54 protein-coding genes (2 of these 54 running past the window's edge) are annotated in these 56484 nt (G+C 65.9%); 24 read left to right on the top strand and 30 right to left on the bottom strand.

Annotated elements, in window-relative coordinates:
- The 4 genes from ACW5CM_RS13730 to ACW5CM_RS13715 form a co-directional block, all read right to left on the bottom strand.
- Positions 1–1572 carry the 5' portion of a CHAT domain-containing protein gene (locus tag ACW5CM_RS13730; RefSeq protein ID WP_457125336.1) on the bottom strand. It extends 852 nt beyond the left edge of the window, so the window shows 1572 of its 2424 coding nt (coding positions 1–1572); the start codon lies at positions 1570–1572; its stop codon lies off the left edge, out of view.
- Positions 1573–1672: 100 nt separating this feature from the next.
- Positions 1673–3259 carry a S8 family peptidase gene (locus tag ACW5CM_RS13725; RefSeq protein ID WP_457125335.1) on the bottom strand — a complete coding sequence of 529 codons (1587 nt, stop codon included), beginning with the start codon at positions 3257–3259 and terminating at the stop codon, positions 1673–1675.
- A gap of 51 nt (positions 3260–3310) precedes the next feature.
- Positions 3311–3757: a hypothetical protein gene (locus tag ACW5CM_RS13720; protein WP_438252531.1), complete on the bottom strand. Its 447-nt coding sequence runs from the start codon at positions 3755–3757 to the stop codon at positions 3311–3313.
- Positions 3750–4367, bottom strand: a complete 618-nt coding sequence (locus tag ACW5CM_RS13715; protein ID WP_438252532.1) for an RNA polymerase sigma factor — start codon at positions 4365–4367, stop codon at positions 3750–3752. The genes ACW5CM_RS13720 and ACW5CM_RS13715 overlap by 8 nt, the downstream gene beginning before the upstream one ends.
- Positions 4368–4448: 81 nt before the next feature.
- Here ACW5CM_RS13715 and ACW5CM_RS13710 point away from each other — a divergent pair, with 81 nt between their 5' ends.
- Positions 4449–4667, top strand: coding sequence for an SCO4848 family membrane protein (locus ACW5CM_RS13710; protein ID WP_438252533.1), 219 nt, complete (start codon positions 4449–4451; stop codon positions 4665–4667).
- Between the two features lie 179 nt (positions 4668–4846).
- Here the strand turns inward: ACW5CM_RS13710 and ACW5CM_RS13705 are convergent, their stop codons facing one another.
- Entirely contained in the window at positions 4847–6145 is a 1299-nt protein-coding gene (locus ACW5CM_RS13705; protein ID WP_457125334.1) for an MFS transporter, read from the bottom strand.
- A gap of 74 nt (positions 6146–6219) precedes the next feature.
- Here ACW5CM_RS13705 and ACW5CM_RS13700 point away from each other — a divergent pair, with 74 nt between their 5' ends.
- Entirely contained in the window at positions 6220–6810 is a 591-nt protein-coding gene (locus tag ACW5CM_RS13700) for a winged helix-turn-helix domain-containing protein (protein WP_457125333.1), read from the top strand.
- Between the two features lie 164 nt (positions 6811–6974).
- Here ACW5CM_RS13700 and ACW5CM_RS13695 read toward each other — a convergent pair whose 3' ends face one another.
- From ACW5CM_RS13695 to ACW5CM_RS13670, 6 genes are all read right to left on the bottom strand, one after another.
- Complete coding sequence (locus ACW5CM_RS13695) at positions 6975–7661, bottom strand: hypothetical protein (RefSeq protein WP_457125332.1); 687 nt, start codon at positions 7659–7661, stop codon at positions 6975–6977.
- Positions 7661–8554 (bottom strand): ABC transporter ATP-binding protein, encoded by an 894-nt coding sequence (locus ACW5CM_RS13690; RefSeq protein WP_457125331.1) that lies wholly within the window; start codon positions 8552–8554, stop codon positions 7661–7663. Before ACW5CM_RS13690 ends, ACW5CM_RS13695 begins: the two co-directional genes overlap by 1 nt.
- Complete coding sequence (locus ACW5CM_RS13685; RefSeq protein WP_439255508.1) at positions 8551–8946, bottom strand: GntR family transcriptional regulator; 396 nt, start codon at positions 8944–8946, stop codon at positions 8551–8553. The genes ACW5CM_RS13690 and ACW5CM_RS13685 overlap by 4 nt, the downstream gene beginning before the upstream one ends.
- A 193-nt stretch (positions 8947–9139) precedes the next feature.
- On the bottom strand, positions 9140–9940 hold the full coding sequence (locus ACW5CM_RS13680) for an ABC transporter permease subunit (protein ID WP_457125330.1): 801 nt from the start codon (positions 9938–9940) through the stop codon (positions 9140–9142).
- Positions 9933–10895: an ABC transporter ATP-binding protein gene (locus tag ACW5CM_RS13675; protein ID WP_457125329.1), complete on the bottom strand. Its 963-nt coding sequence runs from the start codon at positions 10893–10895 to the stop codon at positions 9933–9935. The genes ACW5CM_RS13680 and ACW5CM_RS13675 overlap by 8 nt, the downstream gene beginning before the upstream one ends.
- Entirely contained in the window at positions 10892–11545 is a 654-nt protein-coding gene (locus tag ACW5CM_RS13670) for a TetR/AcrR family transcriptional regulator (protein ID WP_457125328.1), read from the bottom strand. The genes ACW5CM_RS13675 and ACW5CM_RS13670 overlap by 4 nt, the downstream gene beginning before the upstream one ends.
- 217 nt (positions 11546–11762) lie before the next feature.
- Between ACW5CM_RS13670 and ACW5CM_RS13665 the strand changes: the two genes are divergently transcribed.
- From ACW5CM_RS13665 to ACW5CM_RS13645, 5 genes are all read left to right on the top strand, one after another.
- A complete protein-coding gene (locus tag ACW5CM_RS13665; RefSeq protein WP_457125327.1) occupies positions 11763–12989 on the top strand; it encodes a class I SAM-dependent methyltransferase in 1227 nt (408 codons plus the stop codon).
- A 335-nt stretch (positions 12990–13324) separates the two neighbouring features.
- Positions 13325–14632: a quaternary amine ABC transporter ATP-binding protein gene (locus tag ACW5CM_RS13660; RefSeq protein WP_457125326.1), complete on the top strand. Its 1308-nt coding sequence runs from the start codon at positions 13325–13327 to the stop codon at positions 14630–14632.
- The gene (locus ACW5CM_RS13655; RefSeq protein WP_438252544.1) at positions 14632–15564 is read left to right on the top strand and encodes an ABC transporter permease; all 933 of its coding nucleotides are present in this window, start codon (positions 14632–14634) and stop codon (positions 15562–15564) included. Before ACW5CM_RS13660 ends, ACW5CM_RS13655 begins: the two co-directional genes overlap by 1 nt.
- A 103-nt stretch (positions 15565–15667) precedes the next feature.
- Positions 15668–16582 carry a glycine betaine ABC transporter substrate-binding protein gene (locus ACW5CM_RS13650; protein WP_457125325.1) on the top strand — a complete coding sequence of 305 codons (915 nt, stop codon included), beginning with the start codon at positions 15668–15670 and terminating at the stop codon, positions 16580–16582.
- Between the two features lie 133 nt (positions 16583–16715).
- Positions 16716–18191, top strand: a complete 1476-nt coding sequence (locus ACW5CM_RS13645; RefSeq protein ID WP_457125324.1) for a lipase maturation factor family protein — start codon at positions 16716–16718, stop codon at positions 18189–18191.
- Between the two features lie 13 nt (positions 18192–18204).
- Here the strand turns inward: ACW5CM_RS13645 and ACW5CM_RS13640 are convergent, their stop codons facing one another.
- Both ACW5CM_RS13640 and ACW5CM_RS13635 read right to left on the bottom strand, forming a co-directional pair.
- Positions 18205–18960 carry a hypothetical protein gene (locus ACW5CM_RS13640; protein ID WP_457125323.1) on the bottom strand — a complete coding sequence of 252 codons (756 nt, stop codon included), beginning with the start codon at positions 18958–18960 and terminating at the stop codon, positions 18205–18207.
- 127 nt (positions 18961–19087) lie between these two features.
- Positions 19088–19510, bottom strand: a complete 423-nt coding sequence (locus ACW5CM_RS13635; RefSeq protein WP_457125322.1) for an META domain-containing protein — start codon at positions 19508–19510, stop codon at positions 19088–19090.
- A 365-nt stretch (positions 19511–19875) separates the two neighbouring features.
- On the opposite strand from ACW5CM_RS13635, the gene ACW5CM_RS13630 reads away from it, so the two are divergent.
- On the top strand, positions 19876–21870 hold the full coding sequence (locus tag ACW5CM_RS13630) for a chymotrypsin family serine protease (protein ID WP_457125321.1): 1995 nt from the start codon (positions 19876–19878) through the stop codon (positions 21868–21870).
- A 138-nt stretch (positions 21871–22008) separates the two neighbouring features.
- The gene (gene gnd, locus ACW5CM_RS13625; protein ID WP_439255521.1) at positions 22009–23064 is read left to right on the top strand and encodes a phosphogluconate dehydrogenase (NAD(+)-dependent, decarboxylating); all 1056 of its coding nucleotides are present in this window, start codon (positions 22009–22011) and stop codon (positions 23062–23064) included.
- 18 nt (positions 23065–23082) lie between these two features.
- On the opposite strand, the gene ACW5CM_RS13620 is transcribed toward gnd, so the two are convergent.
- From ACW5CM_RS13620 to ACW5CM_RS13595, 6 genes are all read right to left on the bottom strand, one after another.
- Positions 23083–23436: a TraR/DksA family transcriptional regulator gene (locus tag ACW5CM_RS13620; protein ID WP_457125320.1), complete on the bottom strand. Its 354-nt coding sequence runs from the start codon at positions 23434–23436 to the stop codon at positions 23083–23085.
- Between the two features lie 47 nt (positions 23437–23483).
- Entirely contained in the window at positions 23484–24188 is a 705-nt protein-coding gene (locus ACW5CM_RS13615; RefSeq protein ID WP_439255523.1) for a DUF2786 domain-containing protein, read from the bottom strand.
- A gap of 163 nt (positions 24189–24351) precedes the next feature.
- A complete protein-coding gene (locus ACW5CM_RS13610) occupies positions 24352–24507 on the bottom strand; it encodes a hypothetical protein (RefSeq protein WP_457125319.1) in 156 nt (51 codons plus the stop codon).
- The gene (gene purL / locus ACW5CM_RS13605) at positions 24504–26864 is read right to left on the bottom strand and encodes a phosphoribosylformylglycinamidine synthase subunit PurL (RefSeq protein WP_457125318.1); all 2361 of its coding nucleotides are present in this window, start codon (positions 26862–26864) and stop codon (positions 24504–24506) included. Before purL ends, ACW5CM_RS13610 begins: the two co-directional genes overlap by 4 nt.
- Before the next feature lie 274 nt (positions 26865–27138).
- A complete protein-coding gene (locus ACW5CM_RS13600; protein WP_457125317.1) occupies positions 27139–28524 on the bottom strand; it encodes a plasmid pRiA4b ORF-3 family protein in 1386 nt (461 codons plus the stop codon).
- Positions 28525–28777: 253 nt separating this feature from the next.
- Complete coding sequence (locus ACW5CM_RS13595) at positions 28778–29359, bottom strand: biotin transporter BioY (protein ID WP_457125316.1); 582 nt, start codon at positions 29357–29359, stop codon at positions 28778–28780.
- A 62-nt stretch (positions 29360–29421) separates the two neighbouring features.
- Here ACW5CM_RS13595 and ACW5CM_RS13590 point away from each other — a divergent pair, with 62 nt between their 5' ends.
- Positions 29422–30081, top strand: coding sequence for a TetR/AcrR family transcriptional regulator (locus ACW5CM_RS13590; protein ID WP_457125315.1), 660 nt, complete (start codon positions 29422–29424; stop codon positions 30079–30081).
- A gap of 61 nt (positions 30082–30142) precedes the next feature.
- Here ACW5CM_RS13590 and ACW5CM_RS13585 read toward each other — a convergent pair whose 3' ends face one another.
- The gene (locus tag ACW5CM_RS13585; protein ID WP_457125314.1) at positions 30143–31912 is read right to left on the bottom strand and encodes an oleate hydratase; all 1770 of its coding nucleotides are present in this window, start codon (positions 31910–31912) and stop codon (positions 30143–30145) included.
- Positions 31913–32074: 162 nt separating this feature from the next.
- Positions 32075–32650 (bottom strand): large exoprotein, encoded by a 576-nt coding sequence (locus ACW5CM_RS13580; RefSeq protein WP_457125313.1) that lies wholly within the window; start codon positions 32648–32650, stop codon positions 32075–32077.
- Between the two features lie 263 nt (positions 32651–32913).
- Between ACW5CM_RS13580 and ACW5CM_RS13575 the strand changes: the two genes are divergently transcribed.
- Positions 32914–33405: a hypothetical protein gene (locus tag ACW5CM_RS13575; RefSeq protein ID WP_438252560.1), complete on the top strand. Its 492-nt coding sequence runs from the start codon at positions 32914–32916 to the stop codon at positions 33403–33405.
- Here ACW5CM_RS13575 and ACW5CM_RS13570 read toward each other — a convergent pair.
- The 3 genes from ACW5CM_RS13570 to ACW5CM_RS13560 all read right to left on the bottom strand — a co-directional run bounded on the left by ACW5CM_RS13570 (position 33326) and on the right by ACW5CM_RS13560 (position 38484).
- The gene (locus ACW5CM_RS13570) at positions 33326–36565 is read right to left on the bottom strand and encodes a BTAD domain-containing putative transcriptional regulator (protein WP_457125312.1); all 3240 of its coding nucleotides are present in this window, start codon (positions 36563–36565) and stop codon (positions 33326–33328) included. The two genes, ACW5CM_RS13575 and ACW5CM_RS13570, sit on opposite strands and share 80 nt — an antisense overlap.
- A 124-nt stretch (positions 36566–36689) precedes the next feature.
- Positions 36690–37487: an ABC transporter permease gene (locus ACW5CM_RS13565; RefSeq protein ID WP_457125311.1), complete on the bottom strand. Its 798-nt coding sequence runs from the start codon at positions 37485–37487 to the stop codon at positions 36690–36692.
- Positions 37480–38484, bottom strand: coding sequence for an ABC transporter ATP-binding protein (locus ACW5CM_RS13560; RefSeq protein WP_457125310.1), 1005 nt, complete (start codon positions 38482–38484; stop codon positions 37480–37482). The genes ACW5CM_RS13565 and ACW5CM_RS13560 overlap by 8 nt, the downstream gene beginning before the upstream one ends.
- Before the next feature lie 92 nt (positions 38485–38576).
- On the opposite strand from ACW5CM_RS13560, the gene ACW5CM_RS13555 reads away from it, so the two are divergent.
- On the top strand, positions 38577–39290 hold the full coding sequence (locus tag ACW5CM_RS13555) for a TetR/AcrR family transcriptional regulator (protein ID WP_457125309.1): 714 nt from the start codon (positions 38577–38579) through the stop codon (positions 39288–39290).
- Positions 39291–39392: 102 nt separating this feature from the next.
- Here ACW5CM_RS13555 and ACW5CM_RS13550 read toward each other — a convergent pair whose 3' ends face one another.
- The 3 genes from ACW5CM_RS13550 to ACW5CM_RS13540 all read right to left on the bottom strand — a co-directional run bounded on the left by ACW5CM_RS13550 (position 39393) and on the right by ACW5CM_RS13540 (position 42699).
- A complete protein-coding gene (locus ACW5CM_RS13550; RefSeq protein WP_457125308.1) occupies positions 39393–40475 on the bottom strand; it encodes a LacI family DNA-binding transcriptional regulator in 1083 nt (360 codons plus the stop codon).
- 89 nt (positions 40476–40564) lie between these two features.
- Complete coding sequence (locus ACW5CM_RS13545; RefSeq protein WP_457125307.1) at positions 40565–41302, bottom strand: glycerophosphodiester phosphodiesterase; 738 nt, start codon at positions 41300–41302, stop codon at positions 40565–40567.
- Positions 41299–42699 (bottom strand): FAD-dependent oxidoreductase, encoded by a 1401-nt coding sequence (locus ACW5CM_RS13540; RefSeq protein WP_457125306.1) that lies wholly within the window; start codon positions 42697–42699, stop codon positions 41299–41301. The genes ACW5CM_RS13545 and ACW5CM_RS13540 overlap by 4 nt, the downstream gene beginning before the upstream one ends.
- Before the next feature lie 144 nt (positions 42700–42843).
- Between ACW5CM_RS13540 and ACW5CM_RS13535 the strand changes: the two genes are divergently transcribed.
- Entirely contained in the window at positions 42844–43791 is a 948-nt protein-coding gene (locus ACW5CM_RS13535; protein WP_438252568.1) for a sugar-binding transcriptional regulator, read from the top strand.
- 15 nt (positions 43792–43806) lie between these two features.
- Here ACW5CM_RS13535 and ACW5CM_RS13530 read toward each other — a convergent pair whose 3' ends face one another.
- From ACW5CM_RS13530 to ACW5CM_RS13520, 3 genes are read right to left on the bottom strand one after another with little or no spacing between them, the layout of a single operon-like run.
- Entirely contained in the window at positions 43807–44862 is a 1056-nt protein-coding gene (locus ACW5CM_RS13530; RefSeq protein ID WP_438252569.1) for a LacI family DNA-binding transcriptional regulator, read from the bottom strand.
- Positions 44863–44875: 13 nt separating this feature from the next.
- Entirely contained in the window at positions 44876–45211 is a 336-nt protein-coding gene (locus ACW5CM_RS13525) for a hypothetical protein (RefSeq protein ID WP_438252570.1), read from the bottom strand.
- 8 nt (positions 45212–45219) lie between these two features.
- Positions 45220–46185 (bottom strand): DUF6772 family protein, encoded by a 966-nt coding sequence (locus ACW5CM_RS13520; RefSeq protein ID WP_438252571.1) that lies wholly within the window; start codon positions 46183–46185, stop codon positions 45220–45222.
- A 269-nt stretch (positions 46186–46454) separates the two neighbouring features.
- Here ACW5CM_RS13520 and ACW5CM_RS13515 point away from each other — a divergent pair, with 269 nt between their 5' ends.
- From ACW5CM_RS13515 to ACW5CM_RS13465, 11 genes are all read left to right on the top strand, one after another.
- The gene (locus tag ACW5CM_RS13515) at positions 46455–47378 is read left to right on the top strand and encodes an ABC transporter permease (protein ID WP_438252572.1); all 924 of its coding nucleotides are present in this window, start codon (positions 46455–46457) and stop codon (positions 47376–47378) included.
- Entirely contained in the window at positions 47375–48265 is an 891-nt protein-coding gene (locus tag ACW5CM_RS13510; RefSeq protein WP_438252573.1) for an ABC transporter permease, read from the top strand. Before ACW5CM_RS13515 ends, ACW5CM_RS13510 begins: the two co-directional genes overlap by 4 nt.
- The gene (locus tag ACW5CM_RS13505) at positions 48265–49305 is read left to right on the top strand and encodes an ABC transporter ATP-binding protein (protein ID WP_439255534.1); all 1041 of its coding nucleotides are present in this window, start codon (positions 48265–48267) and stop codon (positions 49303–49305) included. The genes ACW5CM_RS13510 and ACW5CM_RS13505 overlap by 1 nt, the downstream gene beginning before the upstream one ends.
- A complete protein-coding gene (locus ACW5CM_RS13500) occupies positions 49298–50122 on the top strand; it encodes an ABC transporter ATP-binding protein (RefSeq protein WP_438252576.1) in 825 nt (274 codons plus the stop codon). The genes ACW5CM_RS13505 and ACW5CM_RS13500 overlap by 8 nt, the downstream gene beginning before the upstream one ends.
- The gene (locus ACW5CM_RS13495; RefSeq protein ID WP_457125305.1) at positions 50119–50781 is read left to right on the top strand and encodes a histidine phosphatase family protein; all 663 of its coding nucleotides are present in this window, start codon (positions 50119–50121) and stop codon (positions 50779–50781) included. Before ACW5CM_RS13500 ends, ACW5CM_RS13495 begins: the two co-directional genes overlap by 4 nt.
- Positions 50778–51569: an endonuclease/exonuclease/phosphatase family protein gene (locus tag ACW5CM_RS13490; RefSeq protein ID WP_439255536.1), complete on the top strand. Its 792-nt coding sequence runs from the start codon at positions 50778–50780 to the stop codon at positions 51567–51569. The genes ACW5CM_RS13495 and ACW5CM_RS13490 overlap by 4 nt, the downstream gene beginning before the upstream one ends.
- A gap of 39 nt (positions 51570–51608) precedes the next feature.
- The gene (locus ACW5CM_RS13485) at positions 51609–53192 is read left to right on the top strand and encodes an ABC transporter substrate-binding protein (RefSeq protein ID WP_439255538.1); all 1584 of its coding nucleotides are present in this window, start codon (positions 51609–51611) and stop codon (positions 53190–53192) included.
- 71 nt (positions 53193–53263) lie between these two features.
- Positions 53264–54193 (top strand): DUF6772 family protein, encoded by a 930-nt coding sequence (locus ACW5CM_RS13480; RefSeq protein WP_438252580.1) that lies wholly within the window; start codon positions 53264–53266, stop codon positions 54191–54193.
- Positions 54190–55542 (top strand): FAD-dependent oxidoreductase, encoded by a 1353-nt coding sequence (locus tag ACW5CM_RS13475; protein WP_457125304.1) that lies wholly within the window; start codon positions 54190–54192, stop codon positions 55540–55542. The genes ACW5CM_RS13480 and ACW5CM_RS13475 overlap by 4 nt, the downstream gene beginning before the upstream one ends.
- Before the next feature lie 13 nt (positions 55543–55555).
- Positions 55556–55882 (top strand): DUF6385 domain-containing protein, encoded by a 327-nt coding sequence (locus ACW5CM_RS13470; protein ID WP_438252582.1) that lies wholly within the window; start codon positions 55556–55558, stop codon positions 55880–55882.
- A gap of 45 nt (positions 55883–55927) precedes the next feature.
- Positions 55928–56484, top strand: the 5' end (the start) of a protein-coding gene (locus ACW5CM_RS13465; RefSeq protein WP_457125303.1) for a mannitol dehydrogenase family protein. The gene runs 922 nt beyond the window's last position; the window shows 557 of its 1479 coding nt (coding positions 1–557); it begins with the start codon at positions 55928–55930; its stop codon lies off the right edge, out of view.

Genomic DNA, 56484 nt, shown 5'->3' with positions numbered 1-56484 from the left:
GCGCGTCTCCTCCGCTGTCGTGACGACGCAGAGCAACGCGGTGCCGGTGAACACATAGGTGAGGGCAGCCGTTTCGGTGCCGAGCTCGGCGCGCAGCTCTTCGAGTGCGGCGCGGGGTCGGGTGTCGCCCGCCCCGGTCGCGGACCACTGCCGGTCGCGCACCCGGTCACTCAGCATCCGCACCTGGAGGTCGGCGGTCCACTCCTTGCCGGTGAGTTCGGAGCGCAGCATCCGCAGCTCAGCGAGGTCGGCGGCCAGCTGCGGATCGTGCGGTGGGCGCACCGGCGCCACCTGCTGGCTGAGGTGACGCGCGCGCTCAGACCAGTCGAACAGGGCGGCCGGATCGCCACTGTCGGCCGCGGCGGACAGCCCGGCGAAGATCAGACCCGAGCCGTGCATGGTGGACGAGGACTGCAGGTCGAGCGCGCCGAACGAGCGCTGCCACTGGGCCAGCAGGTCGAGGCCCGCGCTGGCGTGGCGACGTGATTCGGCGTGCCGGCCCCGGGAGTGGGCGCGCACGGCGCGGAACTCGGCCGCGCGCAACCGCAACGGCGTGGGGGCATCCACCGGAAGTCGCGGTGCGACGGCGTCACCGCGGCGGGCGGCGTCGAGAGCAGCACTGAGCTGCACCGATGCCGCTTCCATCGGGAAGCCGGCCGCGCGCAGCGCCCGGGCAGTCGCCGTGAACTGGGGTGCGGGGGTTCTCAGGCCTGCGGCTACTCGGGCGTCGAGGCGAACGGCGTCGCTGCGCGCCGCCCAGCTGTCGGAACCGAGCGCACGGAAGCGCCGCGCCGCGTCTCGGGCAACGCGCTCGCCGCGCTGGGGGTCATGTCGGACGAGCGAACGGGCGAGGTGATATTCGGCCTCGGCTCGCGCCTGACGCATCCGCGCTGTTCCGAAGGTGACGGCGACGTCTTCGAGAAGACGCTCCGCTTCATCGGCCAGACCCGCCTCGCGCAGCACCTCGGCGCGGTCGAGGTCGCTCATCGCCGCGCTGACGGGTGAGCTGTCGGCGATCACCGGACGTGACTGTGCCATCAGCTCGAGCGCCATGATGAGGTCGCCGCGCAGCAGCGCCGCATACCCGAGATTGTGGCGGGCCTCGGCTGCAGCCGAGGCATCCCCTGCGGTCTCATACAGGGCGACGGCGCGCTCGAGGTCGGCGGTGCAGGCGTCGAAGGCGCGGCGCTGCATGTGTACGAGCGAGCGATTGAGCAGGCAGTTCGCCTGAGCGACGCCGTCGAGACCGTCGATTGCTTCGCTGAGCATGGCCTCGGCCTCATCCAGCCGCCCGGCGCGGGTGTACAGCACGCCGAGCTGGCCGGAGAGCACAGCGCGCGTCTGTGCGCTGACCCCTTCCTGGTCGAGTGCCTGCCGGCAGAGCTCCTCGGCGCGGGCGGGCTCGCCGGTCTGAGCGAGGGCATATGCCGTGGTTCCGGCGATTCGTGCGCGCAGATCCGGATCGTCGGTGCTCGCGGCCGCCCGGGCGAGCAGCCGTTTCCCCTCGGCGTACCGCTGCGCGTTGGTGGCGTCGCGTCCGCGTTCGTACAGTGCGCGCGCGGAAGTGGCCATCAGTCCAGGATGCCGTGAACTGCTGCTCACCGAAAGCCCGACGCCCCCGTCGCATCGTGTTGCGAATGTCGGAGCCTGTTACGAACGCGGGAGGTTTTGGTCAAATGTCTCCGACAGGTGTAACAACCTCCGACATCCGCAACACCGCATCCACAGCTTTTCGCGCCCCAGCCGGCTCCGCCGCACCCTGCGGCCTCACCACTTCGGCCAGTAGCGCCGCGATCTTGCCCGCAACATAGGGTGCCGCGAAGGACGTGCCGCTCCACGCGGCGAAGCCGCCGCGGTAGTCATCGGGGTCGACGGTCTGCCGTTCGAGCTTGCCAATGTCCGAGCGGGTGGTCGCCTGCGCCCCGCCGACGAACGCCGGAGTGGTTGAAACGACCATCGCCCCAGGTGCATAGGCGCGCACCCACGGCCCGACGTTCGAGAACAGCGCCAGCGACTTCAGCGACGGGTTCAGTGCTCCGACCGAGATCAGCGGCAGCGCAGCATCCGGAGTCAATCCGTTGTCCGCACCCGGCCATGCCCACAGTGATGCCGGAAACGACGGACGATCGACCGCATCATTTCCTGCCGAGCACACCACGATGGTGCCGAGTTCCCGCGCGGCCCGCAACAGATCGTGCAGCACGAGGGAGAACTGTCCGTCCGACGGGGTCTCGTGGTAATAACCGAGCGACAGATTCAGCACATCGATCGGATGCCCGCCATCCAGGCCGTGCACGAATCGACGCTGCAACTCCACCGTCGCCGCCAGAGCCTGCAGGAACGTGCTCTCATCGACCACACCCAGTGACCCGGCGACGCGGATCGAGAGGATGTCGGCATCCGGAGCCGTCTGCCGGATCAGCCCCGCGATGAACGTGCCATGCCCGGCGACCGCGTCGATCTCACCGTCGAGCTGGCCGTACAGATCGGGGTAGCGTTCCGGATCGTCATCGCCGGTCAGCCCGATCGGGATGCCGTCGAGCTCGATGCGCCGCGTCACGATGTCATCAGGCAGCCACTCGTGCTCGCCGCATCCGGTGTCCAGAACAGCGACCACCGCACGGCGCTGCTTTCTGGATCCCGCGCTGCGCACCGGAGCCGCCCCCACCCAGGCGATCGGTTGCCTGCCACCGCGGCCCGGTGCCAGATAGTCGTCACTGCCCACCGCTCCTTCGCCGCGCAGCGGGTTCGTTCGGGTGAAGGGGTTGGTCCGGGTGAACGGGTTGGTCCTGGTGAACGGATTGAGGCCTACCGGATCAATCGCCAGAACATGTTCGAGACCGGCACGTGGCATCGGGTCGCCAACGATTCGGCGCGCCCGCTGCAGCACACGCCAGGCATCCGGGGCCACGGGCGACTCGCCCTCCTCGGGAACATCGGGGGTGGTCAGCAGGGCGCGATGCAACCCGGGGATGCCGGGCAGCATGTCGTCTCGCTGGCCGGCTCGCATCACGTCTCCGGGTTCGATCAGCAGCTGCCAGCCGAAGGCTCCGGCCGCCTGCGTGAGCGCGCGCACATCGCGGTCGTACGCGCCATTCTCATCGTCAGGGAGTTCGGCGATCAGCATCCGATCCGGCAGGTATGCCGTTGGATATGCGCGGATGCCGACCACGGCGTCGACGGTCGGATCGAGCGCCTTTCCGCGCGGGATCGAGCCCTCGGCGCGATCCCGCCAACTCCAACCCTTGGGCTGCTCCATTGATCTCCCTCTCTGTCGGCGTCACCGCCGCTGTGTCCCCCGAACGACCGCTCACACCTCGAATTGCGGGGTGCGCAGGTCTGTGGCTCCTTCGCCGGTGACGAGCAGCACCTGGCTGAGGCCCGCCGGAACATCGGTGAAGACGAAGCGGCCCTGCTCGCCGGGGATGGCGCTCCAGGACTGTGTCCCCTGAGTGAGACGCACCTCGACCGCGCCGGCATCCACCCAGCCGTCCACGCGGCGCTGTCCGCGCTCGCCGCGGCTGACGTGCAGCAGGATGCTGGTCGTCCCGTCGCTGAACTGCAGCGTCGTCGTCTCGCTTTCACCGCGCACGGGCGAATCGGCGTTCTCGATCAGGGTGAGCAGCGCGTACTCGTGCGAGAGGTCGGCCACCGCGACTGCGGTGATCATGCGGTCGACGAGGCCATCGGGCAGCGGATCGATCTCTTCTGCTGCCGTCCGCAGACGCATGAGCAGGACGTCGTCGGAGTCAGTCATCATCGCCCCCTTCCGGGGTCAGGCCCGCGTGCACCACGGCGGTGCGCAGCTTCGCCAGGCACCGTTTGCGGGTGGGTCCGATGCTGCCGATCGGCATCTCGAGATCGGCGGCGATCCGGGCGTAGTCCGGACGATCATCGAAGGCGACCACGCGCAGCAGCCGCTGGCAGCGGGCATCGAGAGTGCCGACGGCGCGCCACAGGCGATGAGACTCATCGGATGCCGCGACCTGAGACTCCGTCGACTCCTGCACAGGCAGCAGCGGTTCGAGGGTCTCGTCGGGGGTGGCATCCGTACGTCGATGGTTCTTCGAAACCCGCCAGGCCTCGCGTCGTGCGGTGATCGTCAGCCAACTCGACACCGCCCGAGAATCAGCGATCTTCTCGTGCCCGCGCACGAGGGAGAGCCAGGTGGATTGCACGACGTCCTCGGCGAGCATGCGCTCCAGTCCATAGGCGCGCACAACGTGCCAGAGCACGGGGGTCATCAGGCGCACCAGGTCGTCCATGGCGCGCGCGTTTCCGGAGCGCCAGTCGGCGAACAGATGCGCGGCGCGTTCCCAGCGCGGCGAATCCTCGCTGACGGCGCCCTCGGGCGAGGCGTCGGTCATGATGATCATTGTGCTCACACTTACTAGGAGCACGGCAAGTCGTCGGTGATACATCGTGACCCGCGCGGCTACGCTGGGAGGGTGATCGCCCTTGCTGTATTGCTGTTCATCAACGCCGCTTTCAACGTCATCGTGTGGCCCCGGTTCTACAAGCGGGTTGTGGATGATCCGCGGGCTCGGGATGCTGACGGCAAGGCCACGACGTTCCTCAAAGTGCATGCGATCCTCATCGCGTTCGCGCTGGTGATCGCCCTCGTATCGGTGCTCGCCGGGGTGGCCGCTCTCGTCGGGGTGCTTTAGTCGGGGTCTCGGTTGTCGCCGAGGTCACTGCTGTTTTGCCGGGCGTGCATCGGGTGCGCCACAGGTGCGCGTCACACTTGTAGGTCGATTGGCACGCCTGTCGGGCGGATTTGAGCATCTCGGCCTGCAGGCGTGATCTGGGCCGACAACTGTGCCGGGAACCGCCTGCCGGGGCCGGGTCAGGTCGTCTCGAACTGACGGGCGTGCGCCCTCCAACCGGACTCGACCGGGAGTGCGCGCAGGCCGCGGTTGGAAAGCGCGAGCAGCACCGATAAGGCGCACAGAGCGGATGCAGTGATGAGCGTGCCCTCGCGCCCGATCGAAGCGAGTCCGAATCCGGCGATCAGGGGTGCGAGCGGCATGGCGCCCATTCCGAGCACGGCGCTGGCGCTGTTTGCGCGTCCGAGCAGTGCGGTCGGGGTCGCAACCATGAAGTAGCCCATCAGTGCGGAGTTCACCGCCGGGATGAAGAACACGGTGATGGCGAGGACGCCGGCCAGCGCCAGCGGCTCACGCGCCGGAATCATGCCGAAGACTGCACAAACCGAGACGCTGAGACCGCCGATGATGATGACGCTCGCCCGCACCCGCGACACCAGCGCCGGTGCGACGAGGGCGCCGAGCAGCATGGCGACTCCGGCCGCGGTGCCGAGGAATCCGATGGTGATGGTGGAGTGTCCTGCCTGCTGCAGTGCATAGATGATCGTCGTCATCGCGGTGGCGAAGCCGAGGTTCACGATCGTCGCCACGAACAGCACGCCCCGCAGGTCGGGACGCGAGAACAGCCAGCGAAACCCCTCCTTCATCTCCCGTACCGCATTGGGCTTGCCCGCATCCGCTCGGGGCTTTCCGGCATCCGGATCGTCCGGATTTTTCACAGGCGAAGTGGATGCTGTTCGCTGCAGCATCCACGCCGTCACGGCCGCGATAACGTGGCACAGCGCCATGGCCGCGCCGATCAGCCAGGCACCGGCGGCGAGGAGCGCACCACCGAGCGGCCCGCCGGCCAGTTCCAGCACGGCGCTGCGACCCTGGTTCGCGGCTTGAGCCCGGCCCATCGCGTCATCCGGGACGATCTCCTTCAACGCACTCTCGCCGGCGACGTCGAAGAGGCCGGTCCGCGCGGCGAGGAGCACATCGATGACCAGCAGCGTCGTGAACGTGAGGGCGTCGCCGAGGGCGAGCAGCACGAATGCTCCAGACAGCACCACTCCGATGAGCGAGCCGAGCACCATCATGACGATGCGGCGGTGGCGGTCGGCCAGCACGCCGCCGTACAGAGTGGTGATGGTTCGGGTTGCCATGCCGACCGCGCCGATGATGCCGGCCTGGGCCGGGTCATTCGTGACGAAGAGCACGATCAGCGGGATCGCGAAGCCGAACAGTGCACTGGCCAGACCCTTGGCTGTGTCGCTGATCAGCCAGGTGATGTAGCGGCCATTACGCGTGAGCCGATGCGGTGGGGTCGTGGTGGTCATGGGTCGATACTAGATGCGCACGCTCTATTGCGCAATTGTTCTTGCGCAATTTCTGGTGCGGATAGGATCGAGGCATGGCGGATGAATCTCCGAAGCCCGTGCATCCCGACGCGAGAAATGCGACGTCGGCGATGCTCAAGGCGTACGCGCATCCGCTCCGACGCCGGATCGCGAAGGCTGTCGGTGCACGGGGACACGCTCGTGCTGCCGACATCGCCGCTGATCTCGGCGTTCCAGCGAACAGCGTGAGCTTTCACCTGCGCGTCCTCGCGGATGCCGACCTCATCGAAGAGGCGCCCGAGCATGCCCGCGACAAGCGTGATCGGGTGTGGAAGGCCGTGGAGGCGGCGTGGAATGTCGGGTCCCCCGAACATCCGGTCGAGGACGAGGTGCTGGGAAATGCACTCATGGCGTCACTTGTCGATGAGCATTTCGACATGGTGCGGCGGGTGATGAGGTGGGCGCCCGATTATGTTGCGGGTCGAAACCCGGCCGTGCACGGCACCTTCTCGCAGCGCAATCTGCGCCTGACCGAGGCAGAGTTTCGTGAGATCGAGCACCGCATCAACGACGTGATCCAAGAGATCGCAGATGCCCACGACCCTGATAATCCCGACGGCCGCGTCTGGACTCTCGACATCATCGGGGCCGACGACACGATTTGACGGGCGTCTCCGCTGCCGCGCCCGCTGCCGCGCCACTGCCACTGCCGCGCGTGCACAACTCCTGAAAAAACAGAAGAATCGGCCCGATCAGGGGCTGTACGCACCCGATCGAGCCGATTCTTCAGGAGTTATGAACGGCTGAGCCGTCGCCAAGCCCCTGACCCCTACGGCGTCGCCCGCCGGAATGCCAGGAACGAGACCGCGGACAGCACCACAATGGCAACGAGTCCCCACAGCGCGAGTCCAACGGCGCCGAGGTCGAGGATTCCGATCCAGACCCGCTCCCACAGTTCGAGCCGCGTCACGAGGAAAGCGACGCCGACCAGGACGAGTGCCAGTGCGACGCTCGCGATCGTCAGCACCATCGGTCCCCAGCTCTTGTAGATCGTCGCGCCGGTGAATCCGACGACGAAGAAGAACAGCGCGAGGGTGAAGTAGACGATGAGGGCCCCGAGCGGTCCGGTCTCCCACACCCACGGCAGGTGGAACACATAGCCGTTTACGCCGTAGCCGTTCGTGAGCAGTTCGATACCGCCGCCGATGAGGAAGATCAGCCCCATCAGGCCACTCGCGAGGATCGCCGTCAGCATCGTTCCGAGGAAGAACTCCCGCCGGGTAATGCTCATTGCCTGAGAGAACGGGAAGGTCAGTGTCATCGCCGACATGCCGACGGCGAAGAACACCCAGAGCGGAGCCTGCCCGCCGCCACCGTACTTCGGGGTGTCGATCGGGATCATCGCGTAGATGAGAACGGAGATGAGCACGGCGCCGCCCAGAACAATCAGCGGCACCCAGATGAAGGTCTGCTTGTTGATGAACTGCAGACGGATGACATTCAGTGTGCGGGACATCAGCGAACCTCCTGAGTTTCTGCGCCGGCCTTCTGGGTCAAGCGGACGATGAGCTGTTGCAGTGAGACGGGTGCGAGGTCGAGCCCGGATGCCGAGACCTCTGCCCTTTCGGCGTCGGACAGATGCCCGAGCACGGTGACGGATGCCACGCGTCCGAGCGCTTCGCGATGCAGAATTTCTCGGCCGGTGGCCCAGGCATCGACCTTCGCCGCATCGCCGACGACGGTGACGGCGCGATCACGCAGCGCGTCAGTGTCTTCATCGAGCAGGATCGTGCCGCTGTCGATCACGATGACCTTCTCGATGAGATTGGAGACCTCATCGATGAGGTGCGACGAGAGGATGATCGTTCGAGGATGCTCGGCGTAGTCCTCGAGCAGGCGGTCGTAGAAGATCTGCCGGGCCACGGCGTCGAGGCCGAGGTAGGGCTCGTCGAAGAAGGTGATCTCGGCACGCGAGGCGAGGCCGATGATGACGCCGACAGCCGAGAGCTGCCCGCGCGAGAGTTTCTTGATCGTCTGCTTCATCGGCAGCTGGAAGTCGCGGATCAGCTGATCGGCCAGACCCTGATCCCAGTTCGTGAAGAAGAGGCGAGCGGCGCGGAACGCGTGGCCCGGAGTCGCATCATCCGGATACTTCTGACTCTCGCGGACGAAGCAGACCCGACTGAGCACGCGGGCGTTCTCGTATGGGTGCTCGCCGAACACCTTCACGTCGCCCGACGTGGCGAAGTTCTGGGCGGTGAGGATCGACATGAGTGTCGTCTTGCCGGCGCCGTTGCGGCCGAGCAGCCCGTAGATGGAGCCACCCTCGATCGACAGCGACACATTGTCGAGCGCGTTCGTCTGCTTGTAGTGCTTGGTGAGGTTCTTCACCTCGATGACGGCGGTCATGCGGGCGTCCCTTCGGTAGTGGTTTCGGATGCACCTGCTGCAGCGCGTTCGCGCAACAGGGCTGCCAGATCTTCGGCGCCGAGCCCGAGCGTGCGGGCCTCGGCGAGCAGTGGGTCGAGGTAACGGTCGGCGAAGGCCGCACGGCGCTCGCCGAGCAGCAGTTCGCGGGCGCCGGAGGCAACGAACATGCCGATGCCTCGTTGCTTGTACAGCACTCCCTTATCGGTGAGCATTGCGACTCCCTTCGCGGCGGTGGCGGGGTTGATGCGGTAGAAGGAGGCGAGCTCGTTCGTCGAGGGCGCCTGGGATTCCTCTTCCAGTGAGCCGTCGAGGATCGAGTCCTCGATCTGCTCGGCGATCTGGAGGAAGAGGGGCTTTCCTTCTTCAATCACGCATTCCTCCTGCAGTTGGTCGGTTACTTACTCGACTAACTAACCATCTAACCCGAGTGTGTGTCAAGTCCTCGAGCAAACCGCGCCCTGCACAACTCCTGAGATCTGCCGACTGTTGACGTAGCCACGGCCTGATCGGGCCGGCCCGGCTCAATTTTTCAGGAGTTATGCACCGGCGACCGGGCCGCGGTCGTCAGCCGCGGAGGTCGCGAGCGCGCAGCGCGAAAGCGGATGCCGCGGCCAGAGCCAGGGCGATCCCCCACGTGAGCGCGAGCCCACCGGCATCCACGCCCTCGGCAAGCGGCGACTGGCGGAACACCCACGCGTACGGTGACAGCGCGTTCAGCCACTCCAGGTCACCCGACTGCTTCGCCAGTGCCTGCAGAATGTACGCGAGTACGGCGATGCCGGCACCGACGCCGGTCGCCCAGATCTTGCGCCCGGTCGCCGCTCCCGCGAAGAGAGCTGCGGCAGCGGTGAGGAAGGCGAGCCCGGTCAGCGCGGCGCTGGCGCCGACAAGGCGCACGGGGTCGAGCTCGAGTTCGCTCGGTCCGTTCAGCGCCCACACGACGAGGCCCGAGAACGCGCCGAGCCACAGCAGCCGCACCAGCACGGCGAGCCCGGATTCCCAGGCGTACTGCATGCGTCCGATGCCGTGGGCGAGGTCGAGTTCGGCGCGTCCGGACTCCTCGGTGCCGGCGAGCGCGGCCGATCCCCAGATGACGCTTGCGATAGTCAGCAGTAGGAAGCCCATCAGCCCGTAGAACGTGGCCTCGGTGTAGCCGGCTCCGGTGGCGATCTGGCTGTACCCGAGCGTGTCGACCAACTGTTTCGGGAGCGAGTCGATCAGCTCCGTCATCTGATCGCTGGCCCCGAACGTGGGGTAGATCGGCAAGTAGAGGAAAAGGACGGCGGCGATGCCGATCGACCAGCCGAGAAGGCTGCGCCATGATTCGCGGATGCTGCGCCGAAACACCGGCAGGAAACTACGCATGGTCAGCCTCTTCGCCGCCGCGGGTCGAGGAAGAAGCATCCCCGTACAGTCGCAGCACGGACTCCTCGAGATCCGGCTCTTCCACGGTCAGCTCGCGCACGTCGTATTGCGCCAGCAGCTTCACGAGGGGGTCGATCGCCCCTTCGATGGTCGCGGACACCTGCACGTCTGCGGCGGCGGCGGTGACTTCCAGCGCGTCGATTCCCGGCACTCTTTTGAGCGCGGCGCGGGCCGCCGCAGCATCCGTGCCCTCGACGATGACGCGCACCCGGCGCACCGATCCGAGGCGCAGCGAGGCGACCGGGCCGTCGGCGACGATGCGTCCTGCGCTGAGGACGGCGACCTCGTCGGCGGTCTGTTGGATCTCGCTGAGCACGTGCGAGCTGAGCAGCACGCTCTGGCCGGCAGCACGCGCTTCGCGCACGAGCTGCAGGAACTCGCGCTGCATGAGTGGGTCGAGTCCGCTGGTCGGCTCGTCGAGGATGAGGAGCTCGGGGCGGTGCATGAACGCTTGGATGAGTCCGATCTTCTGCTTGTTGCCCTTCGAAAGCGTGCGCACAGGACGGTTCAGATCGACGCCGAGCCGGTCGGCGAGATCGTGCGCTGTTCGCAGAGTGGATGCTGCATCGCCCGGCCGTCCGGACACCTCGGCGTAGAACGACAGCAGTCGGTGGCCACTTGCGCGCCCCTCGAGGTGCAGTTCGCCGGGGACGTAGCCGATGCGCCGTCGAAGTGCCGCGCCTCCCTGTCGGGGATCCTCGCCGAGCACCCGCACGGTGCCGGAAGACGGCCGAATCGTGTCGATAAGCGTGCGCATCGTGGTCGTTTTACCAGCGCCGTTCGGCCCGATCAGGCCGAACACGCTCCCCTCCTGCACGCGCAGGTCGAGTTCGTGCAGGGCGACGCGCTGGCCATACGTTTTATGTAGAGCTCGGGTTTCTACGGCGGCGGTCATGGTCGTTCCTCCTCGGGAACGGGAGAGGCGCCCAACGCTGTGCGCGTTGCATCCAGGAACGCGTCGGAGGCGTAAAGGCCGTGGGTGAGCAGTTCCATGGTCGGAAGCGTCGAGCGCAGGAGGCCTGTGGGGCTGAGGTAGTCGGCGCCTAATGCGCGGGAGATCTGGGTGCGCATCACGACGGGCGCGAGCCCCATGAGTGCCAGGATGAGAGTGGTCATCTCTGGGTCGCTCATCGGTTCGAGCAGGCCAGCGGCGTTCTGCTCGTCGAGCACCTTCCGGGTGCCGGAGAGGATGCTGTCGAACAGCCGATCTGCGGCGGGTGAACCGTCGACGAGCATGCGTCCGAGGTAGTCGATGTAGGGGCCGTAGCGGTCGAGGTCGTTCAGGGCGGCGTGGATGCGGTCGCTCGTCGGGGCATTAATCAGCTCATGCGACTCGTCAGTGAAGATGCCGGCGACGTACTCGTCGCAGATGCGACGCAGCGCCTGCTTGTCGCTGAAGTGATGCACGATCAGGGCTGGACTGACTTCGGCCTCGCGAGCGATGGATCGCAGGCTCGTCCCATCGAAACCGTCGCGAGCGAAGGCGACGATGGCCGTGTCGCGGATGCGAGCGCGGGCGGTGAGGTCATCAGGTACTGAACGCATGTACAGCAGACTAAACACCTGTTCATCCTCTGTCAAGGGTATGCACTCTCTGTGCGGTGGGGTCATAACTCCTGAGAACTGTGCGGGATTCGGACGAAAATGGAGTCTCAGCCCTCGCCGGCGCGAAAACCTCAGGAGTTGTGCACGCGTCGATGGCGGGGTTCGAGGCGGTGCGCGAAGGCGCGTAGCGGCGGTCGCGGGCGCGTAGGTTGGGGAGGTGCCCGACTTTGCCTATGACCGCCTGCGCCGATTTCCCGATGTCGAGGCGAACAATCTGCAGGCCCACGACGCCACCGATCTGCTGTTGGTCGAGCGCGCTTTCGCGCTGGTCGAAGAAACTGGGCTGAGTGGTTCCGAGATCGCCGTAATCGGCGACGAGTACGGTGCAATCACGCTGGCGTTAACGGATGCTGGGTTCACGGGCATCCGCGTGCATCAGGATCTCGCCACCGGGCGTCGGGCGCTGGCCAACAACGCGCAAGCGCTCGAGCTGACGGGCTTCGCATCCCATGAACTCGACGCGTCGCTGCTCGATGGGGCGAAGCTCGTGCTGCTGCAGCTGCCCAAGTCCCTCGCCGAGTTGGAGGAGATCACGGATGCCGTCGCCCGCTGGGCTGCAGCCGATGTGACCCTGGTGGCCGGAGGGCGTGTGAAGCACATGACGCTCGCGCAGAATGAGGTGCTCGGCCGCAGTTTCGCCGAGGTGCAGCCCCAGCGTGCCGAGCGCAAGTCACGGCTCATCGTTGCGCGGGGGCCGCGGCCCGTGCCGGATCAGCCGCCATATCCACAGCGCGCGGAGCATCCGGACCCGTCGACAGGTTCGGGGGCCGGGCTCACGCTCGTCGCCCACGGCGGCGCGTTCGCCGCTAACCGCATCGACATCGGAACCCGGGTGCTGCTGGAGGTGCTCTCCGACTCTGCCGGTTCACAACTCCTGAGAACTGCACCCATTCCGGCCGGAAATGCTGATGCACCCGCTTCCGAGGCGCAAAGTTCAGGAGTTATGCGCGGCGAGCACGTCGTCGACCTCGGCTGCGGCACCGGCGCCCTCGCCGCGTACTACGCGCTGCGCCACCCCGAAGCTCGGATCACCGCGACTGACCGCTCGGCCGCGGCCGTGGCATCGGCTCGCGCCACCATGGTAGCCAACGGCATCCAGGACCGCGTCACGGTCACGCATGATGACGCCGGTTCAGAACTGCCCGACGCATCCGCCGATTTGATCCTGCTGAACCCGCCGTTCCACCTCGGTGCCAGCATCCACGCGGGGGCTGCCACGCGGCTGTTCGAAGCATCCGCTCGCCTGCTCCGCCCGGGTGGAGAACTGCTCACGGTCTACAACTCCGCACTCGGATATCGGGCCGAACTCGGACGCATCATCGGACCCACGGAGCAGCTCCGGCGCACGCCGAAGTTCACCGTCACGCGAAGCATTCGGCGCTGATTTCGCATACGCGCAGATTGTCGACATTAGACAGAACTCCCGTTCACGCGACAAAAACAAGCGTCGTGACCGGATCGAGATTTGCCCCTGACCGGCCATTTTGTTACGTTGAAACGTAGGCCTTTTGGCCTGATGACCAGTCCGCGGTCACGTCCTTCATTCGATGAGCTGTGCTGCGAAGAGGCGTGGACGTACGGTCGATGTTCTTGCGGCGGAGCCGAATTCCGCCGTCAGTGCCGCGATGCAGCAATTTCGAACGGCCTTGTGAACTCGTCCCGGACGTAACCGAAGTGGGCTCCCGAAACCCGAAAAGTCGGTGAGCCGCCGGGGGAAACGTGACCGAAACCGCACTAGTTGCGCGCAATCTGTTCAAAGTGTTCGGGAAGAATCCGAACCAGGCCGTCCGTCGGCTGAAGGCCGGCGAAAGCCGCGCCGATGTGATGGATGCCGGAACCGCCGCCGTCATCGACGCCAGCTTCGAAGTGAAGCGTGGCGAGATTTTCGTCATCATGGGCCTGTCCGGATCGGGCAAGTCCACCATCATCCGCATGCTCAACGGACTGCTCAACCCGACAGCCGGCGAGGTCACGATCCAGGGACGCAACGTCACGAAGGCCGGCCCGGCCGAACTGCGCGACATCCGCCGCTCTTCGGTATCGATGGTCTTCCAGCACTTCGCCCTGCTGCCACACCGCACCGTCATCGACAACGCCGCTTACGCGCTGGAGATCCAGGGCGTCGGCAAGACAGAACGTCTTGCGCGCGCCAGCGAGATCATCGGAAAGGTCGGATTGGCCGAATGGGCCGACTCCTTCCCCGATGAGCTCTCCGGCGGAATGCGCCAGCGCGTCGGTCTTGCCCGCGCACTCACCGCAGGCAGTGACATCCTGCTCATGGATGAGGCGTTCAGTGCCCTTGACCCGCTGATCCGGCGTGAGATGCAGGAACAGCTCGTCGAGTTGCAGGAAGAGCTCGGCCGCACCATCATCTTCATCACGCACGACCTCAACGAGGCGATGTTCCTCGGCGATCGGATCGCGGTCATGCGCGACGGGCGCATCGTGCAGAACGGTACTCCGGAGGAGATCCTCACCGACCCGGCGAACGACTACGTCGCCCAGTTCGTGCAGGACGTCGACCGCACGCGCGTGCTCACCGCCAGCGCCGTAATGGAGCCGCCGCACCTCACCACTCCGATCAGCGCGGGAGTGCGCGGCGCGCTGCGGACGCTGCGTGAATACCAGGCGAGCGCGGTCTTCGCGGTCGAGAACAACCGTCTGGTCGGTGTGGTCACCGACCGCGCCGTCATCCGCGCGGTCAAGGCCGGTCAGACTGATGTGCGTCAGATCGTGGACGAGTCCGTGCTCACCGTGGGCCCTGACGACCTGCTCACCGACATCGTCGAGCGTGCGGTCGAGACGCCTGTCCCGCTCGCGGTCATCGATGACAAGCGCCGACTCATCGGAGTCATCCCGCGGGTGACCCTGCTCGCGGCGCTCGGCAACGTCGCACCCACCACCCGGGAGATGCCCATCATTCAGACTCCGATCGAGATGGTTGCTCAGTTCACCCCGCTGGTGGATGCCGCAGCTGAGGCTTCCGCCACCCCGGCCGGTGCCGGTATCGAAGGGGGCAACCGCTGATGAACATCATTGAATGGATCACTGACGGCGCTCGCATCCCGCTGGGTAAGTGGGTGAAGGAGCTCATCAACTTCCTGCAGGACTATCTCGGTTGGCTCTTCGACTTCATCGCGACGGTCTTCACCGGCGTGTACGAGGGTGCGACCTGGCTGTTCACTGCCCCTCCGGGCTGGCTGGTGATCATCCTGCTCGCCCTCATCGCCTACACGGCGAAGGGATGGAAGCTCGCGCTCGGCACGGTGATCGGACTCGTGCTGATCATGACGGTCGCGCAGTGGGAGAATGCCATGCTGACGCTGGCACTCACCGTTGTCGCCGTGCTCATCGCGACGATCATCGCGATTCCATTGGGCATCTGGGCTGCGCGATCGCAGACCGTTTCCAACATCGTGCGTCCGATTCTGGACTTCCTCCAGACGATGCCCGCGTTCGTCTATCTGCTTCCGGCGATCTTCCTGTTCAGCGTCGGGCCCGTTCCCGGCATCGTCGCGACGATCATGTTCTCCGTTGCTCCCGGCGTTCGGCTCACTGAGCTCGGCATCCGCGGAGTCGACCAGGAGGTCGTCGAGGCCGGTCACGCATTCGGCGCGACGCCCGGTCGCATCCTTCGACAGATCCAGCTGCCGCTGGCGATGCCGTCGATCATGGCCGGTGTCAACCAGGTGATCATGCTCTCGCTGTCGATGTCGGTCATCGCCAGCATGGTCGGTGCCCCCGGCCTCGGCCGCCCGATCGTGCAGGCGCTGAGCTCGGTGAACATTCCGCTCGGCTTCGAAGCGGGTATCGCTGTGGTGGTCATTGCGATGATCCTCGACCGCATCACCGGTGGCTTCGGTGGGCGTGGCCGCACGCGCAAGTCCAGCCGGGTTTCGACGAAGCCGATGGCGGATGCTGCGGACGAAAAGGCAACGACGACCGCAGGCACCCCCTGAATTCCTCAAGACTGACGCACGCTCTGCGTGCTGACGACCCACGGCACCCCGTGGGCATATCCCCAACATCCGCGACACAGCACGCGGAAGGAAAGGAACGATCATGAAGAAGCGACACCTTCTCAGCGCCCTTGCACTGGGCTCGGCGGTAGCTCTCGCACTGACCGGCTGCGCCAGCGGTTCGGATGCCGGAGACAACAACGGCGACGCGGGCGAGGCTCCTGCGTCGAAGGACATCACCATTGGCGTGTTCAACGGCTGGCCCGAGGGAGAGGCGGCTTCGTACGTCTGGAAGCTCGTGCTCGAGGAGCAGGGGTACAACGTCGAGCTCGCATACGCCGACGCAGGCCCGGTCTTCGCCGGCGTCGCGGACGGTACCTATGACCTCGCGCTGGATGGCTGGCTGCCGTTCACCCACGCGGACTACTTCGAGCAGTTCGGCGACGACATCGTTGACCTCGGCTCGTGGAACAACGACGCACTGCTCACCATCGCAGTCAACGCCGATGCTCCGATCGATTCGCTCGAAGAGCTCGCGGAGAACGCCGATGCGTTCGACAACCGCCTGATCGGCATCGAGCCGGGCGCCGGCCTCACCGCCGCCACGCAGGACAACACCATCCCGACCTATGGTCTCGAGGGCATGGACTTCATCACGTCGTCGACCCCGGCGATGCTGGCCGAGCTTCAGACGAAGCTCGACGCCGGTGAGAACGTGGCCGTGACGCTGTGGCGTCCGCACTGGGCCTACGACGCCTTCGACATCAAGGACCTCGAGGACCCGGAGGAGACCCTGGGCGCCGCCGAGGAGATCCACACGATCGCCAAGAAGGACTTCGAGTCGGAGTTCCCCGAGGTCTTCGAGTGGATGAGCAACTTCGCGATGGACTCGGACGTGCTGTTCTCGCTGGAGAACGCCATGTACAACTCCGGTGAAGAAGACGTCACTGACTACACCGAGATTGTCCAGACCTGGATGGACGAGAACCAGGAGTGGGTCGACGGCCTGACCTCCTGATTTTCTGATTTCCCCCGGGCGCAGCCTCGGGCGGAGTTCGCAGTGATGGGCGGAGCTTTCCGAGTGGAGGCTCCGCCCATCGCTGCTTTCTCCTCCCATGCGAGCGGCACCTGAGCGGCGTAGCCTGGCCGATATGGACGGTTTCGCCGCTGTCGACTTCGGATTTGCTCGCGAAGTGCTCCAACGGGGCATCGCGGCGCTCTACCTCGTCGCGTTCGTGTCGACGCTGAACCAGTTCCGACCGCTGCTGGGCGAGCGGGGACTACTGCCCGCCCCGGAACTGCTCGAGTGGGCATCGTCTTCGAAGGCGAGAAGACGGATGCTGCGCCCGACCCTGTTCGGTCGCATCCGCTATACCGATCGGCGTCTCGCCGTCCTCTGCTGGGCGGGCATCGTCCTGGCAGTGGTCCTCGTCGTCGGCATCCCGCAGCTCGGCCCGCCCTGGGTGCCGATGGTGTGCTTCCTGCTGCTCTGGCTCGGATACATGTCGATCACCAGCATCGGCCAGAGCTTCTACGGCTTCGGGTGGGAGATGCTGCTGCTGGAGGCCGGGTTCCTCGTGGCGTTCCTCGGCTCTGGTGATCAGCCGCCGCCGACCGTGGTGATCGTGCTGCTGTGGTGGCTGCTGTTCCGCCTGGAGTTCGGTGCGGGAATGATCAAGATCCGTGGTGGGCGCGAGTGGCGCGATCTCACCGCCCTGACCTACCACCATGAGACGCAGCCGATGCCAGGGCCGCTGAGTCGGCAGGCGCATTTGCTGCCGCGCTGGTTTCACAAGGGTGAGGTGCTGGGCAATCACTTCGCGCAGCTGGTGGTGCCGTTCTTCCTGTTCGCACCGCTGCTCGGGCTGCTCCCGGGAGCTCCTCCGCAGCTGGTCGAAGGCTCCGCGATCGTCGGCGCGGTCGCCGGTGGCATTGTGCTTCTGACACAGCTCTGGCTCGTGGTGACGGGAAACTTCGCCTGGCTGAACTGGGCGACGGTGGTGCTCGCGTTCTCGGCAATCGGCCTGCCGGGATTCGGTCGGAGTGGCCCTGCTGAAGGCTCTCTCCCGCTCTCATGGGTCGTGATCACCTCGGCTGTCGGCATCCTCTATCTCGCGCTCAGCTGGCCCGCGCTCCGAAACCTGTTCGCTTGCCGTCAGCTGATGAATGCGAGCTTCAACCGCTGGCAGCTCGCGAACGCCTACGGGGCGTTCGGCACGGTGACGAAGGAGCGGATCGAGATCGTCGTCGAGGGGACGCTCGATGAGGATCCGGATGCCGCCCACTGGCGCGAGTACGAATTCACAGGCAAGCCGGGAGACGTGCGGCGCGTGCCGCGCCAGTTCGCTCCGTACCATCTGCGGCTTGACTGGCTGATGTGGTTTCTGCCGCTCGGGCACTCACTCGACGACTGGTTCACCCGGTTCCTGGCTCGTCTGCTCGAAGCGGATGCCCCGACGCTCGCGTTGCTGCGCCACGATCCGTTCGCGGGGGAGCGGCCGCAGTGGGTGCGCGCGGTGGCGTACCGGTACCGCTTTGCCACGCGGGCGGAGCGCCGAGCCGACGGCGTCGTCTGGGTACGCGATCGGCGGCGCATGGTGGTGCATCCGGCGCAGCTGCCGGGGTGAGGGGCTGCCGGTCTCAACCCTCGGTAGGTGGCCGAGGCGCAGCGATCTCCCGCGCGACCTGCTTCTCGAGCACCTGCACGGCTTCATCGGACAGCACGATCAGGCCTTCGAGCTCGTCCCGCACCCGCTTATAGGCGAGGTTGCGTTCAGCCTGGGTGGCTGATTCGTCCACAGCGACTTTCAACAGCTTCTGTGCACGGTCGAGCTTCTTGCGCTCAGGCTCCGTGAAGGTCGAATCGCGCAGGCGCCGGGCATCCTTCTCAGCGATCTCGAATGCGACGGCGTAGTTGCCGACAGCATCCAGATACTCGGTGATCTGCTGCTCGCTCACCTTGGCATCAGCGGATGCCGGACGCAGAGCATCTGCGGTCTTCTTCGCCCGCAGGAACGCCGCGGTCAGTGGCTGGCGTCCATCGCTCATAGCGGGGAAGGCGATGAGCTTGGCGACGTCGAGTTCGTAGTCGAGCCAGCGCGCGGTGATCTCGTCGTGCTCGGCGAAGAGTCGCTCCAGGAGCTGATTCGACGGCAGCCGAGCGTCGGAGTCGATCTCTTTCGGTGCGTTCCTGACGGGGCCGCTGGAACCACGGGCAGCGATCTGAGCGGCCTTGAGCTCGCCCTTCATCCGCAGCGTTTCCATCCGGCGCTGATGCCGCCGCTTCGCGCTCTGCTCCCAGGCCTTCGCCGCGCCTCCGCCCATCGCCATGATCGGGAAGATCAGCCACCAGTTCTCGGTGGCGAAGCTCCACAGGCCTCGGAAGAACTCATCCATGATGCGCCCAGCCTACTGCGCCGCCCGTTTCCCCTCCGTCCCCGGCACCAGGTGCGAGTGGGTAGTTGCGGCTCAAGTTTCCGGAGAAATCAAGCCACGCGCGCCCACTCGCAAGCAGTGCGGAGCGTTACTCGGCGCGGGTGAGTTCGCCGAGCTTCTCTCCGGAGTCGTTGAAGGCCACGAGAACGTCGCCGTCGACCTCGACCGCACGAACGCCGCGCAGCCAGTCATCGACACCTTCACAAGCCTTCAGCGTGGAAGCGAACTGCGCGAGGTCGATCTGGTCGCCCTCGACGGTGAAGTTGGTGAAGATTCCGTTGCAGCCGTCGCTGCCCGTTACTTCGCCGTCGACGGTGAATTCCAGGTGCGGTTGCCCTGCGGCATCCTCACCCCAGGACCCGAGCAGTTCGGCGACGACGGGGTCATTCGGGTCTGCTGAGGATGTGGGTGCGGATCCCGGTGTCTGACCGGCAGCACAGCCGGTGATGAGCAGAGTGGCGGCACCGACCATCGCGGCCAGCGTGAGGATTCTGGGGGTTCGTGTGCGCATGGACGTCATCGTAGTCGGCCCCACCTGGAGACGAGCGGGAAGGTTGAGTGAACCGTTGTAACCGAGCCAAGAAGTGGGGAGAAGTCCCCATACACGTGACAGAACGGAGATCTACTGTTGGCTTCTGTGAGTTTGCTGGGTAGTCTTGCGGAGGTTTCTGTGTTCGCGCTGCGGGCATGGAGTCCGCGATTTTCTGAGGAATGACGAGCAGTTTGTCGCTTCGGGACCATTATTCGCTACAGATGAAGGACATCGACTTTATGAAGAACAGAGGGATGGTACGTCGCCCGCTGGCTTTGACAGCGGCTACGACGATTGCCCTAGGGGGGCTCTTCTTCGCGGCTCCTGCTTACGCTGCGGAGAGCGTGGGGGACCTGAGTAACCTGACTCCGGCGCCTACCAAGGACGTCACCGCCGCCGCCGCTGCTGCTGCTGTCGTCGCGTACGGTGTGAACGCTGCGGGCGAGAGTGTCGTCGTCGTCGCGGGCGATGAAGCTGAAGCTGGCGACGCGGAGCTCAAGGCATTCACCGACGCGGCTGAGATCGACGGCGCCAAGGTCGTCACGGTCAACAGCACGCTGTCCGCGTTCGCGGAGAACGAAGTTGTCGGCGGACAGGGATACGTGGGTCTCTCCAATCCTTACCTGTACGCATGCTCGGTGGGCTTCACCGGCTTCAACCCGGACGGCGGTCCTGCGCTCATCGGTGCTGGGCACTGCGCCTACGACCAGGCCGGTGACAAGATCGTCCAGACGACTCTGACGATCCCTGCTGACGAGCCCGCTGTCGGCGGCCCCGGTTACGTGACACCGGATGTTCCGGTTCTGCTCGGCACCTTCGGCTTCGCACAGTTCGGTGGCCCCAACGGCACCACCGGCAGTGAGGGCGACGTCAACTCGACCGACATCTCTGTCATCGACATCAACGTCGACGGCGAGTTCAGCCTTCTTCCTGAGGTCACCGACTGGACCACGGCTGGCGAAGACCTCGGTTCGCTCGCGGAGAGCACCGTCTCGGTCAAGAGCGTCGGCGCTCCTGTCGCCGGTGATGTCTCGAAGAGTGGTCGCACGACCGGCTTCACTACCGGCACCATTGACGGCGACGACGTCATCGACGGCTGGGCCAAAATCGAGGACCGCTGGGTTCGTGGCTTCTCGAGCAACACCGTGGCGGGTCCCGGCGACTCCGGTGGAGCCGTCATCCAGGGCAACAAGGCTGTCGGCCTCATCAGTGGCGGTTCCGAAGCCACGGAAACTGAGGAGCAGTGGACCTGGGCAACGTCCCTCGTCCACGGCCTTGAGCACACCAACGGCTACACCGTTGCTCTCGACCTGGATGCTCCCACGGTGACCGACCCGGCTAGCGGCTCGACCGCCATCGTCGGCTCGACCATCACGGGCAAGGCGCCCGGTGCCAAGACGGTTCGCGTCTCCGGCGTTGGCGATGCATTCAACGTCTCCGTCTCCAACGGCGAGTTCTCCTTCAAGGCTCCCGGCACACCCGGTGACTACGACTACAAGATCGTCGCATCCAGCGGCTACAGCAAGTCGGAGACCACCTCCTACACGCTGACCACGAAGTTCGCACCTACCGCGACGCCGGTCATCACCTCGCCTGCTGACGGTGCAAGCATCGACAGCACCGTTACGGCAGTCAGCGGAACCGGTCTTCCCGGTGCCGAGGTTGTTGCAACGGTCAACGGCACGGAGTACACCACCACGGTCGACGGCTCGGGCAACTGGACCATCAAGGGCCTCGAGCTCAAGTACGGCAAGCACAGCGTCAGCGTTGTGCAGACCGCCAACGACGACACCTCGGATGCCGCAACTTCGGCCTTCTCGGTTGTCCCGGTGGCACCTGCCGTGACCTCGATCACGAACGGCACCACGTTCGCGCACGACAACGGACCCTCCGCCCTCTCGGGCACGGGCATCGACGGTGCAACTGTTACCGTGAAGCTCAACGGCGCCGAGCCTGCAGCCCTGGCTGCTGAGAGCGGCTCCTACCCGGCTGAGGTCGTTGATGGCAAGTGGACCGTCAAGTTCGACGCTGCACTGCAGCCCGGCTCCTACACGGTCTCTGCAACGCAGAGCATCGAGGGCGTCGCATCCGCACCCGTGAGCCTCGCGTTCTTGGTTCTCGTCGAGCCGGCTCCGGCTCCCACCACGCCTCCGGCACCTGAGCCCACCACGCCTCCGGCACCCGGTGGCGAAGGCGGCAACGGCGGCGAGGACGACAACCTGGCCACGACCGGTACGGACATGATCGTGCCCCTGAGCGCCTCGGCTGGTGCCCTGGTTCTGCTCGCCGGTGGCATCACGCTTCTGACGATTCGTCGTCGCAAGCTGATCGAAGGCTGATAAGCACTGAGTAAAAGGCGGGCATCTCTTCGGAGATGCCCGCCTTTTGCGTTGGTGCTGGCATCCTCCTGGCGACGCGTGCCAAGATGACCACGACGCGGCTCACTCCGGGCTGGTCCCGAACGGGAGGAACTTCAGATGCAACTCGCCATGGTCGGACTCGGCAGGATGGGCGCCAACATCGTGCGGCGGTTGATGCTCGATGGGCACGATTGCGTCGTCTACGACGTGAATCCGGATGCTATCGCCGCACTCGTCGCGGAGGGCGCCACGGGCGCAGACAGTGTGGCCGACCTCGCCGCCAAGCTCGAACCGACCCGCGTCGTGTGGATGATGGTTCCCGCCTCGCTCACCGGAGCCATCGCTGAAGAGGTCGCGGCGGTTCTCGATGCCGGCGACATCCTCATCGACGGCGGCAACTCAAACTATCGTGACGACGTGCGCCGTGCGGCCACACTGCGTGAACGCGGCATCGAGTATGTCGACATCGGCACCAGTGGCGGCGTTTTCGGGCTGGAGCGAGGCTACTGCCTGATGGTCGGTGGCACGGAAACGGCCGTCGATCACATCGAGCCGATCCTGCGCACGATCGCGCCCGGCCCGGGCGACATCGAGCGCACGCCCGGCCGCACCGGCGACCTCGCACCCGAGGAGCAGGGATTCCTGCACTGCGGCCCCGCGGGCTCTGGCCACTTCGTGAAGATGGTGCACAACGGGATCGAGTACGGCATCATGGCCGCGATCGCCGAGGGTCTCAACCTGCTCAAGAACGCGGATGCTGGAGTGCGCGAGGCCGAGCACTCCGCAGAGATCGCCCCGCTGGAGGAGCCGGAGTTCTACCAGTTCCCGATTGAAACCGACAAGGTCACCGAGCTGTGGCGTCGCGGATCGGTCATTTCGTCCTGGCTGCTTGATCTCACGGCGGCCGCGCTGCAGGAGGATCCCACGCTGGATGGCCTGGCGGGTCGGGTCTCAGACTCGGGTGAGGGCCGCTGGACAGTCAAGGCTGCGGTCGACGTGGGCGTGCCCGTGCCGGTGCTTGCCTCAGCGCTGTTCGGACGGTTCGCGTCACGTGACGAGGACCAGTTCGCGAACCAGGTGCTGTCAGCGATGCGCCTGCAGTTCGGTGGGCACAAGGAGCTGCCAGCAGGCGATGTGCTCGAGGCCGGCGCGCGCAAGGCCGACGCCGGCTGAGGTTGTGGCAGCGTTCGGTCAGCGCCCGAGCTTCTCCGCGCACGGCACGCAGTACTCGGCGAACGGACGCACCCGCAGACGCGCGAGCGGGATGCGTTCGCCGCAGTTCGCACAGACGCCGTAGGCGCCGGCATCCATTCGCGCGAGCGCGTCATCGACCTGCTGCAGTTCTTCGCGAGCACCCTCGAGCACGCCGCTGAGGCGGGACCACTCAGCTGACAGCGGCACGCCCTCTGGATCATGTTCGTCATCGTCGCTCTGACTGCTGCGATCGTGGGTCAAAGCGGTGAGCGTGCTCGCAATCACATCGGTGCGATCGCTTGCCTCACGGCGCAGCATTTCAAGCAGGGTGCGCAGCTCACTGTCGGTCATGCTCATACCCTAGGGCGCGTCATGCGCCTTCCGGTCATTCAACCCGCTCACACGGTGACCGATCGTCCTCCGGTGTTCGCCTGCCGACCAGAGTGACGACCTTGCACGTACGCCGAAGCGTTGACGCCCTGGCGCGTGCGCGCCCTCTTCGAGGGGATGGCGTCGACGAAGGCATCCACCTGGTCTTTGCGGGAAGCGAGCACGAGCGCCGTGCCGGTGCCGGAGTCGTCGATGATCACCGCGCGGCTCTCGGTGATGCGCTCGGCCGCGCCGATGCCGAAGCCGCGGATGAACCCGCTGCGCGCTCGGCGCTTCGCACTCTCGGGATGCCGTAGGTACCGCTCGCGCTCTCGTTTCCACCAGGCCCGCATCGCGACCATCGCCTGCACCTCAAGGCTCGCGGTGAGGCGTTTGGCCTGCTCGACGTCGGAGGCGAAGCCGATGAGATACAGAATCATCCCAGTCGCCGCCTCCGAGTACATCGGACGGATCGTGCCGAGCGCGATTCCGATGCCAGCGCCGAGCTCACGGATGTCGCGCGCATACGACCCGGTGAACAGCATCCGCTCCTGAATGATCTCTTCCCGCGCCTGCCCATTCTTCGCGCGCTGCGCATCGAGCCGGGCCTGCTCGATTCCGTACTTCACCATCAGCCGCTCGGCATGCTCGGTGAGGGCTTCAGCCTCTTCCGGCGTCGTGCTTTCGGCCTTCGCCAACAGTTTGCTGATCAGGTCGATCTTGGCTTCGCTCATTTTCGTCTCCTCCGTCTGCGATGCCGACCAGTATCCAGCGGGGGTCAGACGTTGAGAGCTCACCACTTGCGAGTGGGCGGTTGTGGCTAAATTTCCGCGCAAAACAGCGCCAAACAGCGCCACAACTGGACACTCGCAAGCTGTAGGGGAGGGGACGCGGGGGTTAGCCGAAGAGGAGAGTTAGAACCGTCGAGCCGCCGCCGATGAGGATGAGCGAAGCGATCGTCACCCAGGCAATGATGCGCATGCGCCTGTTGCGGGGCTCGCCGAGCGATCCGTAGTCCTCTTCGGTGTCCTTCACCTCGGCCAGCTCGCTCACGCGTTGCCCTCGACGCCGCTGGCAGCAACAGGCTCCGTGACGGTCGGGCCGAAGGCCGCCGGCAGCGTCGCCTGCGAAGTCGCACGCAGCTCATCCGCCGAAACAGTGAACAGCCCGGTCACCTCGAGGTCGGCAACGCTGTCGGTCACGCCGATGCGCAGCACCGGGTATCCGCGGCCCTCACACAGGCCCTGGAACTTCACGTCATCCTCACGCGGCACCGTCACGATGACGCGGCCGGTCGATTCCGAGAAGAGAGCGGATGCCGCATCCACCCCGTCGCGCTCCATCAGCTCGGTCAGCCACACGCGAGCACCGAGGCCGAAACGCATGACGCCCTCGGCAAGAGCCTGGCCGAGGCCACCCTCTGAGAGGTCGTGCGCCGAGGAGATCAGCCACTCGTCGCGGGCTGCAGCAAGCAACCCGGCGAGGTTCTTCTCGCCGGCGAGGTCCACCTTCGGAGGCAGGCCGCCGAGGTGCTGGTGCACGGTATCCGCCCACGCCGAACCGGAAAGCTCGGTCGAGGTCGTGCCGAGCAGGTAGATGTTCTGGCCCACGTCCTGCCAGCCCGAGGGGATGCGGCGCGAGACGTCGTCGATGATGCCGAGCACGCCGACCAACGGGGTCGGGTGGATCGGAGTGTCACCGGTCTGGTTGTAGAACGAGACGTTGCCGCCGGTGACCGGGGTGCCCAGTTCGAAGCATCCATCCGCCAGGCCGTCGACGGTCTGTCCGAACTGCCACATGACCTCGGGGTTCTCGGGAGAGCCGAAGTTCAGGCAGTCGGTGATCGCGGTCGGGGTCGCACCCGTGACGGCGACGTTGCGGTACGCCTCAGCGAGAGCCAGCTGCGCACCCGCGTACGGGTCGAGCTGGCAGTAGCGGCCATTGGCGTCGGTGGAGACCGCGAAGCCGAGGCCGGATTCCTCATCGACGCGGATCATGCCGGCGTCGTCGGGGAAGGCCAGAGCGGTGTTACCCATCACGTAGTAGTCGTACTGGTTGGTGATCCAGCGGGTGTCGGCGAGGTTGGGCGAGCCCACCAGCGCCAGGAACTGCTCACGCAGCACGTCTGCGTCGTCCGAGCGGGGCAGCAGCTCAGCAGCATCCGCCTGCAGTGCGTCGATCCACGTCGGGTAGGCAACCGGACGGTCGTAGACGGGGCCGTCGACGGCGACCGTCGACGGGTCAACATCGACGATGCGCTCGCCCTGCCAGTCGATGATGAGGCGACCGTCGCCGGTGACCTCACCGAGAACGCTGGTCTCGACCTCCCACTTGGCGACGACCTCGAGGAAAGCATCCAGCTTCTCGGGCGCGACGATCGCCATCATGCGCTCCTGCGACTCCGACATGAGAATCTCTTCGGCAGTCAGCGAGGGGTCGCGCAGCAGCACGTTGTCGAGCGAGACGTGCATGCCGGAGTTTCCGTTGGCTGCCAGCTCGCTGGTCGCGCACGAGATGCCGGCAGCGCCGAGGTCCTGGATGGCCTCGACGAGCTCGGCCTTGTAGAGCTCGAGGCAGCACTCGATGAGCACCTTTTCGGCGAAGGGGTCGCCGACCTGCACCGCGGGGCGCTTGGTCGGGCCGCCGTCGTCGAAGGAATCGGATGCCAGGATGCTCGCGCCGCCGATTCCGTCGCCGCCGGTGCGGGCACCGAACAGGACGACCTTGTTGCCGACGCCGGTGGCGTTGGCGAGCTTGAGGTCTTCGTGGCGGAGCACGCCGACCGCGAGCGCGTTGACCAGCGGGTTCGCCTGGTAGACGGAGTCGAAGACCGTCTCGCCGCCGATGTTCGGCAGCCCCAGGCAGTTGCCGTAGAAGGAGATGCCACTGGTGACACCGTGCACGACGCGCGCGGTGTCAGGGTGGTCGATCGCGCCGAAGCGGAGAGCATCCATGACGGCGACCGGGCGTGCACCCATCGAGATGATGTCGCGGACGATGCCGCCGACGCCGGTAGCCGCGCCCTGGAACGGTTCGATGAAGGAGGGGTGGTTGTGCGACTCGGCCTTGAAGGTGACAGCCCAGCCCTCGCCGACGTCGACGACGCCGGCGTTCTGGCCCATGCCGACCATGAGCCGTTCCTTCATCTCTTCGGAGACCTTCTCTCCAAAGCGGCGCAGGTAGTTCTTCGACGACTTGTAGGAGCAGTGCTCCGACCACATCACCGAGTACATCGCGAGCTCGCCTGAGGTGGGGCGGCGGCCGAGGATCTCTTTGATCTTCGCGTACTCGTCGGGCTTGAGTCCGAGCGCCGCGTACGGCTGCTCCTTCTCCGGTGTCGCGACCGCGTTCGAGACGGAGTCGGGGACGTGCTTCACAGTCGCGGGGGCAGCAGCAGCTTCGGGGGTCACGCGCACTCCAAGATCAGGGCCGGCGGGGCATCTCCAGTCTACTTGCGTGGCGGCGGGTGGTGAGCTGGGGGAGGAGGCCGGTCGCTGGGTGGCTGCCCGGGCTGCTCGGGCTGCTCGGTCTGCCCGGTCGATGCGGTCTGCCCGGTCACTGCCCGCGCATAACTCCTGAGAAACGGGCGGATTTGGGCGGATTTGCTGGGAATAGCCGCCGGACCTGCCCGAACTTCAGGAGTTATGAACGGAAATGAACGCGCAGCGCGCAGTGCCGCAGCGCTCAGTACCGCAAGGCCTCGCGGGCGAACATCGCGATGAGCGGATCTTCCTCGCCCCGGCGACGGCGGCGAGCAGACAGTTCACCGAGCTGATCGAGCACCTGTTGCGCCCGGAAGGTCGCGTGACCGATGTCCTGCCGTGTGAACCGCCATCCCGTAGACGACCGCCAGCCGCACACCTCAAGCCCGAATGCGACGGTGCGCCAGCGCTCATCGTGGGGTGTGCCGTCTGCGATCGCCAGCAGATGCAAGACTGCCGCATCCGTCTCGGCGTCACTGAGCTTCCGCAACAGTCCGCCTGCGACGAGACGCAACTGGCTTTGCGGGTCACCCAGCGCCTTCTTGGCCGCAGCGCTCAGCAGCAATCGTCCCTTCTGCACGCGCACGAGCCCGATGCGCTGGGCGGTCTCGCGCAGATTGGCCATCGGCGGTGTGAGGTCTTCACGGTTGCCCTTGCCGATCCAATCGTCGAGCCACCCGAGTTCGGTCATGCCGTCAAGGACAGTGGCTGGCGGCATCCACCCCGCCGTTGTCAGGGCGAGGCCATTCGCGCCGACGGTCTGCATCAGCCACCCTAATGGCCGGATAATGCGTGCCACAGTCTCAGCGTCGATCTCATTCGGCTCGAGCACGCCGGTGCGATGAAGGTGTTGACGCAGCTCAGAACGGATGGGCGGCGGCAGCACCGATGCGAACTCGGCGATCGGCGACGCCTCGTGCACATCTCCGGGACGCCGGTGCGCTTCGATCTTGACGATTCCCGACATGTCGTACGGTGCGATGCCGGACTCGCTGGGGTTGAACAGAAGATTCAGCTCGGTCTGCACGCCGATGAGGTCGAACATCCCGAGGCCATGAGGCGCCCATGGTCCGACTGTCGTGTGGATCCAGTCAGTGATGGATGCATGTTCCGGATGCTGCGGATCAGCAGCGATCGCGAGCTTCTCGGCGTAGCCGTGCGGGCCTCCGGAATCTTCGAACGGTCCGCGATTCGCGCCGTCAACGAGCACGACCGCCGTAAGCGCGGAGTCGGAAGGGAATTGGTCGATGACGTCGAGCCGATGTATCCAGCCGTCGCCGAAGTCGTACTCATACCAAAGCGGACCGCCGCCCTGCAGGACATCGACGACCGTGAAGTCCTCCTCGGAGAGGGCGCCTTCTGCGGTGTCTTCGAAGTCCGGGGATTCCCAGCGCCTCGCCTGGCCCGGCAGCGCAGGCGCAAACGGGTCGGCGTCAGTGAAGGCGTGTAGGTGCGATTCGCGCCACCCCATAATCGTCTGCAGCGCGAGGTGCAGCATCCGCAGCCGGACGGTTCCTTCGATGTCGAATGTGCGCCAGATCTCGGGCTCGCTGCCGATGAGTGTCACGCGCAGGCGGTATCGGGTCATGTGTCGAGCGTAGAGGGGAGCTCCGACGTTGAGCGCCTTCGCCGGGTGGTTGCCCCGCGTGGTTGCCCGATCGACCCGGGCTGACCGGTCTGCCCGGCCGATTCCCGCGCATAACTCCTGAGAAACGGACGGATATGGGCGGAAATGGGCGGATTTGCCGGGAATAGCCGCCGCACCCGCCCGAACTTCAGGAGTTATGAACGGGAATCAACGGGGAATCACCGCCACCGCCCCCCGCCACCCCGCCCACCCCTCAACGCGACCGCCCAACGACCCGCCAGGTGAGCGGAACGATGCCGCCGAGAGCTGCGATCTTGATGGCGTCGCCGATCAGGAACGGCACCACGCCGAGTCCGATCGCCGTGATGATGTCGACACCGAGGAATGCCGCAAGCCACGGAACGCCGAACGCATAGATCGTCAGCGATCCGAGTGCTGCGAGCCCGAGCGTCGACAACACGGTGCGAGCGGAGCGCCGGCGTGCGAGGGCTCCGACGAGCAGCGCCGCGGCGACGTAGCCTGCGATGTATCCGAACGATGAGAATGCCCAGCCGGATGCTCCGTGCGCGAACAGCGGAACGCCGAAGAGCCCGAGCGCAAGATAGATGCCCGCGCTCGCGGCGCCTCTGGAGGGCCCGAGCGCTACGCCGGTGAGCAGCACGGCGAAGGTGGCCAGCGAGATCGGAACGGGAGTGAACGGCAGCGGGATCACGATGTAGCCGGAGACCGTGATGAACGCGGTGCCCAGCAGCGTCAGGGCGGCGCTGCGCGTGCGGGTGTCAGCGACGAGATCGGCCAGCACGGGGACGCGGGTGCGGGTGGCGGATACGGACATGGTTCCTCCTGATTGACATCCTGAACACTGTTCACCTGAACGATGTTCAGTACACTAGCAGGATGAACGCCCCCCTCCGCTATGCGAAGCCCGACGTCGTCGCGGCAGCGATGCGCGTGCTCGCCGAGAACGGCCTGCCCGGTCTGTCGATGCGTCGCATCGCCGAAGAGCTCGAGGTGCAGGTCAGCGCGCTGTACTGGCACTTTCCGAACAAGCAGGCGCTGCTCGCGGCCGTGAGCGCGCAGATCGTCGATACCCCGGAAAGAGCCCCAGAATCGGATGCCGCGGCAGGACTCGCCGCGATCGCGACAGCGCTGCGCGACCGGCTGCTCGCTCATCGCGACGGCGCGGAGATCGTGTCGAGCTCGCTCGCTCTCGGCCTTCTCGATCTGCCCAGCAGAACGGCCCTCATCCAAGCTGCGGGCGACCTAGGACTCGACGACGCATCCGCGCCCATTGCCGCCGACACGCTCGTGCACTTCGTGATCGGCTTCACGTTCCACGAGCAGCAGCGCCTCTACGCCGCCGTGGTCGGTGCGGCGGATGCTTCGGTCGACCTCGCCCCCGCGGGTGTGAACGAGCAGACGGATGCCTTCGGTGCCGGCCTCACGATGGTGGTCGCCGGCGTACAGGCAAGCGCCGGCGTTCAGACAAGCGCCGCCGTGCATGCAAGCGCCGCCTTGCAGGTAAAAACCACCGCGTCCTCGCGTCCGCTCGAGTGAGCGGACGCGAGGACGATTTCGGGGCGGGGCTAGCTGCGGTCGTCGCGGGGATCGCGGCCGGTCAGTCCGTCAGCCCGTATTGCTGAAGAAGCTGCCCGACCACAGTGTTCTCGACGTGCTTGTGCACAACATGCTTCCCGATCTTGCCGCCGGGAATCTCGAGCTCCTTGCCGTCGCGCAAGCGTTCGACGGCCTTGAACAGCGCACGGACGTCGTACGTCGAGTTGAACACCTCGGGGACGCCGCGTTCGACGTCGAGCAGTGTGTACACGGCCTCCATCGAGGTGCGCACCGAGTACTCGGTGGTGAAGATGCAGTCGCGCTCCTGCGACTGGGCGAACTGACCGATGAAAGCGAAGTTGGTTGAACCGCCGGGGATGACGGCCGGACGGTCACTGTGTTTGCGAGGCATGAAGAATGCGGTCACATACGGCATCATCACCGGGACGGTCTTCGCTCCCGTTGCGGCGAGCTCGTCGATCTGATCCACGGGAACGCCCATGTGGTAGAGCCATTCCTGCGTGATCTCCTCGCCGGTGCAGTCTTGCATCGGCTTCTTCACGTAGTCGCCCTCGTTCTCGGGGAACAGGCCGTAGACCCATACGACGATCTGGTCCGCCGGCTGCTTCTTGAAGTGCGGCTGCCGGTTGACGGTCCACGACATGAGCCAGTTCGAATCCATGGCCGTGACGATTCCGCCGGTGACGACCTTGCCGCTAAAGGGATCGCGCTTCGAGATCTTCTGGATGTACTCGGGGATGCGCGCATCGACGGTGGTCACGGTGGCGGATTCCCATTTGGTCTCCGGGATATGCGCGCCGAACACGTCGGGGTTACCGAAGGACTCGTCCTTGGCAGCGATCCGGCGCCAGAGGTCCCAGGCGGGGGCAGGTCCCGTGTTCAGCGCCGCGGGGGTTTTGTGGTCTCCGTCGTTCGAGTTCTCGGTGAGCGAGCCGATCGTCATGAACAGCAGGTCGTCGGTTGTGAGATCAATCTGCTTTTTCTCACCATGCTCGACGAGGTGGATGCGCGTCGCCTGCTTGCGCACTTCGTCCTGCTCGATCGCGAAATCGACGTCGGTGATGACCGTGCTGTAACGGAACACCACGCCCTGCTCTCGCAGCCAGGTCACGATGGGCATCACGAGGGATTCGAACTGGTTGTACTTGGTGAACTTCAGGGTGGAGAAGTCCGGCAGGCCCTTGATCTGGTGGATGAAGCGGTGTAGGTACAGCTTCAGCTCCAGCGCGGAGTGCCATTCCTCGAAGGCGAACATGGTGCGCCAGTACAGCCAGAAGTTGCTGTCGAGGAACTCCGAGGTGAAGATCTCGTTGATGCGTTTGTCCTCCATCTCTTCCGGCAGTGCCATGAAGAGGCTGGAGATCTCCTTCTGCGCCTTGTCGCTCAGGTTGAATTTGAAGTCTGTTCCGCCGTCTTCGCCCTGGTTCTTCGTGGTGCGTCGGAGCGTGGAGTTCGGGTCGTCTCTGTTAAGCCAGAAGAACTCGTCGAGAACGCTGGCACCCTCGATCTCGAGCGAGGGGATAGAACGGTACAGGTCCCAGAGGCATTCGAAGTTGCTCTCCATCTCGCGTCCGCCGCGGATAACAAAGCCCTTATCGGGAATGTCGAGGCCATCGAGGGCGCCGCCGGGAAGGGCCTGCTGCTCGAAGATGGTGATCTTCGAGCCGTCCATCTGAGCGTCACGGATGAGGAATGCTGCGCCGGCGAGCGCGGCGAGGCCGGACCCGACGAACCATGCACGCTTCTCATCCACGCCCGCGGGTTTGCGCGGTTTGGCGAAAGCTTCGTAGTTACCGCTTGTATAACGCATCAAATCTCCCCCTGAGGTCAACGGTGTGCTTACGCTCGTAAGCTATCGCGATGGGGGTGCAAGCGGTCGGCTCGGCCGTGATTTCATCCTTCTCATCACCCGGTCCTCAACCCGGGCGGCTGCCGCTTCACCCGGCTGGGATCGGAGGGCGGAGGCGGCCTATTATGCGTCGGCTCCTGCGGGGTTCTCGGGCGCAACCGGACGGCCGACGACCGGCCCACCTGCATGCGGCGGAACATCACCCGTCGCCGCCGCCTGCACAGGCACCCCATCCCACACCGTGCGATCAGCGAGGAACGCATTGCCTGCCCACTGCGCCGGGGCCACTGCTGAGTTCCACGGCTCCTTACCGAACGCGACGATGCCCAGCCACACCGGCGGAATCAGCCAGAAGGCGACGAAGCCGGTCTCCTTGCCGAGCTTCATGCCGATGCGGTACGCGGCCACGCCGCCGCCGACGAAGAGCGCCAGCGAGAAGATGAAGCCGATGCCGATCCAGCTGAGCAGGATCGCTCCTCCGAAGCAGTAGAGCACGAGCCACGGGCTGAGGTCGCCGAGCTTGAAGAACACCATGAAGTTGTAGACCGGGACCCAGGCCTTCCATGTGCCCTGCACGCCCGCTTTCGCGAAGACTTTCGACATGAAGAATGCCGTGACGACATAAACGAGTGCGCCGACGATGACCATGCCGACGAGTGCTGCCATGTATGCAGCGAGCATGCCAGAGTAGATGTCCATCTTTTCCCCTAACGAGACACGTGAAACAAGCTGTGTCCAGTCATGCAATCAGGAGGCGCTCACAGATCGCTCACGCGCACGCACAGCTCCTCACGCGCACGCACAGCTCCTCACGCGCACGCACAGCTCCTCACGCGCACGCACAGCTCCTCACACGCACGCATCGCGCCGGTCATCGCAGTGGTGTGAGCGTTCTGTGAGCGCACGGTGCTGAAATGTGTTCAGAGGCTGGAATTCACGGGGGGAACATCATGGGGAGCACAATGACCCGCAGATCTGTACCGACGCGTATCGCTGGGGGCGCGCTCGCCGTCGTCACCGCTGCGATGCTGACGGGATGCTTCGCCAACCCGCTCGACGCGATCGTGGAGAATGCGACGCAACAATCGGCGCAGAATGCGGCGGAAGACATCATCAAGCAGGTGACCGGCGGCGAGGCTGGGATCGACATCGGCGAGTTGCCGGCTGACTTCCCCGAGGAGATCCCGCTGGTCTCCGACAACATCCTTCAGAGCATGACGTTGCCCGAGGGCACGATGGTGATTTTGGATGATTCGCGCGGCATAGACGAGGTCGCCGCACAGGTGAAGGCGGACTTCGCCGACTGGGAGGAGGTCGCCTTTGTCGACATGGACCAGATGGTCAGCGCCGCTTATAAGAAGGGGGAGATAAACGTCAACGTGGCCCTCCTGCAGGGTGCGGACGACGAGCCGACGAGGGTGAGCTATATCCTCCCGAATCCAGAGGCGGAGTAGCCACGGCCGACCACAGCGCCATCGACTGACCCGCCGGTGCAGAGTGGTCGGGCTGCCCCAGCGTCAGCCAAATATCGGATGCCGTAGACCGCATTCCGAGCGTCTCGGCCTCGTGCGCGATGGCGTCGAGTGCGATGAGATCGCCGGATGCTGTCGCCACAGCGTGGCGCATGATGAAGCCGAGCAGGCCGCCGTGGCCGATCGCACTGGCCTCGTCCAGCAGCGCGATCGCATCGCTGAGCACGTCACTGAGCGCGTGGGCATCGCCGGCGCCGCCCGGCGCCCGCACCGATCCCACCACTTTCGCTGCACAGTGCGCCAGCAGTCCGGCGAAGTAGGTGTGCTGGGCTGCCAGCAGCCAGCGCGCCGAATCCACGAGCATCCGCGCTGCGGCATCGCTACGCCCTGCCGCGTTCTCGCGCCATGCATCCGCCCATGCCCGCAGCATGACGACCTTCGGGTCGGTGTCGGCGGCGGAAGGGACGGCATGGAATCGGGCATCCGCTTCCTCGGCGTGACCGGCAGCAAGCGCTGTGGCGCCGGCGAGGGCAAGTGCCGCGGGCAGTAGCCCGGAGGTATCGCGCCACTTCAAATGCACGGCAGCCGAGGCTGCCCCTTCGTACGCATCGTGCACATTGCCGCAGAGAAGGTCGATGAGAGCCAGCCCATACTCCCAACTGCCGAGGGCTTCGGGGGCGTGCACGTCGGTGTCGGCGATGGCCCTGTCGAAGCGGCGCCGGGCCGCTGTGATATCGCCGGTATTCGACAGTGCCATGATCGCGATGAGTTCGATGAGCGATGCGCCGCCGGGAACCAGCGCGATGACCTCGGCCGGGGCCTGGTGCAGCCGTTGCAGGGTCAGGGTGGCCTCTTCGAGGGGGCCGGTGACGACCGCGGCGTTCGCCGCGGTGATGAGACCGCGCACGGCCACGGCGTTGGTGGTGTCTCCCGGGGCGTCTGCGATTTCACGCGTCTGCCCGGCGATCACTGACCAGCGCAGCGCATCGCGTTGCAGGTGGGCGATCTGACCCGGGTCGTCGATCTCGCTGAGTGCCTGCTCGATGATGGCCAGTGCTGCGGGCGCGTCGTGGTGACGCAGTCCGACGTGCTGCGCGTGTGCGAGCGCCGCTGCGGTCTGGTCCTCCGGCGTCGTCGCCGTGCGAGCAGCAGTCGCGAAGTGTGCGGCCGCCGCATCAGAATCGCCCAGCATGGATGCGGCGATCCCGGCGATCCGGTGCGCGGCGGTGTTGTCGGGTTCGAGGTCGATGACCGCTGCCGCCGCGCGCAGGGCGACGCGCTCGTCGAACGCCCCGAGCGCGTACTGCGCGAGCTCCAGGGTGGAGGCGACGTCGACAGGTTCACCGAGGTCGAGCGTGAGAATGTGCGCGTGACGGCGGACCGCGGGGAATGCGGCGGCTTCGTCGCTGCGGAGCACAGCAAGCACCTCGAGTGAGAGTTCGTGCCAGAGAGCATCGCTGCAGCGGCCGCGGAGGAACTCTCCGTCGAGCGGACGCGAGAGTCGAAGCCACCCCGGGGCGGAATAGGCCACGACACCTGCCCGTGCCAGCATCCGTCGCTCGGTGTCTTCCAGTGCGGAGACCGGGTACTCTCCGGAGATCGCGATCTTCGCGGCCGTCTCGATGCTGGCCTGATCGAGGCCTTCGAAGCGCTCGCCAACCAACTGGGTGAGGCGCTTCGTCGAGGCGGGCTCGCCCTGCAGTTCCCACCCGTGGTCGGTGCGGACGAGGCGGTTCTCGTTCACCGATGCGGTGAGGATCTCGCGCAGGTGCAGCGGATTGCCCTGCGCGAGCGAGAAGATGCGGGGGCGACAGGCGGGGGTGAGCGCGCCGCCGATGGTGTGGAGGACGAGCTCATCGGCGTCGGCGGAGGTGAGCGGTGCGACGGTGACCTCGCCGATGTCGCCGCTGTCGTACAGGGCACGGATGCCGTCGGGGGCGCCTTCGAGATCGGTGGCGGTGAGAAGCATCGGCATGCGCGAGTTGCGAATGAGCTGGCTGATGACGAAGAGGGATGCCTCGTCGAGCTGTTCCACGTTGTCAACCAGGAGCACAGTGGTCGAACGGTTGCGGGTGAAATGGTCAACGAGGGCGGCGGGAGTCATCCATTTCTCGGGGAGGATGCCGGCGAAGATGCCGAGCGGCACGGCATAGCTGAGCGGGGTCGCGATCAGCAGTGAGACCGTGCAGCGCTGCGCTTCGAACTGCGCACGGATGGCGCGCAGCAGGTGCGTCTTGCCGATGCCGTCCGGCCCGGTCAACAGCGACGTACGCCCACCCCGAACGATGCCCGCGAGAATATCGGGCTGATTCGAAGTGATGGAGCGCACCGGGGTATCGGCGATCTCGACGTCAACCGCGCCCGCGTGCGAGTGGGCGACCGTCGCGCTAGAAAGGCGCAGCAGCGACTCGGGAGGTTGATCTTGCAGCACGCCCAGGTGTAATCGGCTGAGTTCGCTGCTCGGCTCGACTCCCAGCTGCTCGGCGAAGATCGTGCGTGCGCGGGAGAAGGCGTCGAGTGCCTCCTGGATGCGCCCGTCGCAGTACAGTGCCGCGATCAACTGGCTCCAGTGGCGCTCAGCCAGTGGGTTCGCCTCGAGCAACGCATGGAGCTCGGAGATGACCGGAGCGCTGCGTCCGAGGGCGAGTTCGAGGTCGATGCGGTCTGCCATCGCGGCGGCCCAGAGCTTTTCGAGGCGCACGGATTCGGCGCGCAGTGCAGTGAGGTCGTGCAGGCCCGAAAATGCCGTTCCGTGCCAGAGGTCGAGTCCGTCGCCGATCAGGGTGGCGGCCTGTGAGAAGTTGCCCGCGGTCAGCGACATGCTCCCCTGCTGCACGAGCTGCTCGAAGCGCGCAGCATCCGTCTGGATGTCTGCCGGATCGATCCGGTATCCGCCATCCGCCCATTCGATCTCGATCGGCACCGCCGAGCGCAGCCGGGAGACCCGGGCCTGCAGTGCATGGATCGGGTCGCGGGGCGGAACGTCATCCCACAGCTCATCGATCAGCCGCTCTGCCGAGAGGGCGCGACCGCGAGAGACGACCAGGCGCGCGAGGAGTCCGCGTTGCTTTGCACCGCCGAGCGGGTGCTCGCGGCCGCGAGTGCTGGCCTTCACGGCGCCGAGAACGGACACGTCAAGCACTGCTTCACCCCTCCCCCTTGAGCTTGGGGTCACCATAGCAGTGGGGTGGGTGGCGTGGAGGAGTGTGACGGGTCTGCGGATCAGGTGATGTCGAGCCAGACCAGTCCGACGATGACCACGGGGTTCACCCCCGCCGAACCATGGCACGGGCGCTGACGGCGAGTGCGAGCGCGCACCAGAGGAGGAGCACGATGAGGTCGCGCCCGTTCACCGGATAGGTGTCTGACAGCAGCCCCGCGCGGATGAGATCGGCGGCCGGTCGGAACGGGAGCATGTCGTGCACGGTCTGGAACCAGCCGGGGAGCCTGCTTGCCGGGAAGGTGACGGGTGAGAACAGCATCACGAAGAACACCAGCACCTGCGTGACCAGTTGCGTGAGCAGCGGCGGCAGGACCACGGCGATCGCATAACCGATCGCAGAGGCGGTCAGTGCTGTTAAGACGGATGCCGTCAGCAGCAGCGGCCAGTCGAAGGAGTAGCTGAATCCGTAGCGCAGCTGCGCCACGATCACGGCGACCGCGACGCTCGGGAGCATCACGGCAAGCCAGACGGTCAGATCGGCCGCCAGGACCAACGGTCGAGGCGCCGGCAACGCGCGAAGGTAGGTGAACGTGCCGCTTGTGCGCGCCTGGGCCACGCCGGTGGCGACCATGACGAGCCCGACGATCATGAGGATCACGGTGGGGGCGCCGGTGGACAGGAACCGGGCGGATGCCGTATCGATGTCGGGGATGAGCAGACCGAAGCCGATGATGATTCCGGCGGCGAGAACCGCCTGGACGACGATGACGAACGGGAGCATGGCACCGGTCTGCGCCATCGTCCAGCGCAGCAGGGCCACGTAGCCGACCCAGAGGCCGGTGCGCTGAGGTGCTGGTGCGGAGGAGGTCGTCGGCGTGGAGAGCGCCGTCTGTTCAATCATCAGCAGCATCCTTCGTAGGTGTATCGGCGCTCGCCGTCGCCGCGAGGTAGGCGTCTTCGAGCGTGGCCGGTGCGAGTGCGTACCCTTCGATGCGCTCGGATGTGCGGAGAGTCGTTGCCCACGCGACGGCTGCGGCGGCATCCGTCGCGGCGAGAGTCAGCAGGACCCGGCGTCCGGCTCGGACTCGTCGAATGATCGGGATCGGAATCTCGAAAGGCGATTCGGACGGGTCGGTACCGCCTGAATGCGTGCGATCCGGGTGGGTGCCTTCCGGATGCAGGGACAGCTCGAGTTGCAGATCCTGATCACTGGAGCCTCGGAGCTGACTGGGCGAACCTGCGGCGACGACCTTGCCACGATCGAGCACGACGAGCGAGTCAACCACCCGCTCGGCTTCCACGACGTTGTGGGTCACGAGCAAGACACCGGCGCCTTCGTTGCCCAGGCGTCTGACGATCTTCCAGAGGCGTCGTCGTCGTGCCGCGTCGACGTCGTTGGTCGGCTCATCGAGAACGACCAGGGGTACCGGGGCGACGACGGCCATGGCGAACGCGGTGAGTCGGCGCACGCCTCCGGATAATCCGCCACCGTCTGGCGTCGCCCGCTGGGTGAACCAGGGGCCGATATCAAGTTCCTCAGCGAGGGCGCGTGCGGCTCCTCGGGCATCGCCGCGGGACAGGCCCCGCAACCGGCCGGCGATCTCGATCGCTGTCTTCGGGGTGAGACCGTCCAGCGGTGCTTGCGCCTGGGGCTGGAGTGCGACGCGCCGACGCGCGTGGGCGGGGGCCGCGATCGCATCGACGCCCGCGACGCGGATCGAGCCGGCGTCCGGGCGCAGCAATCCGACGATGTGAGAGACCAGCGTCGTCTTGCCGGCGCCGTTGTGGCCGAGCAGCCCGACCACCTCTCCTGCCTGCACGCGCAAGCCGATCCCGTCGTTGGCGACGACGGCGCCGAATCGTCGGGTGAGGCCGTCCACTTCCAGTGCTGCGCTCATCTCTGCACGTCCTTCGAGTTCGGATACCAGCGGTATTTCACATACCGACAGTATCCAGATTCGGACGGTAGGTCAATCGTTAGGATGGCGAGATGGATGCTTCTCGCTCAGTGACGCGCACACCGCGGACCCGCGCCGAACGGCAGCGTGAGACTCGTGAGGCACTCATCCTCGCCGCGCTGGACGCGTTCTCCCGCGACGGTTATCACGCGACGAGCCTGGAGGGCATCGCGCATGACGCCGGGTTCTCCAAGGGTGCTGTCTACTCGAACTTCGCCAGCAAATCAGACCTGTTCCTCGCCCTGATGGACTTCAACCAGGAGATGCTGCAGGACGCCGACTGGGACCCGTTCTCGACCGCTGATACGGCCAGCGCCGACAAGACGGAACCGTCGACGGCGGGTGGTTTGGATGTCACGCAGATGGTTCGGGGGTTCGGCCTCGCGACGCTCGAGTTCATCGCAACCGCGGCCAGAGACGAGAGCCTCGTCCTCGCGCTGCGGGAGCGCATGCAGGTGATGATCGGCGCCTACGAGCGCATCGCGACGGAGGACCGACCGGCCGGTGAGGCTCTTCCCGCGGGTGACGTCGCGCGCCTCATGACCGCGCTCGATCAGGGGGTCACCGTTCTCGCACTGAGCGGCATCACCTCGATGGATTCCGCGCTCATTCGTTCGGGGCTGCGCCGGCTGATCGACCCAGCATCCGCTGCCGGTGACCCCGCACCGGAACGAGACGGCAGCACCGCTTCGTTCCCCGGAGTCGATCAGGTGCAGCGGCTGCTGCGGGATATGCCTGAAACCTGATGCCCTGCCGTGGGTATATGTCGCGGCGGATGCCCCAATATCAGCGCAGCGCCGCCCAGGCGAACATCGTCACGAGTGGATTCTGCTCGCCTCGGCCCCTGCTCATCGGTCCTGTCGGAAGGAAGCCGGCTCGGCGACGGTTGAGCCGCGCATGATGAGCGCGGGAACTAGGTAGTCGGCGGCGACGCCGTTCTCCGCGGTGCAGTCCAGGAGAGAGAGCAACCTTCGGATGGCCCGATGAGCGATCTCGATCACGGGCAGGCGCACGGTTGACAAAGGCGGATTCATATACCGAGAGAACGGATAGTCGCCCCAGCCGATGATCATGACGTCATCCGGGATCCGGACGCCGTGCTCGCGCAGCGCTGCGTATATACCGAGCGCGAAGTAGTCATTGCCCACCAGGAACGCGTCCGGCATGCGTCCGCTTTCCGCCAGATCCGTGACCATGCGGTAGGCATCCTCGCCGCGCCAGGGAGCGGCGCCCCTGCTCGTGCGCCGGGAGGGGATCAGCACGGTATTGCGAGAATCGAACGCGATGTCGTGATCCTCGAGGGCGCTGCGGAACCCGGCGACGCGGTGCGCGACCGTGGAGATCTGCAGGTCTGCCTCGACGAGGACGATGTCGCGCGCGCCTCGCTCGATCAGCGCGGACGTGGCTAGACGACACCCCTCAGCGTTGTCGGTCGAGTACAGATCGACTTCCGCATCCGGCAACTCGCGGGCGATGATGACGAGGGGCACGCCGGCCCTCGTCACTGCGGTCCAGGGGTTCGACCGTCCCTGCACGGGCACCGCGATGATGCCGTCGACGCCGGAGCGCAGCGCCGCGTCCACCGCGGACTGTTCGCGCTCGGGGTCCTCGTTCGACAGCAGGAGGAGCAAGGTGTATCCAGCCTGGATGGCTTGCTCCTCGATCTCGGTGACGAGATCGTTGAAGAACGGGTTCGCGAGATCAGTGATGATCACGGCGATTGTCTTTCGCGAACCGAGCACGAGCGAGCGAGCGTCGGCATTGGGTACATAACCGATCCGCTCGGCCTCCGTCTTGATCCGCGCCCTCGTGCTCTCGCCGACGCCCGATAGATCGCGCAGCGCGCGCGAGACTGTGTTGACCGACAATCCGGTCGCGTCGGCGACATCCTGCAGGGTGCGCCGTCGGGGCGCTCCTGGGGTTCTGAGCATGGTGAGACTCCTATCGAAGCCCCCATTCTTACCGATGGGCGACAGGAGTGGGCAAGAGTCCGGTGTTTTCGGTGTTCAGTACTCCGCGACTACGACCTCGATCCGACCGATGAGGCACGGCGCCGTGGCGGTGAAGGAGAATGATGCCGGCAGCGCATCCAGCAGCACTTGATGCCGGATGCGCTGCGGCTGAGTACTGGCAATGCGGAGCGCGTGCGGACCGAGCCGCACCTCGGCATCGCCGGTGAACTCGAGATCGAGGAAGACACCGCCGAAGCATGGCCGGGGCGGGGCCGCGAACGCGATATTCTCGCCCGGATACAGGTGCACAGCGTCGTTGATCCGGCGCCGTTAGAGGTGATGACGTAGTCTCCACGGCCGATGACGGCATCCGCGATCTCGAGCACCTGCGTGCAGAACTCCGATGCCTGTTCGACGGGCTTGGCTTCGATGAACGGGAGGAGCCGTGCCGATGCGCATTCCGCGAGGTACTCCTCCAGGGTCGGGATACGCATGCGGTCTTCGTGCTTGCGCGCTCGGAGTCGGTAGTCCGATCGCAGCCGCGCGAACGGCACCTCGCTGATAAGGACAAGCGCGTCGAGGTCGTGCCCGGATTTCGTCGTCATCGTGCGGTTGAGGGACTCGTCGTGCAGAACGACCGCCACGCCGTCGGAGGTCAGTCGTACGTCGGTCTCGATGCAGGCGAAGCCAGCCCGCCGTGCGAGGCGCACAGCCTCGAGCGAGTTCTCTCCGGCGATCGTGCTGCCCAGGTGCACGCCGCGATGCGCGATGAAGCGTCGCGACGTGCGAACCTGGCCAGCATTCATCGTGCCGGGTTCGACAGATCCTCCGGCGACAGCAGTGCACCCTGCGCGCGCAGCGTGCGCTGCAGTTCGGCGGTGTCGACATCGCGCGGACGGATGTTGTCGCGTGCCGCTAGTGCGGCCGCGACCCCGGCCGCGTGCCCCGTCGCCGTGCACGTCGCTCCGACGCGCGCGCTGCCGAGTGCCTCGCGGTCGACCGAGATGCAACGGCCGGCGGCGAGCAGCCCGTCGGTGGTCGCCGGCACGAGCGCCCGATAAGGGATGCCGTAGGGATCGGGCACGTACATGACGTGCGAACCGGCGAAGCCATCGACCGGGTGCACGTCGATCGGCCAGCCGCCGAGAGCGATTGAATCGTCTGGCTGTTCGGCGGCGCGGATGTCGTCACCTGTGAGGGTGGTAGCTCCCACCAGGCGCCGCGTCTCGCGGATGCCGATGGTCGGGGCTGTCTGCTGCAGCCTCGACTCCTCGAATCCGGCGACATTGTCACGCAGGTACTCGAAGAGCTGGAAGGCCTCGCGTCGGCCCTGTACCTCGGCGCGCGTGAGGTCGCGGTTGTCGGTTGCGTCGCCGACCACGCGCACCGAGTTGACCCACACGACATCCTTCTCGAGTCCGCCGAACCAGGGACCGCCGAACACGGGCAGCTCACCCCGGGCCTTAGCTTCACGCATGAGTTGCCGGTCAATCGTGACATCCTGACGCGCGGCCTCTGCATCATCCATGCCGTACTCATCGAGGTCGCCCGCTGCGGGACCCGTGCGGATGCGCGCCGGCTCGCCGGCCTCGATGCCCGGCGTCGTGCGCACGTTGGAGATGTACATTGGCAGCGTCATCGGCTGCAGCGTGTTGCCTTTGAGCCAGTCGTCGCCAGCGCGTGCGACGACATCGCCGTTGCCTGTCGCGTCGATCGTGACCGCTGCGCGGATCACTTGGCGCCCCTCGCGAGTCTCGATGATGCAACCGGTCACGGCGCCGTTCTCGACGATGGGGTAGGTCGCGAGCACGTGGAGCAGGAAGTCGACGCCAGCGTCGGCCAGCATCTCGTCGGCAACGAGCTTCATCTTCTCCGGGTCGGTCGACATCACCCAGCCGTCGTGGTCGACGGCGCCGCCGATCGCGGTGGCACGGCGCAGCCAATCTCCGCCCACTCCGTCCACGACGCGGACGCGGTCGGGTTGCAGCCAGGAGTTGTAACCGGCGAGGGTGATCACGAGGCCTTGGGTCCACATGCCGCCCAGGGCGCCCATCTCCTCCACGAGGAAGACCGAGGCGCCGGTCTGTGCCGCGCCGATCGCCGCGCCGACGCCTGCCGGCCCTCCGCCGACGACGAGCACATCGACATCGGCGATCACTGGCACGTCGCGTGCGGGTTCGGAGTAGGTGGGCGTGTGCGTCATTGGATTCGTCCTTAGTCATGCTCATGTGAGCGGAGTGGAAGAGGGTCTGACCTCAGTTAACTACCAGATGTTGACACATCTCAAGATGTGCGGAAAGATCAGAACGCTCATCTGAGCAACACGAAGACACGCGGAGGGTTGACGATGAACGCGAACGTACCTGACGATGGCGTGACCGAGGCGATCCTGCGTCGCTACTACCTCGACGACGCCACCAAACTCGACATCGCCGCCGAGTTCGGCATCTCGAGGTTCAAGGTTGCGCGACTGCTCGACGACGCCAAGCGGAAAGGACTCGTTCGGATCGAGATCACGCCGAGCGCCGCCGACGCCGATCGGTCGGAGCGGCTGCGCCGCGCGCTCGGGCTACGCCGCGCCGTAGTGGTCGGCGACTCCACCGATGCGGATGCCGAGTCTGTCCGGCGCGCGGTCGGCCGGGCGAGCGCGCGCTTGTTCACCGCCCTGGCTGGCCGCGAGTCCGTCGTGGGCATCTCGGCGAGCCTCGCCCTGATCGCGATGGGGGAGGAGATCGAGACGCTCGGTGAGAGCACGGTCGTGCAACTCTGCGGCGTGCATTCGGATGAGCTCGACGGTGTCGGACCCGTGGAGCTCGTGCGCCAGATCGCCGAGAAGACGTCCGGTCGCTCACGCGTCTTCTACGCGCCCTTCGTGACGCCCACCGCATCCTCGGCGCGCGACCTGAGGCGCGATCCTCGTGTGCGGTTGACGATGTCCGCCTACGCACGGCTCGATGTCGCAGCCGTCTCCGTCGGCGCATGGGCGCCCGGGGCCTCCGGGCTATACGACTCGCTCGCGCACGATGAGCGCGACGAACTCCGACGTGCAGGGGCGGTCACCGAAGTGTGCGGCATCCCGATCGACCGCGATGGACAGCCGGTGGCCTCCGCGGCGACCGAGCGCGTGCTCGGCATATCTTTCGACGAACTGCGTCGAGTGCCCGAGGTGATGGCGGTGGTACCGACCGCGGGCAGGGCCGAGGCGCTGAGAGCGCTCGCCGCCGGGGCACTAGTGACGAGCCTGGTCACGAGCGCTGCGGCCGCTGATGAGATCCTGGCCAACGCTGCGGCATAAGTGCCGGCATAACTTTCACTGGTTCATGGACCCCCGGAGCACGAGCTCCGGGGCGAAGTACTCGGTGATGGGCCCGGGCTCAGCGGAGCCGTCGATGAGCGCCAGCAGGCGCTTCGTCGCCCGTCGCGCGATCTCGATCGCGGGCAATCGCACGGTCGACAGCGGTGGGTCGAGGAAGCGTGAGAAGGGGTAGTCTCCCCATCCGACAACGAGCGTGTCGTCGGGCACCCGCAGTCCTCGTTCGCGCAGGGCGGCGTAGAGACCGAGGGCGAAGTAATCGTTGCCGACGAGGAAAGCGTCGGGCGCCGGCCGGGTGTCGAGCAAGTCGCTGATCATGCGGAAGGCATCTTCCCCGCGCCAGAGGGAAGCCCCGCGCGAAGAGCGGCGGGAGGGGACGAGTACCACCCGGTTCGGATCGAACGGGATGCCGTGCGCGTCGAGCACCTGGTGGAAGGCATCGAGTCGATGCGCGACCGTCGATACGTGGAGGTCCTCCTCGACGAGCACGATGTCGCGCGCCCCTCGCTCGATCGCCGCCTCGACGCTCATCCGGCGGCCGGCCTCGTTATCGTTGGAGTAGAGGTCGACATCGAGGTCGAGCAATTCGCGGGCCATGATCACCAGTGGGATGCCAGCCTTTGTCACCGCTGACCACGGGTTGGCGCGTCCCTGCACTGGGACACCGAGGATGCCGTCGACGCCGGAGCGCAGCGCGGTTTCGATCGCGATCTGCTCGCGCTCCGGGTCTTCGGCCGACAGCAGCAGGAGGAGCGTGTAGTCGGCCTTGACTGCTAGCTCTTCGACCTCACTCATGAGGTCACTGAAGAACGGGTTGGCGAGGTCGGTGAGGATCACGCCGATCGTCCGCCGAGAGCCGAGGACGAGGGATCGGGCATGCACGTTGGGTACATACCCGATCCGCTCGGCCTCAACCTTGATGCGGGACCGTGTCAAGGCGCTCACGCCTGGCTTGTCATTGAGCGCGCGCGAGACGGTGTTGGCGGTGAGGCCGAGGGCGTCGGCTACGTCCTGCAGGGTTCGCCGCCGCGGCCCGTCTGTTGTGCGCATCATGATTCGGTTCCGGCTACTCCTTGAGCTCGAGGTAGATGCGCAGCATCGGCGCGTCGTCCCCCGAGGTCTGCTCGCTGCGCAGCCGTAGCCAGTGCCCGAAGGTCGATACGGGGATCGAAAGCAGACCGACCGCCTCGGATGTCACGGGCACGATGAGATCGTGATCGATCCACTGAAGGCCGTTGGGAGAGATCTGCACGCGGAATTCGACCTCGGTCCCCGGTGCGGGTCGGAGGAACTGGACGTACCAACGGGCCTCGCCCGCCCAGCCCACCTCGAAGGGCTCGGTGGCGTGGGAGCCGACGAGATCGACGCCGCGTTCGAGGACGGCGCTCTGTGATTGACGCATGTTGCTTTTTACCAATCTGCCGAGATGACGACGGAGTCGAGGTAGAGGAAGTTGCGGTGAGGGCCAAGGGTGCGCACCGAGAAATAGAAGTTGAGCAGGCTCTCCAGCGACTCGTACTTCTCCTTGTACGGCGGTACCGGCACATCACGCAGGTCGTAGACGTCGTTGTTGAACTGCAGTTCGACGTTCGACCGGGTTGTGGTGTCGATGAGGAAGCGCAGGTAGTGCCAGTTGACCTTGGTCGGCACTTCGTTGTAGCAGGCCTCCTGCCGCTGATCGTTGAGGTACGTCCAGTCGTCGGGGTTCGGCGCCGTGAAGTCGGTGTACTGGCTGTAGTCGTGCTTGCCCTCGAACCGCTCGTGCGGCGTGGGCTCGGCGACCGTCGGGTACATCCACTTCTGGATGATCCGTCCGTCCTCATCGGCATTCTGGAATCGCATGACGTTGTGGTAGCGGATGCCGTCGTGGTCGAGGTCGGTGGCGACGGTGAATGCGCCGAACTGAGCCTCGGTCGGGTGGGAGTTTGCATCCCAGCTGATGTCGCCGTAGGTGTTCTGTTCCTCGCCGCCGCCGAGATTCGCCTCGCCCTTCCAGGCGAGATACGCCTCGATCTGCAGGTAGCCGCGGCCGCTCATAGTGAGCCGGCGGATCGCCGTGGCCGTGTGGCCAGGCGCCTCGCGGGTGGCGAGCTTGAGCGAGTACGTGCCGGTCATGCCGCCATGCGTGCCCACATCGAAGAAGTTCTGATTGGACAGCATCGGCGGGCGCATGTCGCGGAAGTGCTCGTCCATCGAATCGAGGTCGCCGCGGCCGTTGTAGTTGCCGCCGAGCTCGACCCAGCCGTTGGTGCCTTCGTTGAAGTCATCGAACGTGAGGATCCGTGGGAGCGGATTGAATTTCGATAGACGCAGATCGCTGCTGCGGATCGCTTCCCGCAGGCTTGCTGCGGTGTTCGCGACATCGGGGGTGGTCACCAGTGACTCCTTGACTTCGGGCCCCGACAGCATTGCCGGGGCGATGTGAGCGCAACATTAGCGTTATCGTGAACCGCTGTCAAAGGTCATTCTCCCGAGCCTCGCGCAAACGCGCGCTCATATGAGAACCCTTGAAATTGCGCTGATCTTGACTAGCGGTTGACAATTTGGCTGAGATGCGCGAGGTTCATTAGCGATAACGTTCCGGTGGATCGAAGACGAGCCGGAACCCGAACCAGGGGTCGCAGAGGACCCCCACGGAGGTGAACATGCTGGGATACACGATTCGACGGGCGCTACTCGCCGTCTTCGTGCTTTGGGGTGTCGTGACCGTGGTGTTCATCATCGTGCGGCTCGTGCCGTCCGACCCAGCGGTTCTCGTCGCTGGAATCGATGCCACGCCGGAACAGATCGCCGCGATCCGCGTCAGGATGGGGCTGGATCAACCGCTGTTCGTGCAGTACGCCGGCTATCTCGGCGGAGCGCTCCGCGGAGACTTCGGCAACTCATATACGCACGGCGGATCGGCGATGGCACTCGTTCTGCAAGTGCTGCCGAATACGGCGCTACTCGCGTTCCTCGGCTGCCTGCTGGCGGTCATCGTGAGCTTCCCTCTCGGCCTGCTCGCGGCGATCCGCGTCAACCGGCCGACTGACCGCATCATCACCACCGGGAGCCTGCTCGCACAGGCCCTTCCCGGGTTCTGGGTCGGTGTGGTGCTCATGCTCGTGTTCTCGCAGACGCTGCGACTCTTGCCCAGCTCTGGATTGGGCAGCCCCGCCGCGCTCGTACTCCCCGTCGTGACGGTATCGCTGCCCTTCATCGCGATTCTCACACGCATGACCCGCAGTGGTCTGCTGGAGGTGGTCGGTGAGGGTTACGTCACCACGGCGAGAGCGAAGGGCCTGTCGGAGCGCACGGTGATCTTCACCCACGCGACGCGCAACGCGCTCATCCCTGTCGTCACGCTGGTGGGTCTGGAATTCGGCACCCTCCTCGGTGGCGCGGTCGTCACCGAGACGGTGTTCAGCTTCCCCGGCGTCGGCAGGCTCCTGGTCTCTTCGATCCTCGCCCGCGATTACAACCTCGTGCAGGCATGCGTCGTGGTCATCGCCGCCGGATTCGTGATCGTGAACCTGCTCGTCGATCTCCTCTACGGATTCCTCGACCCGAGAGTGAGGCTCGCGAAATGACCGGTGTCCCTCCCACTATCGCCATGCAGACGATGCAGCGCGCCCGCAAGGCCCGCCGTGGCGTCACCGCACGCATCGCGATACCGATCGTCGTGATCGCCCTGTTCATCATCGGCGCGATCGTGGTCCCGATTCTCTATAATTTCAACCCGCTGCACGCGGATGTGCTGCTACGACTGAAGCCCCCCGGGACGACTCTGCCGGACGGATCGGTCGCGATCTTCGGCACGGACCAGGTCGGCCAGGACCTCTTTGCCCAGATGATGATGGGTGCCAGGGTCTCACTCACCGTCGGCATCTCCTCGCTGCTCTTCGCGGGGGTGGCCGGTGTTCTCACGGGGCTGATCGCGGGCCACTTCGGCGGCTGGGTCGATAACGTGCTCATGCGCATCGCCGACGTGCAGCTTGCCTTCCCCGCGATCCTCCTCGCGATCCTCCTCGCCTCAGTGCTGGGATCGAGCCTGTGGAACGTGATCGTGGTCATCTCGATCACCAACTGGGTCGTGTTCGCCCGCGTCACCCGCAGTCAGGTGCTGACGCTGCGCAGCCGAGAGTACGTCGAGGCTGCCCGCACCCTGGGCGCGAGCGACTGGCACATCATCTTCCGTACGCTCTTGCCCGGATGCCTCGCCCCAATCCTCGTCGTCGCCACTGTCGAGTTCGGCCACGTTGTGCTGCTGGAGGCTGCGCTGTCATTCCTGGGTGTCGGCGTACCGCTCGGCATCCCGAGCCTGGGCTCAACGATCAGCAATGGCACGGCCTACCTCAGCACGGCCTGGTGGATCTCGACCCTTCCCGGTATCGCGCTCGCCGTCCTCGTGCTCGCCACGGGAGTCCTGGGCGACGCCCTGCGCGATCGTTTCGACCCGAAGTTGCGGAGCGCCTGATGACGATCTCACATGCACCGGAGGCGACGCCGTCGCCCTCGCGGCCCGATGAACTGCTCTTGAGCGTGCAGGACCTCCAGGTCGAATTCTCTACCTCGGCCGGGGTTGTGCGGGCGCTGGATGGCGTCAGCTTTGACGTCCGCGCCGGGCAGACCGTCGCCATCCTCGGCGAGTCAGGATCGGGCAAGTCGGTCACTGCGCAGGCCATCATGGCGCTGCTGCCGAAGCCCGCTGGGTCGATCGTCGGCGGCCGGATCCTCTACGGCGGCGTCGACCTCGCTGCGGAGCCCGTCGGCCGGGTGCGCGAGCTGTGCGCGACGGAGATCGCCATGATCTTCCAGGACCCGCTGAGCTCGCTCAACCCGGTCTACCGGGTCGGGTGGCAGATCGCTGAGCTGTTCCGCCGCCGCCGAGGCACTCCCAAACAGGAGGCGTGGGCGAAGTCCCTCGCACTGCTCAAGCGGGTCGGCATCCCGGATGCGGAGACGCGCATCCGCGACTACCCCCATCAGTTTTCCGGCGGTCAGCGCCAGCGCATCATGATCGCGATGGCGATCGCGCTGGAGCCGAAGCTCCTCATCGGCGATGAGCCGACCACCGCGCTCGACGTCACCGTGCAGAAGCAGGTCATGGACCTGCTCGCCGATCTGCAGGCGGAGACAGGGATGGGCATGGTGCTCATCAGCCACGACCTCGGCGTCGTCGCGGAGGTCGCCGACCGGGCCGCCATCATGTATGCCGGCCGGATCGTAGAGTTCGGCGGCATCCGCGAGGTCTACGACCACCCGGCGCATCCGTACACGCAGGGGCTGTTGAACTCCATCCCCAGCAACACGGCGCGCGGCGAACGGTTGACGCCGATCGCCGGCTCTCCGCCGAACCTGCTCGCCCTGCCGACTGGATGCTCGTTCCATCCCCGCTGCCCGTTCGCTACCGATCTCTGCCGCAACCAGGTGCCCGCGCTACGTGCGCCGGAGGGGTGGGCGCCGGAGCACCTGGCGGCCTGCCACCGTTCCGAGGAGGTGCTCGCGCATGACTGAGCAGACCGTTCCCCTGCTGAGCGTGGAACACCTCAAGGTGTCGTACCCGTTGCGCTCCTCAATCCTGCTGCGCAAGACCGGCGAGAACGTCGCAGTCTCGGACGTGAACTTCGAAATCCGACCGGGCGAGACGGTCGGCCTGGTGGGCGAATCCGGTTCGGGCAAGTCCACCATCGCCCGCACCGTGATCGGACTGGTACCCGCGGCCGCCGGCGTCATCCGGTTCGAGGGGAATGACATCGCCCAGCTGTCGCTACGCCAGATGAAGGACATGCGGCGCGACATGCAGATGGTCTTCCAGGACCCGTACGCATCGCTGAACCCGCGGCTGACGGTCCGCGACCTCATCGCCGAGGGGTGGCGCGTGCACGCCGGCATCGTGTCACGTGATCAGTGGACGGTCGAGGCGAAGGCGCTCATGGAGCGCGTCGGTCTCAATCCGGACTACTCCGACCGGTATCCGCACCAGTTCTCTGGTGGTCAGCGCCAGCGCATCGGCATCGCCCGCGCGCTAGCCCTGCGTCCCAAGATCATCATCTGCGATGAGGCAGTCAGCGCGCTGGACGTATCGGTGCAGGCGCAGGTGCTCAACCTGCTCGAGGATCTGCAGGCCGATCTCGGACTCTCCTACCTCTTCATCTCGCACGATCTCTCGGTCATCGAGCACATCTGCGACCGCGTGCTCGTCCTCAACAAGGGCGTCGTCGTGGAAGAGGGCACCGCAAAACGGCTGTTCGATGATCCGCAGCATCCTTACACGCGGGCGCTCCTCGCGGCGGTGCCTGTCGCGCGCCCGTGGCTGAAGGAGACCCCTTGAGTGGGCAGATGATCGTGCACCTCGTGCGCCACGGGGAGTCCCTGTGGAACGTCGAGGGTCGCTATCAGGGTCAGCAGGACTCGGGCCTTACTGAGGACGGGCGCGCGCAGGCCGCGCAGTTCGCCGCGGCTTTCTCCCGCGAGGTGCCGCACCCCGACGTCGTATTCTCCAGCGACCTGCCCCGAGTGCGCGACACAGCCGCGAAGTACGTTGAGCGCGTCGGTGTTCCGGTGCGTGAGGACGAGGCGCTGCGGGAGATGAACGTCGGCGACTGGGCAGGAATGACGCTTGAGGACGCCGAAGAGAAGTACCCCGAGATCGTGACGGCCGTGGCTGCTGGCGCGGACATTGCCCGCGGTGTGGGCGGCGAGACGTTCGCCCAGACGCGCGAACGCGTTGTCTCCGCGATCGGTCGTGTCGTCGACGTGCTGGAGAGCCGGGAAGGGGGCGGGATCGCGGTCATCTTCACGAGCGGTAACCCCATCCGGCTCGCGGCCGCCCACATGCTTGGTATCCCCTCACCAGGGCACATGGTGCTCGGCGCCCCAGACAACTGTTCCGTCACGACGTTCCGCTTGCGCGACGGGCGCAGCGAGGTCGTGCGCTACAACCATGACATCGCGCAAGCTCGTCCGGCCGATCAGAGGGAGATCTCGTGACCGCGCCGCTCACCTTCATCGCACAGACGCACAACCTGTGGGGCGATCACCACGCTGCGGAGCGGGTGGATGCGATGCGCGCGCTGTATGAACGGCGCGCACCCGACCTGCTCGCCACGCAGGAGACGCGCGCGTGGTCCCGAGACCTGCTCGATGCGGTGATGCCCGGTCATCGGCGCGTGCAGGACGACTTCCCCGGGTGGGAATCGCAGAGCAACCTGTGGTGGAACGCCGAGCTGTTCGTCGAGGTCGAGCACGGCGCGGAGGACGTCGGCATTCACGACGCGCACGCCCGCCTGTTCTGGGTGCGGCTGCGGGTCGTGGGGGAGGACAGGACGATCCTGTGGACGACCGCGCACCTGTCGTATTCGGGCAACGCGATCGAAGTGGAGACGGGAGTCAACCAGCGCACTCCCCAGGCTCATCGTGTCGTGGAGGAACTGGCCCGTCTCGCCCGGCCGGACGAGCCGGTATTCTTCGCCTCCGACACGAACGCGATCGCGACGGCGATCTGGGTAATTGGCAATGCCGGATACCTTGATTCGTTCAGCGCCCTCAACCGGCAGGCTCCGCCGACGCACCCCGTCGTTCCGAACCCGTTCCGCGAGAGCGTCGGCACGCCGAAGTCGCCGATCGCGAGCCCGCACAAGACCATCGACTACATCTTCTTCCGAGGCCCCGTGCGCCCCCGCAGCGCCGAGGTCGTGGAGTTCTTCGACCGGGGAATCTCGCCCAGCGATCACTACCCCGTCGCCTCGACGTTCACGTTGCCCCGCCGGGGCGAGTGAGCCGCACCAAGTTACGTTCATCGATCAAAGGAGATAGAAATGACATCGCTAAACGCGAGGTTGCGATCGGTCGCCGCAGTCGCGGTTGCCGCCGCACTTCTGCTCACCGGATGCTCGGGTGGAGGCGGCGACGCTGCTGGCTCCACGGAACCACTGCCCGACGACCAGCAGAACCTCACCTTCATCCCCGCCTACGGATGGGCGGGCTCCGATATTTCGCAGCAGCCGCTCGAGATCGGCGTGCAAATGGCCATCTCGCAGACCATGGAGAGCCTGATCTCGCTCGACGAGGAGAGCAAGCCGCAGCCGAAGCTTGCCGAATCGTGGGAATGGGTCGATGACACGACGCTCGTGTTCCATCTGCGCGATGGTGTCGAGTTCAGCGACGGCACTCCGCTCACTGCTGCCGATGTGAAGGGCTCGATCGAGCGCTACATCGCGTGGGAAGGGCCGCTCAAGACCGTGCTCGACCCGATCGTCGAGGTGGCTGCCACGGATGATGCCACCGTGACGATCACGACCTCGGGCCCTTCGGGAACCCTGCTCGGTGTGATGTCACTCGTCTACGTCGGCAAGGCGGAGTTCTCGCACCCCGACACGACGATCCAGGCGGATACCGACTACTGGTCCAAGCCCATCGGCACGGGGCCCTTCGTCATCACTGACTACGTCGCCAACGATCACTTCAGCTTCGAACGCAACGAGAACTACTGGGGCGAGAAAGCCAAGCTCCAGACGCTCACGATGAAGCAGGTCACCGACGTCAACGGGAAGATTACGGCCCTATCGAACGGCGAGGCACAGGTCGTCGGCGATTTGCCGTACGACCAGATCGCGCAGGTCGAGGCGATGAACGATGTCGTCTTCACTCAGGAAAGCAGCCTGAACTACTACTTCCTGTGGTTCGACAACATGAACGAGTACCTGCAGGACCAGCGCGTGCGCGAGGCGATGTGGGCGGCGCTCGATCTGAAGACGATCCAAGAGTCGCTCTTCGGCGACACCGCGAGTGTCATGACCTCATACTGCCCCGTCGCGGCCTTCGGATGCCTCGAACCGAGCGAGGGCATGGTGGAGTACGACCCTGAGCGCGCCAAGGAGCTTCTGGCCGAAGCGGGCTACCCGGACGGATTCACCGTCGACGCCATCTACAGCACCGCGAACGGTGCCGGCTTCGCGAACATGATGCAGGCGTTCATCTCCGCTTGGAGCGAGGTGGGGATCACGGTCGAGCCCCGCGCGATGGATTCGGCAACCTGGGTGCAGACCTTCGGTACGGTCAACGATGACGGCACGCATGCCTGGGACATCGATGTCCAGCCGAACCAGACCATCACGGGCGACGCCGATTACACCATCTACCGCCTGTACAACTGCACCGCGGCACGACTCGGCTACTGCAACGAGGACTTTGACGCCCTCACGACGCAGGCGCAGCAGAGCACCGACCCGGACGCACGTCTCGAGCTGTACCAGGAGGCGGTTGACCTCATGCGCGCCGATACCCCGGCGATCCCGCTGTTCGAGATCAAGGTGAACGCCGCGATGGCGTCGAACGTGCAGGGTCTGAAGATCCCGGCGAACGACTTCATCGACTTCCGCACGGTGTATCTCTCCCAGTGACGAATGGTGGCGGGGGCGGCCAGCCCGCCCCCTCCACTTTTTCGCCCGCATCGGCATCCAGGATCGGAAAAATGGAGAAATTCCTCAGTTACGATCGCGGCCTCGAGCGCTTCAACCCGCTGGCTCGCGTGATCACCTACGACGATTTCGACACCGGCTACAACGGCTGGATGGACCTCACCCCGAACTTCGTCTACGACAACTACGAGTCGTTCGAATCGGAGGTCGACCTCACCAGCTGGCCGGCCAACCAGCTCAGCACCGCCGCGATGCGTTTCGCGGCCTCGCACGGCTCGATGGAGGGGACCTACTCCCTCAAGCTCACCACCGCACCGACCGGCGGGCCGCACACCGAACCGCCGCGCCCCGGCAGCATGGGACACGCGATCAAGCGACTCTCGCGCTTCGGTGACCCCGATCTCATCCAGATCGAGGCCTGGTACTCCTACACGCCATCCCAGGATCGCTTCGGGATCGGCGAAGACGACATCAGGGCGATCGGTTTCTTCTTCGACGTGCAGGATGCCGAGTACCGTTACATGCCCGGCGTGCGGTACGTCAACGCGCTCGGGGGGAAACCGGTGCGGCGCTGGCAGTATTACCGGGTCGCTGACGGGGTCACTCCGACGGACTGGAACTTCGGCGTCGAGGACGGTTGGTGCGTGCCGGGCGTTGACAACCAGTGGTACGGGCGGAGGTTCGAGGACGGCTCAGGAGACGGCTACCAGTGGCTGCCCGGTGGCGAGCAGGAGCTGCTGTTCAACGAGAGCCCGGACAAGATCAACTGGCTCTACTTCCGGCTCACGGTCGACGTGCGGCGGCGCCGCTATGTCGAACTGCAGTCCATGGACCAGGTGTTCGACATGCGTGGACTCGAGCCGACGCTCGTGCCGGGCTACCGGTCGATCAAGGACCTCATCAACCCCGTCTTCTTCGTCGAGACGGACACCGACCGCTCGGTGAACCTGTTCCTCGACTCGGTGGTCTACTCGTGCGAGTGAGTTCCGACCCTCACCCATCGATCAAGGAGCCCGCGCGCGAGACACCCGTGGCGGGTTCCTTCGATGTGATCGTCGCCGGGGGAGGGCCGGCCGGCGTGACGGCGGCGGTTGCTGCGGCGCGAGGCGGGGCGCGCACGCTCCTCATCGAGCGCTACGGCTTCGTCGGCGGCATGGCGACCAGCGCCTTGGTCACCCCCATCAGCGAGTTCCGTGTCGGAGGCCGGGCGCACATCGGCGGAATCCCGTATGAACTCATGTGCCGCGCGGCGGAGCTGGGCGGCGCCGAGCTCGAACGGGACAGCGGCAACTGGCCGGTGAACGACGAGATCTTCAAGCTCGCCGCGCAGCGCCTGCTCCTCGAGAGCGGAGTGACGCTCCTGCTGCACACCTGGTTCGCGGACGTCGTCGCCGAGGACGGCCGGGTCAGTCACGTGATCGTGCAGAACAAACAGGGACGGGTGGCGTACGCCTGCGGGGCGGTCGTTGACTGCACCGGTGACGCCGACGTCGTGCGCGCGGCGGGGCTGCCGACGACTAAGGGCGACGTGCTGCAGCCCGCGACGCTGTGGTTTCAGCTCGGCGGAGTGGACACCGCCGCGCTCGAGTATGTGTTCGGCGATGCCGTGGATGGCATCCTGCCGGTGTCGGATTCAATCCGCGCCCGGCTCGCCGAACTGCATGAGGCGGGTGAGGTGCCGCTGTTCGGCGGCCCGTGGATCAACAAATTCTTCCACGACGGCTTCGTGAGCATCAATGTATTGCGCGAGGCGACGGACGCGAGCGACCCGGAGTGGTTCTCGCGCACTGAGACGAGCCTGCGCGAGAAGATGCACGATCTCATCGAGGTGCTCCGTCGGGAGTTCCCGGAGTTCCGGGACGCGTGGTTGGCGAAGTCCGGCATCCAGACCGGAGTGCGCGAGACACACCATATCGTCGGGCTGTACGAGCTGACGCAGGACGACATCATGCATCCGAAGGCGTTTCCTGACACCGTGGCGAAGGGTGCCCACACGATCGACATCCACCATGTCGACAGCATCGATCAGAATGACTTCGTCATCCTCCACCACCCCTATAACGTGCCCTTGCGCAGTCTCATCCCGCACGGGTCGGACAATCTCGTGACCGCCGGGCGTTGCCTGTGCGCCGACGGGCCCGGCTTCGGATCGGTGCGGGTCATGGCGACGTGCATGGCGATGGGGCAGGGTGCGGGGACGGCGGCAGCGCTCGCCGTCAACCACGGGCTGTCGATGTCGACGATGGACGTCGATTTGCTGAGGGCCGAGCTGATCGCCAGCGGCGCGATCGTGGATTTCGACAACGTCGAAGCGGTTGCAGCCGCGAACTGAGAGGACACGGAGAATGCAGCAGAACAACACATCGGTTCTCGCCCGGAGAATCGTGATCGCCGACGATTACGCGACGCAGCCCTATGAGGCCGGGTGGGCGTCGGAGGCTGTCGTGTTCCTGCAGGTGGAGGGGGAGCACCCCGACCTGCGTTTGGCCGTCGAGGTCTCACCGGACGGGATCAACTGGATCCGCCGCGGGGATGCCGTCGCGCTGGCATCGGACGCATCGATCGCGGAACTTGCGGTCGCACGATTCGGCAACTGGTTGCGCGTAACCGTCGAAGGGGCGTCCGCTGAACGACCGGCGCGCGTGCTCATCCACGTCAACGGGAAGGGCTGAGCCGGCGTGGATGCCGATCGGTCCCATGAGGAGAACGAGGCAATCTTGGCGATCGCCGTGAACGCGGCGGGGCTAGACACGCTGCCGGAGGATGTCGCGAGACCGTCGTATCGACGGGAGGACGTCGGGGTCGGCATCGTGCATATCGGCGTCGGCGGCTTCCACCGCTCGCATCAGGCGATGTATCTCGACCGTCTGCTGAACCGCGGCGAGGCTAGTGAGTGGGGCATCTGCGGCGTGGGGATGCTGGAGCACGACGCGAGGATGCGCGATCTGCTCGCCGCCCAGGATGGGCTCTACACGCTCGTGCTCAAGAGCGCGGGCGGCGTGCGCGACGTCCGCGTGATCGGGTCGATCGTCGACTACGTGTTCGTGCCGGACGGCAGGGCGGGCGCTGTCGAGCGGCTCGCCGATCCGGCGGTTCGCATCGTGTCACTGACGGTCACAGAAGGCGGGTACAACGTGCACCGCGCGACGGGAGAGTTCGACGCGCAGGGTCCGGGCATCCAGGATGACCTGGCCACTCCGGGGCAGCCGCGCACGGTCTTCGGTCTCGTCGTCGAGGCGCTGCGCGTGCGCCGTGAGCGGGGTGTCGCCCCGTT

Source organism: Microbacterium wangyouchuni (assembly GCF_054072595.1).
The sequence above is the reverse complement of the archived record's forward strand: the minus strand, read 5'-3'. Positions and strand labels throughout refer to the sequence as shown.

Coding starts and splice junctions, on each gene's coding strand:
- ACW5CM_RS13725 (WP_457125335.1), bottom strand. CDS start 3,259: ATGGAGCAGCCCAAGGGTTGGAGTTGGCGGGATCGCGCCGAGGGCTCG.
- ACW5CM_RS13720 (WP_438252531.1), bottom strand. CDS start 3,757: ATGACTGACTCCGACGACGTCCTGCTCATGCGTCTGCGGACGGCAGCA.
- ACW5CM_RS13715 (WP_438252532.1), bottom strand. CDS start 4,367: ATGACCGACGCCTCGCCCGAGGGCGCCGTCAGCGAGGATTCGCCGCGC.
- ACW5CM_RS13705 (WP_457125334.1), bottom strand. CDS start 6,145: ATGACCACCACGACCCCACCGCATCGGCTCACGCGTAATGGCCGCTAC.
- ACW5CM_RS13700 (WP_457125333.1), top strand. CDS start 6,220: ATGGCGGATGAATCTCCGAAGCCCGTGCATCCCGACGCGAGAAATGCG.
- ACW5CM_RS13695 (WP_457125332.1), bottom strand. CDS start 7,661: ATGTCCCGCACACTGAATGTCATCCGTCTGCAGTTCATCAACAAGCAG.
- ACW5CM_RS13690 (WP_457125331.1), bottom strand. CDS start 8,554: ATGACCGCCGTCATCGAGGTGAAGAACCTCACCAAGCACTACAAGCAG.
- ACW5CM_RS13680 (WP_457125330.1), bottom strand. CDS start 9,940: ATGCGTAGTTTCCTGCCGGTGTTTCGGCGCAGCATCCGCGAATCATGG.
- ACW5CM_RS13675 (WP_457125329.1), bottom strand. CDS start 10,895: ATGACCGCCGCCGTAGAAACCCGAGCTCTACATAAAACGTATGGCCAG.
- ACW5CM_RS13670 (WP_457125328.1), bottom strand. CDS start 11,545: ATGCGTTCAGTACCTGATGACCTCACCGCCCGCGCTCGCATCCGCGAC.
- ACW5CM_RS13655 (WP_438252544.1), top strand. CDS start 14,632: ATGAACATCATTGAATGGATCACTGACGGCGCTCGCATCCCGCTGGGT.
- ACW5CM_RS13650 (WP_457125325.1), top strand. CDS start 15,668: ATGAAGAAGCGACACCTTCTCAGCGCCCTTGCACTGGGCTCGGCGGTA.
- ACW5CM_RS13645 (WP_457125324.1), top strand. CDS start 16,716: ATGGACGGTTTCGCCGCTGTCGACTTCGGATTTGCTCGCGAAGTGCTC.
- ACW5CM_RS13640 (WP_457125323.1), bottom strand. CDS start 18,960: ATGGATGAGTTCTTCCGAGGCCTGTGGAGCTTCGCCACCGAGAACTGG.
- ACW5CM_RS13635 (WP_457125322.1), bottom strand. CDS start 19,510: ATGCGCACACGAACCCCCAGAATCCTCACGCTGGCCGCGATGGTCGGT.
- gnd (WP_439255521.1), top strand. CDS start 22,009: ATGCAACTCGCCATGGTCGGACTCGGCAGGATGGGCGCCAACATCGTG.
- ACW5CM_RS13620 (WP_457125320.1), bottom strand. CDS start 23,436: ATGACCGACAGTGAGCTGCGCACCCTGCTTGAAATGCTGCGCCGTGAG.
- ACW5CM_RS13615 (WP_439255523.1), bottom strand. CDS start 24,188: ATGAGCGAAGCCAAGATCGACCTGATCAGCAAACTGTTGGCGAAGGCC.
- ACW5CM_RS13600 (WP_457125317.1), bottom strand. CDS start 28,524: ATGACCCGATACCGCCTGCGCGTGACACTCATCGGCAGCGAGCCCGAG.
- ACW5CM_RS13595 (WP_457125316.1), bottom strand. CDS start 29,359: ATGTCCGTATCCGCCACCCGCACCCGCGTCCCCGTGCTGGCCGATCTC.
- ACW5CM_RS13590 (WP_457125315.1), top strand. CDS start 29,422: ATGAACGCCCCCCTCCGCTATGCGAAGCCCGACGTCGTCGCGGCAGCG.
- ACW5CM_RS13585 (WP_457125314.1), bottom strand. CDS start 31,912: ATGCGTTATACAAGCGGTAACTACGAAGCTTTCGCCAAACCGCGCAAA.
- ACW5CM_RS13580 (WP_457125313.1), bottom strand. CDS start 32,650: ATGGACATCTACTCTGGCATGCTCGCTGCATACATGGCAGCACTCGTC.
- ACW5CM_RS13575 (WP_438252560.1), top strand. CDS start 32,914: ATGACCCGCAGATCTGTACCGACGCGTATCGCTGGGGGCGCGCTCGCC.
- ACW5CM_RS13565 (WP_457125311.1), bottom strand. CDS start 37,487: ATGATTGAACAGACGGCGCTCTCCACGCCGACGACCTCCTCCGCACCA.
- ACW5CM_RS13560 (WP_457125310.1), bottom strand. CDS start 38,484: ATGAGCGCAGCACTGGAAGTGGACGGCCTCACCCGACGATTCGGCGCC.
- ACW5CM_RS13555 (WP_457125309.1), top strand. CDS start 38,577: ATGGATGCTTCTCGCTCAGTGACGCGCACACCGCGGACCCGCGCCGAA.
- ACW5CM_RS13550 (WP_457125308.1), bottom strand. CDS start 40,475: ATGCTCAGAACCCCAGGAGCGCCCCGACGGCGCACCCTGCAGGATGTC.
- ACW5CM_RS13545 (WP_457125307.1), bottom strand. CDS start 41,302: ATGAATGCTGGCCAGGTTCGCACGTCGCGACGCTTCATCGCGCATCGC.
- ACW5CM_RS13540 (WP_457125306.1), bottom strand. CDS start 42,699: ATGACGCACACGCCCACCTACTCCGAACCCGCACGCGACGTGCCAGTG.
- ACW5CM_RS13535 (WP_438252568.1), top strand. CDS start 42,844: ATGAACGCGAACGTACCTGACGATGGCGTGACCGAGGCGATCCTGCGT.
- ACW5CM_RS13530 (WP_438252569.1), bottom strand. CDS start 44,862: ATGATGCGCACAACAGACGGGCCGCGGCGGCGAACCCTGCAGGACGTA.
- ACW5CM_RS13525 (WP_438252570.1), bottom strand. CDS start 45,211: ATGCGTCAATCACAGAGCGCCGTCCTCGAACGCGGCGTCGATCTCGTC.
- ACW5CM_RS13515 (WP_438252572.1), top strand. CDS start 46,455: ATGCTGGGATACACGATTCGACGGGCGCTACTCGCCGTCTTCGTGCTT.
- ACW5CM_RS13510 (WP_438252573.1), top strand. CDS start 47,375: ATGACCGGTGTCCCTCCCACTATCGCCATGCAGACGATGCAGCGCGCC.
- ACW5CM_RS13505 (WP_439255534.1), top strand. CDS start 48,265: ATGACGATCTCACATGCACCGGAGGCGACGCCGTCGCCCTCGCGGCCC.
- ACW5CM_RS13500 (WP_438252576.1), top strand. CDS start 49,298: ATGACTGAGCAGACCGTTCCCCTGCTGAGCGTGGAACACCTCAAGGTG.
- ACW5CM_RS13485 (WP_439255538.1), top strand. CDS start 51,609: ATGACATCGCTAAACGCGAGGTTGCGATCGGTCGCCGCAGTCGCGGTT.
- ACW5CM_RS13480 (WP_438252580.1), top strand. CDS start 53,264: ATGGAGAAATTCCTCAGTTACGATCGCGGCCTCGAGCGCTTCAACCCG.
- ACW5CM_RS13470 (WP_438252582.1), top strand. CDS start 55,556: ATGCAGCAGAACAACACATCGGTTCTCGCCCGGAGAATCGTGATCGCC.